The following is a 57,671-nucleotide window of genomic DNA, read 5'->3' on the forward strand; positions in this document are numbered from 1 at the left end:
GCGCATACCCCGGAGGGTAACGTCCATCACGGGGATGTGATCAGCCACAAAACGGAAAACAGCTACGTCTACGCCGAATCTGGCCTCGTCACCACGGTAGGGGTGAAGGATCTGGTGGTCGTGCAGACCAAAGACGCGGTGCTGATTGCCGACCGTAATGCCGTGCAGGACGTTAAAAAAGTGGTGGAGCAGATCAAGGCCGATGGCCGCCACGAACACCATATTCACCGCGAAGTCTACCGCCCGTGGGGCAAATATGACTCCATCGACGCCGGCGAGCGTTACCAGGTGAAACGCATCACCGTGAAGCCGGGAGAAGGGCTGTCGGTGCAGATGCACCATCACCGCGCCGAACACTGGGTGGTGGTGGCGGGGACCGCCAAAGTGACCATCGACGGTGAAGTGAAGCTGCTCGGTGAAAACGAGTCCATTTATATTCCGCTGGGGGCGACGCACTGTCTGGAGAACCCGGGGAAAATTCCGCTCGACTTAATTGAGGTGCGTTCCGGCTCCTATCTGGAAGAGGACGACATCATCCGCTTCCAGGATCGCTACGGGCGCGTGTAGCACTCCGCATCATGCCCGGTGGCGCTGCGCTTTCCGGGCCTACGAATGACAAAAATAAATTTGGCCATTACATGGTCAGGGCCAACTGTTGCCTGAAAAAGGGGTCATCATGGAAAAATTAACCTGTTTTAAAGCCTACGATATTCGCGGCAAGCTGGGCGAAGAGCTGAACGAAGACATTGCGTGGCGCATCGGCCGCGCGTACGGCGAATACCTGAAACCACAAACTATCGTGCTGGGCGGCGACGTGCGTCTGACCAGCAAATCCCTGAAGCTGGCGCTGGCGAAAGGGCTACAGGACGCGGGCGTCGATGTGCTGGACATTGGCCTTTCCGGTACCGAAGAGATCTATTTTGCCACCTTCCACCTGGGCGTGGATGGCGGTATCGAAGTGACGGCCAGCCATAACCCGATGGACTACAACGGCATGAAGCTGGTACGCAAGGGCGCGCGTCCTATCAGCGGCGACACCGGCCTGCGTGACGTGCAGCGTCTGGCCGAGGCCAACGACTTCCCGCCGGTGAATGAAGCCACACGCGGCAGCTATAAGCAGATTAACCTGCAAAAAGAGTACATCGACCACCTGCTGGGCTACATCAACGTGGCGAACCTCAAACCGCTGAAGCTGGTGATTAACTCCGGCAACGGCGCGGCAGGCCCGGTTGTCGATGCACTTGAAGCCCGCTTTAAGGCGCTGAACGTGCCGGTGACCTTCGTCAAAGTGCACAACACGCCAGACGGCAACTTCCCGAACGGTATTCCTAACCCGCTGCTGCCGGAGTGCCGCGACGACACCCGCAACGCGGTGATTGAGCACGGCGCCGATATGGGTATCGCCTTTGACGGCGATTTCGACCGCTGCTTCCTGTTCGACGAGAAAGGGCAGTTTATCGAAGGCTACTACATCGTTGGCCTGCTGGCGGAAGCGTTCCTCGAGAAAAACCCGGGGGCGAAAATCATTCACGATCCGCGTCTTTCCTGGAACACCGTCGACGTGGTGAAGGCCGCGGGCGGCGAGCCGGTGATGTCCAAAACCGGCCACGCGTTTATCAAAGAGCGTATGCGTGAGGAAGACGCCATCTACGGCGGCGAGATGAGCGCCCACCACTATTTCCGTGATTTTGCCTACTGCGACAGCGGGATGATCCCGTGGCTGCTGGTGACTGAGCTGCTGTGCCTGAAAGGGCAGAGCCTGGGTGAACTGGTGCGTGACCGCATGGCGGCGTTCCCGGCGAGCGGGGAGATCAACAGCAAACTGGCGCAGCCCGCTGAGGCCATTGCCCGCGTAGAACACCACTTTGCCATTCATGCGCTGGAGATTGATCGTACCGACGGTATCAGCATGGCGTTCCCGCAGTGGCGCTTCAACCTGCGCTCCTCCAACACCGAGCCGGTAGTGCGCCTGAACGTGGAGTCCCGCGCCGATACCGCGCTGATGGAAGCCCGAACGAAGGACATTCTGGCGCTGTTGAATCAGTAAAAACTGCCCCTCACCCCAGCCCTCTCCCCAAAGGGGAGAGGGTGTTCAAGTTCCCTCTCCCCTTTGGGGAGAGGGGTAGGGTGAGGGGTAAGGTTTAGAACTAAAGGAACAACGATGACAAATCTAAAAAAGCGCGAACGAGCGAGAACGAATGCATCGTTAATCTCTATGGTGCAGCGTTTTTCTGATATCACCATCATGGTCGGCGGACTGTGGGCGGTGTGTTGGGTCAGCGGGCAGTCGTTCTTATACATGCACTTGCTGATGGCGTTGATTGCGCTGGTGGTGTTTCAGATGATCGGCGGCATGACCGATTTTTATCGTTCATGGCGCGGCGTCAAAATGACCACCGAACTGATGCTGCTGCTCCAGAACTGGACCTTAAGCCTGGTTTTCAGCGCAGGCCTGGTGGCGTTCAGCCATGATTTTGATAACCGTCTTGTGACCTATCTCTGCTGGTATCTGTTAACCAGCATTGGCATGGTGGTCTGCCGCTCGCTGATCCGCTTTGGCGCGGGCTGGCTGCGCAACCGTGGGTATAACCGTCGCTTCGTTGCCGTGGCGGGCGACCTGCCGGTGGGACAGGTGTTGCTCGACAGCTTCCGCAAAGAGCCGTGGTTAGGTTTTGAAGTGGTCGGGATTTATCACGACGCGAAGCCCGGCGGCGTGCCGTCCGACTGGGCAGGTAACTACGAACAGCTTATTGACGATGCGAAAGCCGGCAAAATTCATAACGTCTACATCGCCATGCAGATGAAAGATGAATCCCGCATCAAGAAACTGATGCGCGAGCTGGCGGATACCACCTGCTCGGTGATCCTCATCCCGGATGTCTTCACCTTCAATATTCTCCACTCCCGTATTGAAGAGGTGAACGGGGTACCGGTTGTTCCACTGTACGACACGCCGCTGTCGGGGATTAACCGCGTGCTGAAGCGCGTGGAAGATATCGTCCTTTCGTCCCTGATCCTGCTGCTCATCTCCCCGGTGCTGTGCTGCATTGCGCTGGCGGTGAAGCTCAGCTCGCCGGGGCCGATCATCTTCCGTCAGACCCGCTACGGCATGGACGGTAAGCCGATCATGGTGTGGAAATTCCGCTCCATGAAGGTGATGGAGAACGACAAGGTGGTGACCCAGGCGACGCAGAACGATCCGCGCGTCACCCGCGTGGGCAACTTCCTGCGCCGTACCTCGCTCGATGAGCTGCCGCAGTTCATCAACGTGTTCACCGGCGGGATGTCCATCGTCGGGCCTCGTCCTCACGCCGTGGCCCATAACGAGCAGTACCGCACCCTGATTGAAGGCTACATGCTGCGCCATAAGGTGAAGCCAGGCATCACCGGCTGGGCGCAGATCAACGGCTGGCGCGGCGAGACCGACACGCTGGAAAAAATGGAAAAACGTATCGAGTTCGATCTGGAGTACATCCGCGAGTGGAGCCTCTGGTTCGATATCAAGATTGTTTTTCTGACCATTTTCAAAGGCTTCGTGAACAAAGCGGCGTACTAAGATGAGCTTACGAGAAAAAACCATCAGCGGCGCGAAATGGTCAGCCATGGCCACCATCGTCATTATTGGCCTCGGCCTGGTGCAGATGACGGTGCTGGCGCGCATTATCGATAACCACCAGTTTGGTCTGCTGACCGTCTCGCTGGTGATTATCGCCCTGGCCGATACGCTGTCGGACTTTGGTATCGCCAACTCCATTATCCAGCGCAAAGAGATCAGCCATCTGGAGCTGACCACCCTCTACTGGCTGAACGTCGGGCTGGGTATCTTCGTCTTTGTGCTGGTGTTCCTGCTGAGCGATGTGATTGCCGGCGTGCTGCATAACCCGGACCTGGCGCCGCTGATGCGCTCCCTGTCGTTCGCTTTCGTGGTGATCCCGCACGGGCAGCAATTCCGCGCGCTGATGCAGAAAGAGCTGGAGTTCAACAAAATCGGCATGATTGAAACCAGCGCCGTACTGGCGGGCTTTACCTTCACTGTGGTCAGCGCCCATTTCTGGCCGCTGGCGATGACCGCCATCCTCGGCTACCTGGTTAACTCTGCCGTGCGCACGCTGCTGTTTGGCTTCTTTGGCCGTAAGATTTATCGCCCGGGGCTGCATTTTTCACTGGCGTCTGTTTCATCCAACCTGCGCTTCGGCGCGTGGCTGACGGCAGACAGCATTATCAACTACGTGAATACTAACCTCTCCACGCTGGTGCTGGCGCGCATTCTGGGCGCGAGCGTCGCGGGTGGCTACAACCTGGCGTATAACGTCGCGGTTGTCCCGCCGATGAAGCTCAACCCTATCATTACCCGCGTGCTGTTCCCGGCGTTCGCCAAAATTCAGGACGATACCGAAAAGCTGCGCGTGAACTTTTACAAGCTGCTCTCCGTCGTGGGGATCATCAACTTCCCGGTCCTGCTGGGGCTGATGGTGGTCGCCAGCAATTTCGTACCGCTGGTGTTTGGCGAGAAGTGGAACAGCATCATCCCGATCCTGCAACTGCTGTGCGTCGTGGGGCTGCTGCGCTCGGTGGGGAACCCGATTGGTTCTCTGCTAATGGCGAAGGCGCGCGTGGATATCAGCTTCAAGTTCAACGTGTTTAAAACCTTCCTGTTTATTCCGGCAATTATTGTTGGCGGCCACATGGCGGGCGCCATTGGCGTGACGCTCGGCTTCCTGCTGGTGCAAATCGTCAATACCGTGCTGAGCTACTTCGTGATGATCAAACCGGTGCTGGGCTCCAGCTACCGTCAGTACATCCTCAGCCTGTGGCTGCCGTTCTATCTCTCCTTACCGACGCTTGCGGTGAGCTACGGCCTGGGCGTGGTGCTCAACGGGCATCTGCCGCTGGCGGCGTTGCTTGCGGTGCAGGTCGCGGCAGGCGCGCTGGCGTTCGGCGTGATGATTGTGCTGTCACGCAATGCGCTGGTGGTCGAGATGAAGCGCCAGTTTTGCCGTAACGAAAAAATGAAAACGCTGCTTCGCGCAGGCTAATTTTACGAGGCCATTATGAAATTACTTATTCTTGGCAACCATACCTGCGGCAACCGTGGCGATAGCGCCATCCTGCGCGGTTTACTGGATGCAATTAACACCCTTAAGCCTGAGACAGAAGTGGATGTGATGAGCCGTTATCCGGTCAGCTCATCCTGGTTACTGAACCGCCCGGTGATGGGCGACCCGCTCTACAGCCAGATGAAACAGCACAACAACGCCGCGGGCGTGATGGGGCGCGTGAAGAAAGTGCTGCGTCGCCGCTACCAGCATCAGGTGCTGCTTTCTCGCGTGACCGACACCGGCAAGCTGCGCAACATTGCCATCGCGCAGGGCTTTACCGATTTTGTTCGTCTGCTGTCCGGCTATGACGCCATTATTCAGGTGGGCGGTTCGTTCTTCGTCGATCTGTACGGCGTGCCGCAGTTTGAGCATGCGCTTTGTACGTTCATGGCGAAAAAGCCGCTGTTTATGATCGGCCACAGCGTCGGGCCATTCCAGGATCCGCAGTTTAACCAGCTGGCGAACTATGTCTTCGGCCACTGCGACGCGCTGATCCTGCGTGAATCGGTCAGCCTCGACATGATGAAACGCAGTGAAATCGACACCACCAAAGTGGAGCACGGTGTGGACACCGCCTGGCTGGTGGATCATCAGGATGACAGTTTCCAGGCCAGCTACGCGGTACAGCACTGGCTCGACGTGGCGGCAAAGCAGAAAACCGTCGCCATTACCCTGCGTGAACTTGCGCCGTTCGATAAACGCCTCGGCACGACTCAGGCGGCGTACGAGAAAGCCTTTGCCGACGTGGTGAACCGCGTGCTGGACAGCGGTTACCAGGTGCTGGCGCTTTCCACCTGTACCGGTATCGACAGCTACAACAAAGATGACCGTATGGTGGCGCTCAACCTGCGCAACCTGGTGAACGATCCGTCCCGCTATCACGTGGTGATGGACGAGCTGAACGACCTTGAGATGGGCAAGCTGCTCTCCGCCTGCGACCTGACCGTGGGCACGCGTCTGCACTCGGCTATTATCTCGATGAACTTCGGCACGCCAGCCATCGCCATTAACTACGAGCACAAGTCTGCGGGCATTATGCAGCAGCTCGGTATGCCGGAAATGGCCGTTGATATTCGTCATCTGCTGGACGGGTCGCTGGGTGCGATGGTGGGCGACACGCTCGGCCAGCTGCCTGCGATCAACGAACGTCTGGCGGTGGCGGTAAAAGCCGAACGCGAAAAAGGTATTGGCATGGTGAAATCCGTACTCGACCGCGTCCGGGAGGGGAAATGAAGGTTGGTTTCTTCTTACTGAAATTTCCGCTGTCGTCTGAAACCTTTGTGCTGAACCAAATCACCGCGTTTATCGATATGGGGTATGACGTGGAGATTATCGCCCTGCAAAAGGGCGATACGCAAAACACCCATGCGGCGTATACCCGGTATGGGCTGGAGGCGAAAACCCGCTGGTTGCAGGATGAACCCACCGGACGAATGAACAAACTGCGCCATCGCGCCAGCCAGACGCTGCGCGGCCTTCATCGCGCCTCGACGTGGCGGGCGCTGAATATGTCGCGCTATGGGGCGGAGGCCCGCAACCTGATCCTTTCCGCCATTTGCGGGCAAACGGCCCAGCCGTACCGGGCCGATGTCTTTATCGCCCACTTTGGCCCGGCGGGCGTAACTGCGGCAAAACTGCGTGAGCTGGGGGTGATTGACGGCAAAATCGCAACCATTTTCCACGGTATCGACATCTCCAGCCGGGAAGTACTGAACCACTACACGCCGGAATATCAGCAGCTGTTTCGCCGCGGCGACATGATGCTGCCGATAAGCAACCTGTGGGCCGGGCGCCTGAAAACCATGGGGTGCCCGAGCGAGAAAATCACCGTTTCACGCATGGGCGTGGACATGGAACGCTTCACCCAGCGACCGGTTAAGGTGCCGGGCAAGCCGCTGCAAATTATCTCTGTTGCCCGCCTGACCGAAAAGAAAGGGCTGCACGTAGCCATCGAAGCCTGTCGTCAGCTGAAGGCGCGCGGAGTGGACTTCCACTACCGCATCCTGGGTATCGGGCCGTGGGAGCGTCGCCTGCGCACGCTGATTGAACAGTATCAGCTGGAAGACGTGGTCGAGATGCCGGGCTTCAAGCCGAGCCACGAAGTGAAAGCCATGCTTGATGATGCGGATGTGTTCCTGCTGCCTTCCGTAACCGGCGCCGACGGCGATATGGAAGGTATACCCGTGGCGCTGATGGAGGCGATGGCGGTCGGCATTCCGGTGGTCTCGACCCTGCACAGCGGGATCCCTGAGCTGATCACCTCTGAACACTCCGGCTGGCTGGTCCCTGAAAACAATGCGCTGGCGCTGGCGGATCGTCTGGCTGCGTTCAGTGATATCGATCAGCAGACGCTGATCCCTGTGCTGCAAAATGCGCGGCAAAAAGTTGAAGCAGAATTCAATCAGCAGGTGATTAATCGCCAGTTAGCGAGCCTGCTGCAAACGCTGTAACGCTGAGGTTGTATGCTGAAAAAGATTACCCGACGCCGATTTGTCTCTTCTTTATCCGTCCTGGCTGCCATGCCGCTGTTGTCGTCCCGCGCTGCGCGGGCGGCAACCGGGAAGACGGTTTCTGTCGATCGCTACAACAATAACGACTGGATCGCCGCCTTTAAGCAGGCATTTACCGAGGGCGATACCGTTGTTGTTCCCGCCGGGTTAACCTGTGAAAACATCAATACCGGCATTTTCATTCCTGATGGCAAAACCCTGCTGATCCGCGGTGCGCTGAAGGGCAACGGCCGCGGGCGGTTTGTGCTCCAGGAAGGCTGTAAGGTCATTGGGGAAGGAGAGGGGCGCACGCATAACATTACGCTGGACGTGCGTGGCTCCGACTGTGTCATTAAAGGGCTGGCGATGAGCGGCTTCGGCCCCGTCACCCAGATCTACATCGGCGGTAAAAAGCCGAGAGTGATGCGTAACCTGCTTATCGATCGCATTGCCGTGAGCCAGGCCAACTACGCCATTCTGCGCCAGGGTTTTCATAATCAGGTGGACGGTGCGCGCATAACCAACAGTAAATTCAGCCATTTGCAGGGTGACGCGATTGAGTGGAACGTGGCGATTAACGACCGCAATATCCTGATCTCTGACCACGTGATCGATAACATCAACTGCACAAACGGCAAGATCAACTGGGGGATAGGCATTGGGCTTGCTGGCAGCACGTACGACAATGACTATCCGGAACAGCAGACCGTTAAAAACTTCGTGGTGGCAAATATCACCGGCAGCAACTGTCGGCAGTTGGTCCATGTTGAAAACGGTAAACACTTTGTGATCCGTAATATCAAGGCCAGCAATATTACTCCCGACTTCAGTAAAAAGGCCGGAATTGATAACGCAACGGTAGCTATTTATGGCTGTGATAATTTCGTTATTGATAATATCGATATGGTGAACAGCGCCGGAATGTTAATCGGGTATGGCGTGATCAAGGGCGATTATCTGTCGATACCGCAAAACTTCAAACTTAACGATATTCGCCTGGATAACCGACAGCTTGCCTATAAGCTGCGCGGGATACAGATTTCCTCCGGCAATGCCACCTCGTTTGTTGCCATCACCAACATCAACATGCAGCGAGCAACGCTTGAGCTGCACAACAAGCCACAGCATCTTTTCTTACGCAATATCAACGTGATGCAGGAGTCAGCGACGGGACCAGCGCTTAAGATGAACTTCGACTTGCGCAAAGACGTGCGCGGGAAGTTTATGGCCAAAAACGAGACGCTGTTGTCGCTCGCGAACATAAAAGCGGTTAATGAAAAGGGGCAGAGTTCGGTGGATATTGATCGGGTCGATCAACACGTGGTGAATACGGAACGGTTGAATTTTGCGCTGCCGCACAGGTAATCCTACAGCCTATTTTGCGACTATTCCTGGTATGGAGTCGCGATCTATTCAGATTACAACTACTGTAATTTGTGGTGGGGTGACCTAGGATTACTTCATATTTACGGCAAAACATGCTGGCGAAAACAGGTTTAAAAGCTATAATTCGTCAACCATTTTAAGGTGGAAGAAATAATGATTAATTTGAAAGCAGTCATACCGGTAGCGGGTTTGGGCATGCACATGTTGCCCGCCACAAAGGCCATTCCTAAAGAGATGCTGCCGATCGTTGACAAGCCGATGATTCAGTACATCGTCGACGAGATTGTTGCTGCGGGGATCAAAGAAATCGTTCTGGTGACGCACTCTTCGAAGAATGCCGTTGAGAACCACTTCGACACCTCTTATGAACTCGAGGCGCTGCTTGAGCAGCGTGTTAAGCGCCAGCTTCTGGCAGAAGTTCAGTCTATCTGTCCTCCTGGCGTGACCATCATGAACGTGCGTCAGGCGCAGCCGCTGGGTCTGGGGCACTCAATCCTCTGCGCGCGCCCGGTGGTGGGTGATAACCCGTTCATCGTGGTCCTGCCGGACATCATTATTGATACCGCTTCCGCCGATCCGCTGCGTTACAACCTGGCGGCAATGGTGGCACGTTTCAATGAAACGGGCCGTAGCCAGGTGCTGGCGAAACGTATGAAGGGCGATCTCTCCGAGTATTCCGTTATTCAGACCAAAGAGCCACTGGAGACAGAAGGGCAGGTGAGCCGTATCGTTGAGTTTATCGAAAAACCCGATCAGCCGCAGACCCTGGACTCTGACCTGATGGCAGTCGGCCGTTATGTGCTGAATGCGGATATCTGGGCTGAACTGGAAAAAACCGAGCCGGGCGCCTGGGATCGTATCCAGCTGACCGATGCGATTGCTGAGCTGGCGAAGAAGCAGTCGGTTGATGCGATGCTGATGACCGGCGATAGCTATGACTGCGGTAAGAAAATGGGGTATATGCAGGCCTTTGTGAACTATGGCCTGCGTAACCTGAAGGAAGGGGCGAAGTTCAGAAGCCGGATTGAGAAGCTGCTGGCTAACGACTGATAGTCCTGCCAAGGCCTGAACAACGGCAGTTACCATTTTGGGATGTTGAGACATTACCAAAGTGATAACTGCCGTTTTTTGTTATTAATTTTAATGATTACATACGGTTATCTGATTCAAATCTCAGCAGCTTTCTAGCGATTTGTGCTTGTTTCTCTGGTCGTTTAGGACGACAATTAACGCCTGTTTTTGTCTGTAACCAGACAAGCAAAATCATTAATCAAACATCGCTCAGTGCACTGGTAGCTGTTAAGCCAGGGGCGGTAGCGTGCCTGGCATTTACAATTGAATTTTAAACGAACAGTTGTGAACGAGACAGTTTCACGCAAATCTGCACTACGTGCGGGCGTAAATATCAGATTGAGCGGATAGGGGATGTCAATGAAAGTAATGGTGACGGGCGGGACCGGGTTTCTTGGAACTGCTTTAGTCCAGGCGTTGAAGTCATCAGGACACGAGGTGATATTAACAACGCGCAAGCAGGAGAACCCTGAACAGGGCATTTACAACCTGGGTGATATCTCAGCCAATACCAACTGGTTAAATCTCCTGCAAGGATGCGACACTGTCATTCATACCGCAGGAAGGGCGCATATCCTTAATGATGATGCACAGGATGCCCTGGCAGAATTTCGCCGGGTTAATCACGACGCGACCATGAAATTAGCTACGGATGCCGCGACCAGTGGTGTTAAACATTTTATCTTCGTCAGCTCAATCGGCGTCAATGGTAATGCCACCTCGGGGCACCCTTTTACTGAAGCCTCTGAGCCACGGCCAACTTCTGATTACGCCATTTCCAAGCGAGAAGCCGAGCAGAGTCTGCTTAATCAATTTGCAGAAAGTGATATGGCGATCACTATTGTTCGCCCGGCATTGATTTGTGGTGAAAATGCACCGGGTAATATACAGCGCCTTTTAAAACTGGTTTCTAAAAACCTACCGTTGCCATTTAAAAATGTCAGGAACAAGCGAGCGCTGGTGTCTCTGGATAATGTCGTCAGTTTCATCAACGAATGCGTGGTAAATGAGAAATCCAAAAATCAACTCTATTTACTCGCAGATGTGGAACGACCTTCTACAGCAGATATGATTAATACCTTTGCTTCAGGAATGGGCATTAAAGCGAAACTGGTCTCTTTCCCAACGGGTATCTTCAGGTTATTGCTTTCTTCTGTTGGTAAACGAGGTATTTACGATCAGCTGTTTGGCGATCTGGAAGTCGATGCCTCTAAATCCCGGGAGCATTTAAACTGGACGCCCCCGATAACGCTTTATGAAACGATGAAAAAAACGGCGAAATATTATATCGAAGGTAATAAATAATGACGAATTATGGGATTGTGATATTCGCTTTTTTAGCCTCCTGCGCATTGACTTGGGGATTGCGGGGGTATGCAATAAAGCATAATGTTATTGACCGCCCAAACCAGCGAAGCTCTCATTCTGTGCCCACCCCACGAGGTGGAGGAGTAGCGATCGTCCTGACGCTCCTGGTCGCTTTGGTAGGATTTTATTTTAACCATACGCTTACGTTCGACAGCTTCCTGGGTTTATTTGTTCCAGGTGTAATTGTCGCCATCATTGGTTTTCTTGATGATCATGGTCATATTGCGGCACGATGGCGTCTATTAATGCATTTCCTGGCAGCAGCAATTGGCATTTATTTCCTGGGATCCTTCCCTGTAATTACGCTGTTTGGTTACGATCTTTCTTTATCCTGGATTGGTATGATTCTCGGCTGTGTATATCTGGTCTGGATGCTGAACTTATATAATTTTATGGATGGGATTAATGGCTTAGCCAGCGCTGAAGCAATAACATTCGCCGCATGTAGCGCAATGTTGATTGTTGTAAACCAGTACACGGACGCGCCTGGAAGTATTTATCCGCTGACGCTTGCCCTAATCGGTGCCGCCGCCGGTTTTATTGTCTGGAATTTCCCGAGAGCAAAAATCTTCATGGGGGATGCCGGGAGTGGTTTCCTGGGGATAACTCTTGGACTGATGATTCTCCATATTGCGAAAGCAGATACGCATTTCTTTATTGCAGAATTATGTTTGCTGGGCGTATTTATCGTCGATGCCACGACAACGTTATTGAGGAGGCTCGTAGCAGGTAAAAAGGTCTATGAAGCACATGCCAGCCATGGCTACCAAATCCTCGCAAGAAAATATGGCAGCCACGTTCCGGTGACATCATTGGCAATTGCCGTCAATCTGCTGTGGCTTTTCCCCTTCGCCTTTTTTATTGCTTCAGGCAAAATTGATGGTGTTGTGGGGCTGCTCATCGCCTGGTTCCCGCTTCTCGTTGTTGCACTGAAATGTGGTGCAGGAGTTAAAGACAAAGAGAGCAACGTCAATGCATGACTTATTGATTTTGGGCGCGGGTGGTCATGGCCGTACGCTGTACGAGACAGCGAGACTGCTGGGATATAAGGATATCGTTTTCCTCGACGATAATACCTCTGCCTGCCAGGAAATTAATCAGCTGATTATTGGAAAAATTTCCGAACTACAGTTATATATTGGTAAGGTCAGTCATGTCGCTATTGGCATCGGAAACAATAAAGTCAGAGAGCAGCTCTATCAGCAACTGCTCGGCTTAGGTATTCATCCTGTAACGCTTATACATCCCTTTGCATTTGTCAGTCCATCGGCGACCCTTGCTGAGGGAACTGTTGTGTTAGCGGGAGCTGTAGTGGGTGCCAACGCAAAATTAGGTTTGGCGACGATTGTGAATAGCCACTCGACAATAGATCACGATGCCATTCTTGGTGATTTCGCTCATTTAGGTGTTGGTGTCCATCTTGCGGGCAGCGCTGTGATTGGGAAAGCAGCGTTTCTCCAGGCGGGGACAGTGGGCGGTTATAATACTAAAGTAGACGATTACTCAGTGTGTCCTGCTGGTACTATTTTATAAACTGAATGCAAGCTTTAGTGAGGCGACCAGTTTTTAGTATGCTAAATTATTTAATATCTTTACCACGACCAATAAAACGTATTATCACACTCTCTATAGATGTTGTGCTTCTGTTGTGCGCATTTTGGTTTGCATTTTGGGTGCGTATTGATTCAATGACTCCATTATATAGTACGGAGCATTGGCTTTTTATTTTCTCAATTATTTTAGTTACTCTGGCAATATTTGTTAAATTAGGACTGTATCGGGCAGTAATTCGTTATATTACTGCCAAGATATTATTGGTCGTAACGATGGGGATGGTCATATCGTCCATTTTGCTTATTATCGCAGCGTTCTATACCAACCTCTATTTGCCGAGAACGATTCCTTTTATCTATTTCTCATTCGGTCTACTGCTTATTGCCGGATCACGGCTTGGGATGAGAATGTTGGTGAATCGTGGGTTGAATCTGGGCACTCGGGTAGTTATTTATGGTGCAGGTGCATCCGGTCGTCAATTACTGCCTGCGCTGAGCCAGATGGACGAATATTACCCCGTTGCTTTTGTCGATGATAACCGTGCCCTGCAAGGTCAGGTGATTCACGGGGTAAGCGTTTTTGCGCCAGAAAAACTGCCCTGGCTGGTTGAGAAATACGAAGCGAAGAAAATTCTGCTGGCCATGCCAAGCGCAAGCCGGGCAAGAAAGAACGAAGTCATTGAAACCCTGGAAGGTCTGCCGTGCGAAGTGCTCTCCATCCCGGGAATGGTCGATTTGGTGGAGGGGAAGGCAAGTATTGATTCCTTGCGGAAAGTCGTTATTACAGACCTGCTGGGCCGCGATCCTGTCTCACCCATTCCGGAACTGATATCCCGTAATATTAACGGGAAAACAGTGATGGTTACCGGGGCAGGGGGGTCAATAGGGTCTGAACTATGCCGACAGATACTTAAAAATAAGCCAAACCAGCTTATTCTGTTCGAACTGTCCGAATTCTCACTCTATTCCATTGATTCCGAACTGCGTAACCTGAATCTTGGTCAGGATTTTAAAGTTAAAATCTATCCAATCCTCGGTAATGTTCAGGATAAAGAGCATCTCGAAAGGTTAATCAGAGCATTCAACGTCGACACAATTTATCATGCTGCGGCGTACAAGCATGTACCGCTTGTCGAGTTCAACGTTCTTGATGGCGTGCGCAATAATATATTTGGTACGTTAAGCTGTGCTCAGGCTGCGGCAAGTTGCGGTGTTGAAAACTTTGTCTTGATTTCGACCGATAAAGCCGTTCGCCCTACCAACACCATGGGGGCGACCAAGCGCATGGCGGAGCTGGTGCTGCAAGCGCTGGCGAAGGAATTCAGTAAAACCTGCTTCAGTATGGTTCGTTTCGGCAACGTGTTAGGCTCATCAGGCTCAGTTGTGCCGTTATTTGAAAAACAGATTGCTGCAGGTGGCCCGGTGACGTTGACTCACGAAGACATCACGCGTTACTTTATGACCATTCCTGAAGCGGCTCAATTGGTGATCCAGGCGGGAGCCATGGGCACGGGCGGCGATGTTTTTGTTCTGGATATGGGGGAACCCGTCAGGATTATCGATCTCGCACACCGCATGATTACGCTGCAAGGGCTAACCGTTCGTGATGATAAAAACCCCTATGGTGATATTACGATAAAAACGACGGGTCTGCGTCCAGGTGAGAAACTGTATGAAGAGTTGCTTATCGGCGACAATGTATCCGTTACGCAGCACCCGCGTATCAGAACAGCTAACGAAGTAATGTTGCCATGGAGTGAAATGAGCCACATTCTTCAGGATCTCGACAACGCCTGCCGTGAGTTCGACTACGAACGTGTGCGTGAGATACTCTTGCAGGCACCTGCCGCGTTCAATCCAACGGATGGTATCTGCGATTTACTATGGAATAAAAATGTGAGTTAAAAGCCTATCGTCGCCCTTCTCCTCCCTGTTTACTTATAATGAGTAAACAGGGTGGTAGGCATACCATCTTTTGTTTCAGAAAACTTTAAGAGCGAAATAAACGTGAAAATACTGGTCACGGGTGGAGCTGGTTTTATTGGGTCTGCTGTTGTACGACACATTATTAATCACACGCAGGACACTGTGATTAATGTCGATAAATTGACCTACGCCGGTAATCTCGAATCGCTAGCCACCGTCGCACAGAGCGATCGTTATTATTTTGAACATGCTGATATTTGCGATAACGCTGCTATGGAACGTATTTTGTCTTATCACCAACCTGATGCAGTGATGCATCTGGCGGCTGAGAGCCATGTCGATCGTTCGATAAGTGGTCCTGCAGCCTTTATCGAAACTAATATTATCGGCACTTATGTGCTATTAGAAGCTAGCCGTAAATACTGGTCCGAACTTAGCGCAGAGAAAAAAACTAGATTCCGTTTCCATCATATTTCTACAGATGAAGTGTATGGCGATCTTCCGCATCCGGATGAAGTTGTAAAGGGCACTGAACTGCCGCTGTTTACTGAAAAAACCGCATATGCCCCAAGCAGCCCGTATTCTGCTTCAAAAGCCTCAAGTGATCATCTAGTCCGCGCATGGCTACGAACCTATGGCTTACCTACCATCGTAACCAATTGTTCAAACAACTACGGCCCGTATCACTTCCCAGAAAAATTAATCCCGTTAGTAATTCTCAATGCACTAGAAGGCAAACCTCTGCCAGTGTATGGCAACGGAGATCAAATACGTGACTGGCTGTATGTAGAAGATCACGCCCGTGCTTTATATATCGTAGTAACGCAAGGTAAAATCGGTGAGACCTATAATATAGGAGGCTATAATGAACAGAGAAACCTTAATGTTGTGCATACGATCTGTGATCTGTTAGATGAAATTGTACCAAAAAAAGTTTCCTACCGAGAACAAATAACTTTCATACCAGATCGGCCCGGTCATGATCGTCGTTATGCAATTGATGCTAAAAAGATTAACAAGGAACTGGGATGGAAACCACTGGAGACTTTTGAAAGCGGAATTCGTAAAACGGTTGAGTGGTTTCTAGCGAATAGGGAGTGGATAGCAAATGTTAATAACGGAAGTTACCACTCCTGGATAAAGCAAAATTATGAGGGCGGTTAGTAATGAAGGGTATTATTTTAGCGGGGGGGTCAGGTACACGATTATATCCAATTACAATGGGCGTATCGAAACAGTTACTTCCTGTTTATGATAAACCCATGGTCTATTACCCGCTTTCAGTATTAATGTTGGCTGGCATTAAAGATATTTTAATTATTACAACACCAGATGATCAGCCAGCTTTTATACGTTTACTCGGTGATGGCCGTCAGTTTGGCATAAACATAGAATATGCAATCCAACCCAGCCCTGATGGTTTAGCTCAAGCATTTATCATCGGTGACAACTTTATTGGTAATGATTCTGTTTGTTTGGTCCTTGGGGATAATATTTTCTTTGGTCAAGGATTTACACCAAAACTTAAAACGGCAGCAAATAGAAATAAAGGTGCTACTGTATTTGGTTATCAGGTTATGAATCCTGAGAGTTTTGGTGTCGTCGAATTTGATAAAAATTACACGGCATTGAGTATAGAAGAAAAACCTGTAGCACCCAGATCAAATTGGGCAGTAACAGGTCTTTATTTTTACGATAATGAAGTTGTTGATATTGCTAAACATATAAAGCCATCACCCCGAGGTGAACTCGAAATTACAACTGTAAACCAAGTATATCTAGAAAATAAAATGTTGACAGTCGAGTTGTTAGGTCGAGGATTTGCTTGGCTTGATACAGGTACTCATGACAGTTTAATTGAGGCAGGAAGCTTTGTTGAGACGGTTCAAAAACGTCAGGGGATGATGATTGCGTGCCTTGAGGAAATAGCGTGGAGAAATGGCTGGTTAAGCGATCAGGATTTATATTCAAGAGCGGGGCTATTTGTGAAAACTAACTACGGCGCATATTTACTAAAATTAATTAATAGATAACAAAACTTTATAAACATAATGTCGCCTGCATGGTTTGTTTATGAGCCTTATATAATATAAGAAACAGATAGGTTAGATGATGAAGAAAATTTTATTTGTAACTGCACGTTTCCCTTGGCCAATTATTACTGGAGATGCTCTGCGTGCTTATAATCAAATAAAAGAGCTTTCGAAAGAAAATTTAGTGGATGTTTTTTCGGTAGAAAAAGCAAACACCACAAGTGGTAATGTCAATAATTTTATAAATTCGTGTTCTACTGGTAATCTATCAAAGATCGGTAAAATAAAAAACATAATTAAAAATAGGGGGCAAACTGCATTGCAATGTGCGGTGTATAATGATAAGGCCTCGTGGCAAAAATTAAAAAAACTTTTACTTGCTAATAATTATGACATGATAATTTTCCAATTGGTTAGGTTGGAGTTCCTTATCTTTAAAACTATTTCTTTAAGAAAAGAACACAGTATCAAATCATTAATATATTGTGATTTTGTTGATGCTCTTTCATTAAATATGCAGAATAGAGCTGCAACAGAAAACTTTCTCATGAAGAAAATATGTGGCTTCGAAAGTAAAAAGCTGTCCGCGATTGAGAGGGAAATATACGAAGTAATCGATGCGGGATTTATAATTTCAGAAAGAGATGCTAAACATATAGGTAAAGAAGGTTTTAAGATTATACCTAATGGCGTGAACATTCCCGGAGTAAAAAAAACCTTAAAAAAAGACGACGGCGTTGTAAATTTAGCTTTTTGGGGGAATATGAGTTATTACCCCAATGTTAAAGCTGCAATCTTTTTAACTGATTTGTTTAATAGTCTACCAAAAGGAAAATATAAACTTCATATCATCGGTGCTCAGCCATGTAAACAAGTTTTGGCTTTGAATAAACCAAATGAAGTTATCGTTCATGGTTATGTTGATGATTTGAAGAATCTTCTGGCAAATATGGATATAGCGGTATTCCCTATTTTCGACGGTTCTGGGCTTCAGAATAAAGTATTAGAAGCGTTTGCATTAGGCCTGCCAGTCATAACTACAAATATAGTTCTGGATTCAATGCCAAAACTTAGTGAATACGCTATCGTTGCCAATAGTAAAAATGATTTTATCCGTTCTATCGAGCTTTTTGAGTCTAGAGAAGAGATTGCTAATAAAAATTCTCTTTGTGCAATAGAAGTATTGAAGAAACATTACAACTGGAATCTTATCAACTGTGTGACAGGAATGAAATGAAAAAAGTATTGTTGTTCAATTTCTATAAGGGAATATTGTACAGAGGTATTCCGATCTATTCATCCAACTTAATTACAGCACTTGAAAAGAATGGATGTATAGTCAATGAGTGGAGTTGTCCAAAATTTGCACAAAAATTACCTAGGGCAATTATAGACTTACTCTTTGTTCTTTGTGAGCAAGTTATTATTCCTATGATAAGTATTATGGGAAGATATGAAAAAGTTATATATCCTTATAACTCATGTTCTGTAATATCGGCTTTTTCCAAAAAATCCATATTAATAATTCATGATTTCATCCCAAATAAAAGAATTAAGGAAAGGCTAAGTCTTTCTGCGTTATATATTGTACTAACACAGCGATTTCATGCTTTTTTGAAAAGAGATGTAGCATTTGTCTCAGCAACAACAAAAAGAATTGGAATGAATGTTGAATGGTTAAAAGATAGTAATGTTTATCTTTTCCCTAACTCATTCTATCAACTAGAAGCTAAATTATCACAAGGTAATATTCAAAAAAGTAATGCTGAATCCTATGCAGTATTAATTTCAGGTAATGGTTCTAATAAAGAATTTAATCACGCAATGCAGTTATGGAAAACATGTGCATACGCTGCTTCGCATAAGCTTAAGGTTATAGGATTAGGCTCTCACAGAGAATGGGCATTGAAAATACTTAGAGAGTTAAAGATTGAGAATGTCCAGGTGCTGCCGGTTCTTACAGATGACGAATTATTATCGGAACTAGAGAACGCTTCAATGGTCTGGGCTCATTCGACTCATGAAGGATTCGGAAGGCCAGTAATTGAAGGCAGAATATGTGGTAAAAGCGTTTTAGCGTCAAATATTTCTGCATTTAGAGAACATAGAGACGAAAGTGTTTATTTATATGACGATCATTCTTTTTGTGAGAAATATTTTTTGGCTCATGTGACTAGTGATTCATCAGGTTATAAGATTAAGTATCATATTATTTTAGAGGAAGAAATTGAAAAATGGCTACTAGCAAATTGATACCTGTGATAATGGCTGGCGGTACAGGTAGTCGTTTATGGCCACTATCCCGTGAACTTTATCCCAAACAGTTCATTCCAGTAAAGGGTGATTACACGATGTTGCAATCAACAATCAACCGTTTGGATGGACTTGATTGTAATAATCCTATAGTAATTTGTAATGAAAAACACCGTTTTATCGTGGCAGAGCAGTTACTACAATTAAACAAGCTAACTAAAAATATTGTCCTTGAACCTGCAGGGCGAAATACTGCTCCAGCCGTCGCACTTGCTGCATTAGCCGCGAAAAAGAATAACGCCGAAAGCAATCCATTATTACTGGTACTTGCTGCCGACCATATTTTTGAGAAGGAAGAAGTTTTCAGAGATGCGATCAGACAAGCGATTCCTTGTGCAGAACAAGGCAAACTTGTAACTTTTGGGATTGTGCCTGATAGAGCTGAAACTGGTTATGGTTATATTCTCCGCGGCGATAGCATAAGTCAGAAAGGATGTAAGGAAGCATATAAAGTCTCAAGGTTTGTAGAAAAACCCGATCTGGATACTGCTAAATCTTATGTAGATAGCGGGGAATATTATTGGAATAGCGGTATGTTTCTTTTCCAGGTTGATAGCTATCTGGCCGAGTTGAGAAAGTTCAGGCCTGATATTCTTGAGGCATGCGAAAAAGCAATGAGTGCTATCAATCCTGACCTTGATTTCACCAGAGTTGATGAGAAGTCATTCTTGGCTTGTCCGGATGAGTCGATTGATTATGCTGTGATGGAGAAAACTGAGGACGCCGTTGTAGTGCCAATGGATGCCGGCTGGAGCGATGTTGGATCATGGTCATCATTGTGGGATATTAGCCCACATGACACCGATGGTAATGTCCATCGTGGTGATGTCATTAGTTTCCGAACAAAAAATAGTTACGTACATTCAGAATCAGGTCTCGTTGCCACTGTGGGCGTGAAAGACCTTATCATTGTGCAGACCAAAGATGCAGTTCTCATTGCTGATAGGCATGCCGTACAGGATGTTAAAAAGATAGTGGAGAAAATAAAGGCTGAGGGGCGTTTAGAGCATCATAAACACCGCGAAGTTTTTCGTCCCTGGGGTAAATATGATTCGATTGACGCTGGAGAACGCTACCAGGTTAAGCGTATAAGCGTAAAGCCTGGGGAGGGGCTATCAGAACAAATGCATCATCACCGTTCTGAACACTGGGTTATTGTATCTGGGACTGCGAAAGTAACAATTAACGGAGAAGAAAAAATTTTGACAGAAAATCAATCCGTTTATATCCCACTTGGAGTTATTCATTCTCTTGAGAACCCAGGGAAAATCATGCTTGAACTGATTGAAGTGCGTTCTGGTTCCTATTTGGAAGAAGATGACATTATTCGCCTTTCAGATCGTTATGGGCGAATTTAGAAATTGTCACAGCAAATACGTTATATCAAGATTTAAGGTAATAATTGCCAGAGATATATGAGGAAAATAATGGATAAATTGACTTGTTTCAAGGCGTATGACATTCGCGGCCGCTTAGGTGACGAACTTAATAATAATATAGCAAAGCGAATTGGTCGAGCCTATGGTGAATATCTGAAACCTCGGACCGTTGTATTAGGTGGTGATGTGCGCCTTACAAGTGAATCTCTAAAAATGTCACTAGCCGAAGGTTTGCAGGACGCAGGTGTTGACGTACTGGATATTGGAATGTCAGGGACCGAAGAAATCTATTTCTCTACATTCCATCTCGGTGTTGACGGAGGAATTGAAGTTACAGCAAGTCATAATCCGATGGATTACAATGGGATGAAGTTGGTTCGCGAGGGAGCCCGGCCTATCAGCGGTGATACAGGGCTGCGAGATATACAACGTTTAGCTGAAGAAAATAATTTTTCTCAAGTAGATATTGCGAAACGTGGAAGTTATGAAAAAATAGATACCAAAAAAGCATATATTGATCATATTCTCAGCTATATCAAACCTGAAAATATTAAACCACTTAAACTTGTTATTAACTCAGGTAACGGAGCCGCAGGCCCTGTTATTGATGAGATTGAAAAACGTTTCAAGGAAATTCAGATTCCAGTTGAATTTGTGAAAATTCACAATTTACCTGATGGAAATTTCCCTAATGGGATTCCAAACCCTCTTCTTCAAGAATGCCGTGCTGACACAAGCGAAGCCGTTATTAATCACAAGGCAGATATGGGCATTGCGTTCGATGGCGATTTTGACAGATGTTTCCTCTTCGATAATGAAGGTAATTTTATTGAAGGTTATTACATTGTCGGGTTGCTTGCAGAATCTTTCCTCGAAAAGCAACCAGGCGCGCGGATCATACATGATCCACGCCTTTCATGGAATACTATAGATGTGGTTCAGCGAGCAAAGGGTATTCCTGTAATGTCCAAAACAGGCCATGCTTTCATCAAAGAACGCATGCGTTTGGAAGATGCTGTCTATGGTGGTGAAATGAGTGCTCATCATTATTTTCGTGACTTTGCCTACTGTGATAGCGGAATGATTCCGTGGCTACTTGTAGCCGAGTTAGTGAGTATTAAAAATAAAACGTTGGCAGAACTAGTCCATGATCGGATGAAATCTTTCCCGGCCAGCGGAGAGATTAATAGCATCGTTAATGATCAAGAAAAAGTGATTTCTGAAATACTTGAATACTATAAAAGTGATGCCACGGTAGTAGACTATACCGATGGAATCAGTATTGAATTTTCTGACTGGCGTTTTAATCTCCGAAGCTCAAACACTGAGCCTGTTATCCGCTTGAATGTTGAGTCTCGTGGTAATACTGCGTTAATGGAAGACAAAACAGCAGAGTTATTGAATAAAATTCGAGCATAGCTTGTCTTTTATATGGGTGCACATGTAGTAATTGTGCACCCATTAATATATAGATTAAATATTATTATTTATAATATCTGATTCCTTAATAATCTTGTATGTTGGGAAGTATACAATTCCTATGAATGAGAAGAGTTTAAAAAATAATCACTTCAAAATAAGTGCGCATTTAGCGTTTATATATTTCCTGCTTACTTCTTCTTTATTATTGATTTTTTTAACGGAATCGGCAAGTGCTACACTTTATGGAACTGTAGAGGATATTTTTGCGGTTTTTTGTGCCATTATATTGTTTGGTGAGATGATTTACTTCTATATGCATAGAGTAAAGTTTATCTCGTTGCAATTAATGTTTGCTTTTGTATTTTCTTTGATTATAGGTATTCCTTCTTTTTATTTGTATTTCTTTAAAAAAGCTTCTGATGGCTTTGAATTGACTTGTATATGGGGTATGTTAATAAATATCATACTCTATCTTACAGCTATCAAAAATGTTCATAGGCAACAAACAAAAAGTATAAATAATCTATTTAAGATTATATTTTCCATTGTTGGTGTTTGTCAGTTAATTAAAATTGTTTTTTATCTGAAATTTATTTTATCATCAGGCTTAGGGCATTTAGCTATTTATACTGATAGTGAAGAATTACTTTCAAGTATTCCTTTTGCTGTCCGTGCTATTAGTGGCTTTTCTTCTATAATGGCTTTGGCAGTCTTTTATTATAAATCATCGAAAAAATATAAGATGCTAGCATTTATTTTGCTCGCATCTGACCTTGTTATTGGGATAAGAAATAAATTCTTTTTTGCTTTTATATGTATTATTATTCTCTCGTTATATTCAAATAGAAAGAAAATAATAGCAATATTCGCTAGAATATCCAAAGTACACTATTTATTAATTGGCTTCGTCGGTTTTTCAATGATTTCATATCTTCGTGAAGGATATGAAATCAATTTTATTAATTATCTTGGCGTTGTACTTGACTCTCTGTCGTCTACGCTTGCAGGTTTACAAGATTTATACTCTTTGCCCGATGAAAATGGTTGGGCGTTACTAAACCCCCTTACGATATTATCGCAAGTGTTGCCGCTCAGTGGTTTTGGCTTTATAAGCGATGGACAAATTGCTCATGAATATTCAACAATAGTGCTTGGCAGCGTGTCTAATGGGATAGCGTTGTCATCTTCTGGTCTTCTTGAAGCAAGTATAATAAGTTTGCATTTCAATTTATTTATTTATCTTGCCTATCTGTTAATTATGATCTCGATAATTCAAAAAGGTTTGAATAGTAATTATGTTATTTTTAACTTTTTTGCCCTGGCTATGATGACTGGTTTCTTCTATTCTGTTCGTGGAGAATTAATTTTGCCATTTGCTTATGTTTTAAAATCGTTTCCAATAATAATAATTGCAAATCTATTGACTCAACAAAAAAGTAGAAATTGAAATGCTAAAAGATATTCTTAGTGATGGTATCTATGCACTCTTTAATAAGGTAAGTTATTTTGGGGCAAAAACACTCGCTATTGTTTTAATTACTCGAGAACTTGGCATAGAATCAGGAGGCGTATTTATATTTTTAATTGGTACGCTAGAAATATTAAGAGTTGTATCTGATTTTGGTGTGGATATATTTGTAATCAAGAAGTACTCTGATGTTGAAAATCCCATTCGATTGTTGAAGAGGGTGTTCTATCAAAAAATATTCGTCGGGATAGTAGTATCAATATTGTTTTTTGTAATTTGTTATGCATTAGGATATAACAGAGATATTTATATTCCGATTTCACTGTCATTATTTTTTGCACTTCTCTTTAATTTATCTAATAGCTATTTCCAATCACAAAATTTGAATAAAGCTTTATCTCCTTCCATAGCGTTAGCCCTGTTTTTAACTTTTGTAATTTATGGTGTTCAGTTTATTTTAAGAATGCCTTTTACTGCCTGGAATTATTTGCTTGCAGAGAGTTTATTTGTTTCGGTAGTTACAATTCATTTATTTAGAAAAGTTGGTTGGAAAAAGATTCTTGCTGCAGGGAAGATTTCTCCTAAAGATGTGTTCTTGTTGTATCAGCATACTGTCAGTATAGGCCTTAATGCTATGGTGGTAATTATTTACAGTAGACTGGATAATATATATATAAAAAATATAGTTCCTGAGGGTTTAGCTGCGTATGGACAAATTTTTCGTCTGGTTGATCCACTAGTAATGGTGTCATCATTATTTTCTACTGTGGCTTATGCAAAATTTAGTCGTTTGGATTTGAGAAGCCATAGGAACATAAATAAGGTTTATCCGTTTATCTACATGATCCTTGGGTATATAATCTTAAGTTCAGTGTGTTACTTTACTGTTCTATTTTTCTTTGGTCGGTACTTAATATTGGATAATGAAAGTAATAACATAATGATACTCGGGTTTCTATTAATTGCCGGAATCAAGTGTATGAATGGTGCACTAACATCAATCATTCAATCTCAGGGACTATATCGTTTTGGCTTATATATCGCAATAATCTGTATGTGCATAGCTATTCCACTAATGTATATACTAGTTCATCAATATGGTACGATTGGTGCTATTTTTACAATAGCTTCAGTAGAGTTAACAAGCATGATATTATTAGCTGTAAGTATTGGGCTGTTAACTAAGAGAAAAATTTGAATTGCTGAATGTTCACAATACTTTAAGTGAGTATATTTAACAAAACGAAATATAATCCATTGCTATATGCTCTATTCTATTGAATATATGGCTGTTTTTTTGTGGTTCATTCCCCCTCTTGGAGACCAAATTTTTATTTCGTAATTTCCAATTTGTGCTTTATTATAAAAATAATATCTCAAATGCTTTCTCTTCTCACAAACATAAGATAGTATTTATAAATTGTGCTTGCTCAATAATAATGTTACCTGACAGGAGTATGTAATGTCCAAGCAACAGATCGGCGTTGTCGGTATGGCAGTGATGGGGCGCAACCTGGCGCTCAACATCGAAAGCCGTGGTTATACCGTCTCCGTTTTCAACCGCTCCCGTGATAAAACCGAAGAAGTCATTGCCGAGAACCCAGGCAAGAAACTCGTTCCTTTCTATACGGTGAAAGAGTTCGTTGAGTCTCTGGAAACGCCTCGTCGTATCCTGTTAATGGTGAAAGCGGGTGCAGGAACCGATGCAGCTATCAACTCTCTGAAGCCTTACCTCGAAAAAGGTGACATCATCATTGATGGCGGTAACACCTTCTTCCAGGACACCATTCGTCGTAACCGTGAGCTGTCTGCTGAAGGCTTCAACTTCATTGGTACCGGTGTTTCCGGTGGTGAAGAGGGTGCTCTGAAAGGTCCATCCATCATGCCTGGCGGCCAGAAAGAAGCGTACGAGCTGGTTGCGCCAATTCTGACTAAAATTGCAGCCGTTGCTGAAGATGGCGAGCCGTGTGTGACCTATATCGGTCCGGATGGTGCTGGTCACTATGTGAAAATGGTGCACAACGGCATCGAATACGGCGATATGCAGCTGATTGCAGAGGCATACTCCCTGCTGAAAGGCGGCCTGAATCTCTCTAACGAAGAGCTGGCTGAAACCTTTACCGAGTGGAACAAAGGCGAGCTGAACAGCTACCTGATCGACATCACCAAAGATATCTTCACGAAGAAAGATGAAGAAGGTAAATACCTGGTTGATGTGATTCTGGATGAAGCAGCGAACAAAGGTACCGGTAAATGGACCAGCCAGAGCTCTCTGGATCTGGGCGAGCCGCTGTCTCTGATCACCGAATCCGTCTTTGCGCGTTATATCTCTTCTCTGAAAGAGCAGCGCGTTGCGGCTTCTAAAGTGCTGTCAGGCCCACAGGCTAAACCAGCAGGTGACAAAGCTGAATTCGTCGAGAAAGTTCGTCGCGCCCTGTACTTGGGTAAAATCGTCTCCTACGCGCAGGGCTTCTCACAGTTGCGTGCGGCGTCTGACGAGAATAACTGGGACCTGAACTACGGCGAGATCGCGAAGATCTTCCGCGCGGGTTGCATCATTCGTGCGCAGTTCCTGCAGAAAATCACCGATGCCTATGCTGAAAACGCAGGTATCGCTAACCTTCTGCTGGCACCGTACTTTAAGAAGATTGCAGACGAGTACCAGCAGGCGCTGCGTGACGTGGTTGCCTACGCTGTACAGAACGGTATCCCGGTTCCAACCTTCTCTGCTGCGGTGGCATACTACGACAGCTATCGTGCTGCTGTTCTGCCTGCCAACCTGATCCAGGCACAGCGTGACTATTTCGGCGCGCATACTTACAAGCGCACGGATAAAGAAGGTGTGTTCCATACCGAATGGATGGAGTGAGTTAACTCTCTGCAATAACATCAACCCGGAGCTCGTCTCCGGGTTTTTTTATGCAAAAAATGCCGCGCAATAATCGAAGTAGTCTGAATCTCGTCCCGCTCGTAATGATTACTCCTGGTTTGCCTTGACAGTGCTGTTTGCCAGGAGGTACAAAGCCCAACAGTTATGTTTATCGCGATGGTCTGCCGGCCATCAATACAGTTAACTAAAAGAAGTCATTAGCGAATGAAAATAACAATTTCCGGAACAGGGTATGTCGGTCTTTCTAACGGCATTCTGATTGCTCAGAACCATGAAGTGGTTGCGCTGGATATCGTGCAGGCCAAAGTGGATATGCTCAATCAGAAGAAATCGCCGATTGTCGACAAAGAAATCCAGGACTATCTCAGCAACAAACCGCTGAATTTCCGCGCCACGACAGATAAAGAAGATGCATACCGCGATGCGGATTACGTCATCATTGCGACGCCTACTGACTACGATCCAAAAACCAATTACTTCAACACCTCAACCGTAGAAGCGGTTATCAAAGATGTTATTGCGATTAACCCTGATGCGGTGATGGTTATTAAATCGACCATTCCTGTCGGCTTTACCAAATCCATCAAAGAAAAGTTTGGTATTGATAATATCTTCTTCTCGCCAGAGTTCCTGCGTGAGGGGAGAGCGCTTTACGATAACCTGCATCCTTCCCGTATCGTTATTGGCGAACGTTCTGAGCGCGCTGAACGCTTTGCCGCACTGCTGCAGGAAGGCGCGGTGAAGAAAGATATTCCGGTGCTGTTTACGGACTCCACCGAAGCGGAGGCGATTAAGCTTTTCGCAAACACCTATCTGGCAATGCGAGTCGCGTACTTCAATGAGCTCGACAGCTACGCAGAAAGTCTTGGGCTGAACACGTGCCAGATTATTGAAGGGGTTTGCCTCGACCCGCGTATTGGCAACCACTATAACAACCCGTCATTTGGCTACGGTGGCTATTGCCTGCCAAAAGATACCAAGCAGCTGCTGGCAAACTACCAGGCTGTGCCGAATAACCTGATATCGGCGATTGTTGACGCTAACCGGACGCGTAAAGATTTCATCTCCGATTCTATTCTTGCGCGCCAGCCGAAAGTGGTCGGCGTGTACCGTCTGATCATGAAGAGCGGTTCCGATAACTTCCGCGCTTCTTCCATTCAGGGGATCATGAAGCGTATTAAGGCGAAGGGCGTGCAGGTCATTATTTATGAACCGGCCATGCAGGAAGACGAGTTCTTCCATTCGCGTGTGATCCGCGATCTGGATGCATTCAAAAAAGAAGCGGACGTAATTATCTCCAACCGTATGGCGGAAGAGCTGGCGGACGTTAAAGATAAAGTCTATACCCGCGATTTGTTCGGCAGCGACTGATTAATATCGTGATATAAAAAAACCCGGCGCTCTGCCGGGTTTTTTGTTTTTAAACGTTATAGAAGTTGCGGTACCAGTCGACGAAGTTTTTCACGCCTTCTTTGACTGAGGTTTGTGGTTTAAACCCAATAACGTCATACAGCGCTTTGGTGTCCGCACTGGTCTCCAGCACGTCACCCGGCTGGATCGGCATCATATTTTTTACCGCTTCCTTGCCCAGCGCCTCTTCAAGCGCGGTAATGTAATCCATCAGTTCGACAGGTGAACTGTTACCGATGTTATACACGCGATACGGGGCAGAGCTGGTTGCTGGCGAACCGGTTTCGACTGTCCAGTCGGCATCGGCCTGAGGAATGACGTCCTGTAGGCGAATAATCGCCTCCGCAATATCATCAATATAGGTGAAGTCGCGCTTCATCTTGCCGTAGTTGTATACGTCGATACTGTTGCCTTCAATCATGGCTTTGGTGAATTTGAACAGCGCCATGTCCGGTCGGCCCCATGGGCCATAGACGGTAAAGAAGCGCAGGCCAGTGGTCGGCAGATTGTACAGATGCGAATAGGTATGCGACATCAGCTCATTGGCTTTTTTGGTTGCGGCATACAGGGATACCGGATGGTCTACGGAGTCGTCAGTAGAAAACGGCATCTTACGGTTGAGGCCGTAGACAGAGCTGGATGAAGCATACAGAAGATGCTGAACCTTGTTGTGGCGACAGCCTTCCAGCACGTTAAGGTGACCTACCAGGTTAGCATCAGCGTAGGCATGCGGGTTTTCCAGCGAGTAACGCACGCCCGCCTGTGCGGCAAGATGGATCACGCGGTCAAATTTCTCATTGGCGAAGAGCGCAGCCATGCCCTCGCGGTCCGCTAAGTCCAGCTTGTGGAAGGTGAAACTCTCGGATTTAAGCAGTTCAAGGCGAGCGAGTTTGAGGTTAGGGTCATAGTAATCATTCAGATTATCAAGCCCAACAACTTCATGCCCTGCATCAAGCAGGCGCTTGCTGACATGAGAACCGATAAAGCCCGCCGCGCCCGTTACCAGAAATTTCATAGCTTCCCTCATTCACAGTGTTCTTATTGATGTCCCAGGACATCAGATTCCGACTATGATAGCGCGTTGCTCTTCACGTACATAACCCATCTTTCCGATATAACTCATCGTATTCTTATAGAATTTTCTACAACAAGAGATACACTATGGAAACAAGATTATTTTTGCCCTTTTTCATCTGTTAGGGATTGTATGACGCAGAACAACGATAGCCTGGTCAATCGCAGCAATGACCCGGAGCAAATTGATTTACTTGATGTAATGCTACAGCTGTGGCGTGGTAAGTGGGTAATAGGGGCTTTTATTGCTGCTTTTATCGTTCTTGCTGGCGTTTACATCACTGTAGCCAAAGAGAAATGGACGTCATCAGCCATCATAGCCCAGCCTGATGCGGCACAAATCGCCACCTATTCCAATGCATTGAATATCCTCTATGGCGGGGCAGCTCCCTCCATGTTAGACATTCAGAATCGTGCTATTGGACGTTTCAATTCCTCCTTCTCGGCATTAGCTCAGGCGCTGGAGAATCAGGAAGATCCGGAAAAACTGACTATTGAGCCTACGGTTAAAGGACAAAGTTTGCCTTTAACCGTAAGCTATCAGGGCGAATCCGCTGAAGCAGCTCAAAAGCAATTAGCTCAGTACATTCAGCAGGTTGACGAGCAGACGGCAAAAGAACTGACGCTTGATCTCAGAGATAACCTCAAGCAGCAGATCACAACCCTGAACGACTCCCTCCAGAATCAGGAGAAAGTTGCTCAGGAGCAGAAAGATCTACGCATCAAGCAGATTACTGAGGCGCTGAAGAACGCAGAAGCCGCTAAGATCACCACTCCGCAGCTTCAACAGACTCAGGATGTTACTCAGGAAACCATGTTCCTGTTGGGTACCGTAGCGCTCAAGTCAATGGTTGATAACGAAGCGTCTCGCCCGCTGGTCTTCTCAGGCGCTTACTACCAAACCAAACAAAATTTACTGGATATTCAGAACCTCAACGTTAACCCAGACACTATTCACGTCTATCGTTACGTCATGAAGCCGAACCTGCCTATCCGACGCGACAGCCCGAAAAGTGCTATTACCCTCATCCTTGCCGTACTGCTCGGCGGAATTATCGGTTCTGGTGTCGTCCTCGGTCGTAACGCGCTGAGAAACTACAAGCCACGAGCCTGATTTACACACAAAAAAAGACCGGGTTTCCCCGGTCTTTTTTTATTTATGTCGTTTCCGCAAATTCTCAATCACCGCTGTCAAATCCAGCTCCTGATCCTGCAGCAGCACCAGCAGGTGATACATCAAATCCGACGCTTCATTCGTCAACTCTTCCCGGTCGTGTACGGTCGCGGCCAGCGCCGTCTCAACGCCTTCCTCTCCCACCTTCTGCGCAATACGCTTAGTCCCGCTGGCATACAGCTTCGCGGTATAGGAGCTCTCAGGATCCGCCGTTTTACGCTCTGCCAGCAGCTGTTCCAGCTGATAGAGGAACAGCCACTGGTGGCTCGCCTCGCCGAAGCAGCTGCTGGTGCCTTTGTGACAGGTCGGCCCGATCGGGTTGACCAGCACCAGCAGGGTGTCGTTGTCGCAATCTGGCGTAATGCTGACCACATTCAGGAAGTGACCTGAGGTTTCCCCTTTCGTCCACAGGCGCTGTTTGGTGCGCGAGAAAAACGTCACCTTGCCGCTGTCGATCGTTTTTGTCAGTGCCTCCTGGTTCATGTATCCCAGCATCAGCACTTCGCCTGAAACGGCATGCTGTACAACCACCGGCAGTAATCCGTCAGTTTTTTCCCAGTCCAGCTGCGCCTGTTGTTGCTCTGTTAACATACCCTGATCTCCACGCCCTGGTCGGCCAGGTACGTTTTTAACTCACCAATATTGATAATCTGTTTGTGGAACACGGAGGCCGCCAGCGCGCCGTCTACGTTCGCATCGCGGAAGGCTTCAAGGAAGTGTTCCATGGTGCCCGCGCCGCCGGAGGCAATCAGCGGAACCTGGCACACCGCGCGCACTTTTTTCAGTTGCTCTAGGTCGTAACCGTTGCGTACGCCGTCCTGGTTCATCATGTTCAGCACAATTTCACCCGCGCCGCGTTTTTGTACTTCCTGCACCCAGTCCAGCGTCTCCCATTGGGTGACGCGCGTGCGGCTTTCATCGCCGGTGTACTGGTTAACGTGATATTTTCCCGTCGCGGTATCAAACCAGGTGTCGATCCCCACGACAATGCACTGCACGCCAAAGCGGTCCGCCAGACGCGTAATCAGCTCCGGATCTGCGAGCGCAGGGGAGTTAATCGAAATTTTGTCCGCACCGAAAGAGAGAATTTTCGCCGCATCGTCAGCAGATTTAATCCCGCCCGCCACGCAGAAGGGAATATCAATCACCTCTGCCACGCGCGCCACCCAGCTTTTGTCCACCACGCGGCCATCGCTGGAGGCGGTGATATCGTAAAATACCAGTTCGTCTGCGCCTTCTTCGGCATAGCGTTTTGCCAGCGGAACGATGTCGCCAATGATCTCGTGGTTGCGGAACTGCACGCCTTTTACAACCTGACCATCACGCACGTCCAGGCAGGGAATTATCCGTTTTGCCAGCATTGAATCGCCTCCTTCACCGTAAATTTGCCTTCAAGCAGCGCGCGACCCACAATCACGCCGCGTACACCGGTTCCGCGCAGAGCGGCGATATCCGCCAGGTCGCCGATACCGCCAGAGGACTGAAACGCCACCTGCGGATAACGGGCGCAAACCTCTTCATACAGCGATACGTTAGAGCCTGCGAGCGTACCATCGCGTGAAATATCCGTGCACAGGACGTGCTTCAGCCCTACGGGGAGATACATCCCGACCAGCTCTTCCAGCGTTACGCCGGAGTTTTCCTGCCAGCCGCTGACCGCGACCTGCTTGTTACCCTGAGCGTCAATGCGCACATCCAGCGCCAGCACCAGCGCATCCGCACCGAAGCGGCGGAACCAGCCCTTGACACTCTCAGGATCTTTCACAGCGGTCGAACCCACTACCACGCGCGCCACGCCCGCGTCCAGTAAGGCGGCAACATCGGCTTCCGTACGCACGCCGCCGCCCACCTGCACCGGGACGTCCACGCCAGCCACCAGTGTTTTAAGCAGTGGGATCTGGCGTTTGGCCGGATCTTTCGCGCCGGTCAGATCGACCAGGTGCAATACCTCAGCGCCCTCCGCGGCGTAAGCCTGTAACCGCGGCAGCGGGTCGTTGCCGTAGTCGCGCTGCTGTCCGTAATCGCCCTGGTGGAGACGAACAACCGTGCCGTCAATTAAATCTAAAGCGGGAATTATCATCACATCTCCAGGAAATTTTTCAGCAGTTGCGCACCGGCGGCGCCGGAGCGTTCCGGGTGAAACTGCACGCCGTAAAAGTTATCTTTCTGCACGGCGGCGGTGAACGCCTCGCCGTAATTGCACTGGGCGATGGTGTAGGCATTCACGGGCATGGCGTAGCTGTGAACAAAATAGAAGTACGCGCCGTCTTCAATACCCTGGAACAGCCTGTTGCCCGCCTTCGGATAAACGCGGTTCCAGCCCATGTGCGGCAGCGGCAGGCCGTGGTCGGTCATTTTCGGCACGTCTTCTTCAATAATGCCCAGCAGATCAACGCCGTTGCTCTCTTCACTGCGGCGGCCAAGCAGCTGCATGCCGAGGCAAATGCCCAGCACCGGCTGAGTACAGGCTTTGATGAGATCCACCAGCTCGCGCTCATGGATCTGATCCATCGCCGCCTGGGCGGTGCCAACGCCCGGCAGAAAGAGTTTATCCGCACGCAGCACCACGTCAGGGTCGCGGCTCACCACCGGCTCGTAGCCGTGGCGCATAATCGCCGACTGTACGGAGTTCAGGTTGGCGCATCCGGTATCCAGAATCACCACGTTCATTACAGCACTCCTTTCGACGAGGGCAGGGCGTCACCTTCCACGCGGATCGCCTGGCGCAGGGTACGGCCAAAGGCTTTGAACAGGCTCTCGACGCGGTGGTGATCGTTTTTGCCTTTGGTTTTCAGGTGCAGCGTCAGGCCCATGGTGTAAGAAAGCGAGCGGAAGAAGTGTTCCACCATCTCGGTGCTGAGATCGCCCACGCGCTGGTAGGTAAAGTCGGCTTTGTATTCCAGGTGCGGACGCCCGGAGATATCCATCGCGCAGCGCGCCAGGCACTCGTCCATCGGCAGAACAAAGCCGAAGCGGTTGATGCCGCGCTTGTCGCCGAGCGCCAGCTTCAGGGCTTCGCCCAGCGCCAGGCCGGTATCTTCCACGGTGTGGTGATCGTCGATATACAGGTCGCCCTTAACGGTGATCTCCATGCGGAAGCCGCCGTGAGTGGCGATTTGATCCAGCATGTGGTCAAAGAAACCGACGCCGGTGTGGATCTTGCTGCCGCCTTCGCGGTCGAGCCAGACCTTCACGTCGATCTGCGTCTCTTTGGTGTTGCGTTCAACGTGGGAATAGCGGTCGCGTCGGGTGAGCTGCTCGCCAATCATCGCCCAGTTTAGCGTGTCGCGGTTATAGCGCAGGCCCGCAATGCCCATGTTGTCCGCCAGCGTGATATCCGTGACGCGATCGCCGATCACATAGCTGTTGCCTTTATCCAGCGCCTCTTCCGCCAGATAACGCTCAACAAGCTTCACTTTTGGCTTGCGGCAGTCGCACTCGTCGGCAGGCATATGCGGGCAGATCAGCACTTCGTCGAAGGCGATGCCCTGCGAGGTCAGCACCTGCATCATCAGGTTGTGCGGGCCGTCAAAGTCTACCTGCGGGAAGCTGTCGGTGCCCAGACCGTCCTGGTTGGTGATCATCACCAGCTTATAGCCTGCTTTCTGAAGCTTCAGCAGCACCGGGATCACATCGGGTTCAAAGGCCAGCTTGTCGAAACGATCGACCTGAAAATCGCTGGGTGGCTCCGAGATGATGGTGCCGTCACGATCGATAAAGAGATACTTCTGACTCATACTTTCTCCGCTTTCAGGGCGTCAATCACGCGCTGGCTCTCTGCACGGGTGCCGACGGTAATACGCAGGCAGCCGCTCAGGGTAGGTTGTTTATTCTGGTCTCGTAAGATAATGCCCTGATCCCACAACGATTTAAATATCGCGCTTGAGGCGGTGAAGCGCACCAGGATGTAGTTGGTTTCCGAGTCGAACACCTGCTCCACGCACGGAATCGTTTTAAGGGCATCGACAAGATACTGACGCTCTTCCAGGATCTGCGCCACACGCTCGCGCATCGCGCTGATGCCCTGCGGGGCCAGCGCCTGTGCCGCAATATCGGCAACCGGCGTTGAGAGCGGATACGGGGCAATCACTTTCAGCAGCAGGTCGATAACCGCTTTATTCGCCAGCGTAAATCCACAGCGAAGGCCGGCGAGGGCGAAGGCTTTGGAAAGGGTACGCAGCACAACGAGATGCGGATACTCCTCAAGCCAGCCTGTCAGCGTCGCCTGCGGGCAGAACTCAATGTAGGCTTCATCAGCGACGACCAGCGCCTTGCCGCGCGTCATCTCCAGCAGGGTGCGGATATCCTGCGGATGAATAATCTGCCCGGTGGGGTTGTTCGGGCTACAGACAAACACCACCTTCACGCCGTCGAGGTTATCGGCGATGCCTTGCAAATCCAGCTGCCAGTTGTCGAGCGCCTGCACGTTGCGGCAGGCTACGCCAAAGGTTTCGGCGCTCACGCTGTACATCCCGTAGGTGGGCTGGCAGTACATCACCGCGTCTTTACCCGGCTCACAGAAGGCGCGGATCAGCAGCTCAATCCCTTCATCAGCCCCACGGCTGACCAGCACCTGCTCAGGCTTCACGCCTGCATACTGCGCATAGTTCTCGATCACCGCTTTCGGCTGACACTCCGGGTAGCGGTTCAGCGTCTGCTGCGAAAGCTCAAAGGCCACCGCCGTGGGATATTCATTGGCATTCAGCCAGACGTCGCCGTTCCCGCCCAGACGACGCGCAGACTGATAGGGCGTCAGGCGACGGACATTTTCGCGGGCTAATTCTTCGATGTTCATGCTTGCTCCTTCAGGGCGGCAACGCGCAGCGTCACGGCATTTTTGTGGGCAGTCAGGCGCTCGGCGGCGGCCAGGGTTTCAATGGTCGACGCCAGCGAGGCAAATCCCTCGCGGGAGAGTTCCTGCACGGTCATGCGCTTCTGGAAATCCGCCAGCCCCAGGCTGGAGCAGGTTGAGGTATAGCCATACGTGGGCAGCACGTGGTTGGTGCCGGAGGCGTAATCCCCGGCGGATTCCGGTGACCAGTCGCCGAGAAACACCGAGCCTGCGCTGGTTATGCTGTCGACCAGTTCGCGCGCGTTGCGGGTCTGAATAATCAGGTGCTCAGGACCGTACTGGTTGGAGATGGCGATGCACTGGTCAAGATCGCGGGCCACAATCAGGCGGCTGGCGGATAGCGCCTGACGCGCCGTTTCCGCACGCGGCAGGTCAGCCAGCTGACGCTCAACGGCGTCGCCCACGCGTTTTGCCATGTCGGCATCTGGCGTCAGTAAAATCACCTGCGAGTCAGGGCCGTGCTCGGCCTGCGAGAGCAGGTCAGAGGCCACGAAATCCGGTGTAGCGCCGCTGTCGGCAATCACCAGCACTTCAGACGGACCGGCAGGCATATCAATCGCCGCGCCGTCCAGACGCTGGCTGACCTGGCGCTTCGCTTCGGTCACGTAGGCATTGCCCGGGCCAAAGATTTTGTCGACCTTCGGAATGGATCCCGTCCCGAACGCCAGGGCGGAAATCGCCTGCGCACCGCCCACTTTATAGATCGCCTGCACGCCGCACAGCTTCGCCGCATACAGGATCTCGTCGGCGATCGGTGGCGGAGAGCAGAGCACCACCTTCTGACAACCGGCAATACGTGCCGGGGTGGCCAGCATCAGGACGGTCGAAAACAGCGGGGCAGAGCCGCCGGGAATATAGAGGCCGACGGACGCCACCGGGCGTGTCACCTGCTGGCAGCGTACGCCGGGCAGGGTTTCCACATCCACCGCCTGCAATTTCTGCGCGGTGTGGAAGGTATCAATATTTTTCACCGCGACGGCCATCGCCTGTTTGATGTCATCACCCAGACGATTGCTGGCATCAATGATTTCCTGCTCGGTAACCTGTAACGCGTCGACCTCAGTTTTATCAAACTTCGCGCTATACTCGCGCAGCGCGTCGTCCCCGCGGGCTTTGACGTTATCAAGGATCTCCGCCACGGTGCGGGTGATGCTCTCCGAGGCGGAAATTGCCGGGCGCATCAGCAGCTCGCGCTGTTGCGCGTCGCTACAGGTATTCCAGTCGATGATTGTGTTAAAGCTCATGGTCGTTACTCCATCATCTTCTCAATTGGCAGCACCAGAATGGAGCTTGCGCCCAGCGCCTTCAGTTTTTCCATGGTTTCCCAGAACAGGGTTTCGCTGCTGACCATGTGCATCGCCACGCGCTGCTGGTCGCCCGCCAGCGGCAGAATGGTTGGACGCTCAGCGCCCGGCAGCAGGGCAATCACTTCGTCCAGGCGCTCGGTCGGCGCATGCATCATGATGTATTTGGATTCACGCGCCTGAATCACGCCCTGAATGCGGGTCAGCAGCTTGTCGATGAGCTGCTGTTTGGCGTCGGCCATCTCGCCGTCGCGCTGGATAAGGCAGGCTTTGGAGCGGTAGATCACTTCCACTTCGCGCAGGCCGTTCGCTTCGAGCGTGGCGCCGGTGGAGACGAGGTCACAGATGGCATCGGCCAGGCCCGCACGCGGCGCCACTTCAACGGAGCCGTTCAGCAGACAGGATTTAAACTGCACGCCTTTTTGATCGAGGTAACGCTTCAGCAGGTGAGGGTAAGAGGTGGCGATACGTTTGCCGTTCAGCGCGGCCGGGCCGTCCCAGGCTTCATCGACCGGCGTAGCCAGCGACAGGCGGCAGCCGCCAAAGTCCAGACGACGCAGGGTAAAGTAGCGCGGATCTTCGCCCTGCGCGCGGCGGGTTAATAACTCTTCTTCCAGTACGTTTTCGCCGATGATGCCGAGATCAACGACGCCATCCATCACCAGGCCCGGGATATCGTCATCACGTACGCGCAGAATGTCGATCGGCATATTTTCAGCCAGGGCGATCAGGCGCTGGGTGTGCAGGTTGATTTTAATCCCGCAGCGGGCCAGCAGTTCGCGTGAATCGTCGCTTAAACGGCCTGATTTTTGAATAGCTATGCGTAAACGTGAGTTATCTAACATTCTGTGTTCCTCGTTAACCTGTTTTAACCTGTCTGAATGCGGTCCAAAAAAAAGCCCCCGGAAGAAGATCTTCCGGGGGCTTTTTCATGCGTTCATGCACCACTGGAAGATCCAAACGTCTTCCAGCACACATCGCCTGAAAGACTAGTCAGGATGATGGTGATGATGGTGGTTTTTAAAAGGAACGCGTGTCATATAAATTCTCGTTGAATGCTTATGCATTTGATGTCTTTTAACCTAAACCAGTTGTACGCCATAAAGCAAGGGCTTTTTTTGATCATTAATTCATTTCATATTGATGGTATGAATTGTGCGTTCCACCAGGCTGGCGTAGCCTTATAACAGGCATCGTTAAGCGGAGAATGTAATGAAAAAGGTCGCGATTGTCGGGTTAGGATGGTTAGGAATGCCACTGGCGATGTCATTAGCCGCGAAAGGCTGGCAGGTGACAGGGAGTAAGACCACCCGAGATGGGGTTGAAGCGGCACGCATGTGCGGCATTGATGGTGTTGAGCTGCGTCTCGAACCCGAGCTTATCTGCGATACCGACGAGCTGGATGAACTGATGAATGTGGACGCGCTGGTCATTACCTTACCGGCGCGGCGCAGCGGCCCGGGTGAGTCTTTTTACTTGCAGGCGGTGCAGGAGATTGTCGACAGCGCCCTGGCGCACCATATCCCGCGTATCATTTTCACCAGCTCCACCTCCGTCTATGGCGATATCGACGGTACGGCGAAAGAAAACACCGAGCGCCGTCCGGTGACCGCCAGCGGCCGGGTACTGAAAGAGCTGGAAGACTGGCTGCACAATCTGCCTGGCACGCAGGTGGATATCTTACGTCTGGCCGGGCTGGTGGGGCCGGGGCGTCATCCGGGGCGCTTCTTTGCCGGTAAATCTGCGCCGGATGGCCAGCACGGGGTTAATCTTGTGCATCTTGAGGATGTTATCGGTGCAATTGAACTGCTTTTGCAGGCTCCGAAAGGGGGGCACATCTATAATATATGTGCGCCTTCGCATCCGCCGCGCAGTACCTTTTATCCGCTGATGGCGCGCCAGCTGGGTCTGGCGCCGCCGGTATTCAGTGAGGCGCAGGGGGAACGCAAAGGCAAAATTATTGATGGCAATCGTATTTGCCATGAACTGGGATTTGAATATCAGTATCCCGATCCGCTGGTTATGCCCATGGAATAATTGCGCCGGCGGAGACAATCGCACACCGCAAGGGGGCGAATATGAAACCGCTGCTGGATGTTCTTGTTATTCTGGATGCGCTGGAAAAAGAGGGGAGCTTTGCCGCCGCCTCGGCGAAGCTCTATAAAACCCCTTCGGCTCTGAGCTACACCGTGCAAAAGCTCGAGAGCGATCTTAATATCCAAATCCTTGACCGCACCGGGCATCGCGCGCGTTTCACCCGTACAGGGCAGATGCTGCTGGAAAAAGGGCGTGACGTGCTGCATACGGTTCGCGAGCTGGAAAAACAGGCCGTCAAACTTCACCAGGGCTGGGAAAATGAGCTGGTGATTGGGGTTGATGATACGTTCCCTTTCTCCCTGCTTACCCCGCTTATTGAGGCGTTCTATCAGCGCCACAGCGTCACCCGGCTGGTTTTTATCAATGGCGTGCTGGGCGGTTCCTGGGAGGCCCTGACGCAGGGCAGGGCGGATATCATCGTTGGGGCGCTGCATGAGCCTCCCCAGTTGAGCGAATTTGGTTTTGCGCGGCTCGGCGTTCTGGAGCAGGTTTTTGCCGTTGCGCCTCATCACCCGCTGGCGAATGAACCGGAGCCTGTTACCCGACGCGTCATTAAAAACTATCGCGCCATTGTGGTTGGAGACAGTTCTCGCCCCGAGTGCGGCATTTCATCGCAGCTGCTGGATGAGCAGGAGGCCATCACCGTTTTTGATTTTAAAACCAAGCTGGAGCTGCAAATAAGCGGTCTGGGGTGCGGTTACCTTCCCCGTTATTTAGCGCAGCGGTTTATTGACAGCGGAGCGCTGGTGGAAAAACAGGTTTTAGCGCAGAGCAGTAACGAACCGGTATGGGTGGGCTGGAATGAACAGACCGCCGGGCTTGCCAGTGCCTGGTGGCGAGACGAAATTTTAGCAAATAGTGCTATCGCCACAGTTTACGCTCAGGCAGATGATGGGAAATCAATCAGTTAGTAAAATTAATTTATGGGCAGGTTTCTCAATGTATTGCCTTTTGTATCTGGAATAGGGCAAAATGCCGCCGCTGCAAACAAATGAATAATCGACGATATAAAAGGCGTCGGTTATTTTTTTTTGCATGTACGAAACGAAACTAAAAACCAAGAGGCCGGGCTTCGTACCGGATAGATATTTACTAAAATCCGACAGTTGTTGTCGCTGAGGAAGAAAGAAATGGGGCAATTTTTCGCTTACGTGGCGGTTATCACCGTAAAGGAGAATAACTATGTCGCATAACGCAACTCCAAACACCTCTCGCGTGGAATTACGTAAAACGCTTACGTTGATTCCGGTTGTTATGATGGGCCTTGCCTATATGCAACCGATGACGCTGTTCGATACATTCGGTATCGTATCAGGCCTTACTGACGGTCACGTTGCAACGGCGTACGCCTTTGCGCTGGTCGCCATCCTCTTTACAGCGCTGAGCTACGGTAAACTGGTTCGCCGTTTCCCGTCCGCAGGCTCTGCGTACACCTATGCTCAGAAATCCATTAGCCCGGCGGTTGGCTTTATGGTGGGCTGGTCATCACTGCTGGACTACCTGTTCATGCCGATGATCAACATTCTGCTGGCAAAAATTTACTTCGAAGCGCTGGTGCCTTCCGTGCCGTCGTGGATCTTCGTTGTGGCGCTGGTGGCCTTTATGACCATCTCTAACCTGCGCAGCATCAAGACCGTGGCTAACTTCAACACCCTGATTGTGATCCTTCAGATGGGGATTGTTGCGGTTATCGTTGGGCTGATCATCTACGGCGTTTCCCACGGGGAAGGCGCAGGTACGCTGACCAGCACCCGTCCGTTCTGGTCTGAAGGCGCGCACGTAGTGCCGATGATCACCGGTGCGACTATCCTGTGCTTCTCGTTCCTGGGCTTCGACGGTATCTCTTCTCTGTCTGAAGAGACCAAAGACGCTGAGCGCGTGATCCCGAAAGCGATTTTCCTGACCGCGCTGATTGGCGGCCTGATCTTCATTGGTGCGTCTTACTTCTTACAGCTGTACTTCCCGGATATCTCTCGCTTTAAAGATCCGGATGCATCACAGCCTGAAATTATGCTGTACGTGGCGGGTAAAACCTTCCAGTGGGGCGTGCTGATCTTCTCCAGCGTCACCGTACTGGCTTCCGGTATGGCTGCGCACGCGGGCGTTTCTCGTCTGATGTACGTGATGGGCCGTGACGGTGTGTTCCCAACCCGCTTCTTCGGTTACGTGCATCCTAAATGGCGTACCCCGGCGTGGAACGTGCTGCTGGTGGGCGCTATTGCCCTGCTGGCGATTAAATTCGACCTGGTAACGGCCACGGCGCTGATTAACTTTGGTGCGCTGGTGGCGTTCACCTTCGTTAACCTCTCCGTGATTTCGCAGTTCTGGATCCGTGAGAAGCGCAACAAGACGCTGAAGGACCACATCAACTATCTGGTGCTGCCAGTGTGTGGTGCCCTGACGGTGGGCGCCCTGTGGATCAACCTGGAAGAGAGCTCAATGGTTCTGGGTCTGATCTGGGGTGCAATCGGTCTGATTTACCTGGCTTGCGTGACCAGAAGCTTCCGCAACCCGGTTCCTCAGTACGAAGACGTCGCGTAAGACTGTGTCGGGTGACGGCTATGCTCAACCCGACCTACAGTTTCGTAGGCCGGGTAAGCGTTAGCGCCACCCGGCAAAAAAAAGCCGGAGACATCGCCTCCGGCTTTTTTGTACCCGCTACTCAGACAATTTCTTGCGCATACTGGAACAGCGCTTTCAGCAGCGCCTGCTTCTCAGCATTCCCTTCATACTGACCGTAAAGCATCTCCAGCTCCTGGGCGTAGCTATTAAGAAACTCCGGCGTAAACACGTTGCGCCGATGCTGTAACCAGCGTTCCTGCTCTGCTTCATCCAGCGTGCCGGGATAGTTGCGCGCGCGATAATTAAACATCAACTTCTCAATGCGCTTATCTGCGAAGGTGATATCCAGCGCGGGCAGGTTACGCGGGTCGGTTTGCAGCACGATATTCATCGCCGCGCGATCGGCGTCGCTGAAGAAGCCGTTATAAAGCTGCGCATCCACATTCTCAGACGGCACGAACGGCTCTGCTTCAGCAAAAATGGCGACAACTTTCTCGCGCACCTGCGGGTTGTCGCGCAGCACTTTCAGGTTATCGAGGCAGTGCTGACGGTTAATCCCCAGCCGATCGGCGTCTTCCGGGCGCAGCGTGTTGGCCTGCGCCAGCACCGGGCACTTATTGATGTGCACCAGTTTTACCGGTACGGCTGGCAGGTCACCCAGCGCCTCTTTCGGCGTATAGAGCCGTTCACGTAAGGTGTCGCTGTCGAGCTCAAGCAGCGGGGAGATATCTCCGGCGAGATCCACCATGATGACGGCGTTACGGTTGTCCGGATGCCAGGCAAGCGGCGCCACCCAGCTTGTATTCCCGCGCCACGCACCGAACATCCCTGAAATATGCACCAGCGGTTTCATCTGCGGCACGTCAATTAGCGTCATCAGCTTTTGCTTGCTGCGATGGCTCAACAAATACTCAAACAGGCGCGGCTGCGCGGTTTTTACAAGTTTCGCCATAGCGATGGTCGCGTAAACGTCTGCCATCGCGTCGTGGGCGTTGCTGTGCTCAATGCCGTTGGCCCGCGTCAGGTGCTCGAGCCTGAAGCTCGGCAAGCCGTCGTCGTTCTCCGGCCAGTTAATCCCCTCCGGGCGCAGCGCATAGCAGGCGCGCATGATATCCAGCAAATCCCAGCGTGAATTACGGTTCTGCCAGCTCCAGGCATACGGATCGTAGAAGTTGCGGTAGAAGATATTGCGCGTCACTTCATCGTCAAAACGGATGTTGTTGTAACCCACCACGCAGGTATTGGGCACCGTGAACAGGTCGTGGATGCGACGGGCAAATTCTGCTTCGCTAACGCCTTTATCCCGCGCTTCCTGAGGCGTGATGCCCGTCACCATTACCGCGCCCGGCTGCGGCAGATAGTCATCGGCGGGCTTACAGTAAAACACCTCGGGTTCGCCGATGACGTTAAATTCGTCATCGGTACGGATAGCCGCAAACTGCGCCGGTCGGTCCAGCGCCGGATGGGTGCCAAAGGTTTCGTAATCGTGGAACAAAAAAGTCGGGCGCGCGGCAGAGTCAGACACCAGTAATCTCATCCTGTTAAAAATTGACGTCTCTATGGTAAACGATTGGGGTGAGCAGTCCGAATAAAAAGCACCGTCAGGCAAGAAATTTGCGAGATTTGTTCCGAAAAAATCTGCGTGCTGTCACATTTTTTTGCAATTAAGGCAGGTAACGACATCAGAACTCCCGTAAAAAGGTCATCGATTTTTACTGACCTGAGGATATACCGTTGAAACGCCGTCTGTTTATTGCTGTTTCTTTACTCGCTTCGAGTATTTCTTCCGCGCTGGCTGCCGAGCCGCTGGATTTTTCACCTCAGCCACCTGCCATCCAGGCTGGCTCCTGGGTATTGATGGATTACACCACGGGTCAAATCTTAACGGCGGGCAACGAACATCAGCAGCGTAATCCGGCGAGCCTGACCAAACTGATGACGGGGTACGTTGTCGATCGTGCTATTGATAGCCACCGCATCAGCCCCGATGACATTGTGACGGTCGGACGTGACGCATGGGCAAAAGGCAATCCGGTCTTTGACGGTTCGTCGCTGATGTTTCTGAAGGAGGGCGATCGGGTTTCCGTGCGCGATCTCAGCCGCGGCCTGATTGTTGATTCCGGCAATGACGCCTGCGTGGCGCTGGCGGATCACGTGGCGGGCGGTCAGCCGCAGTTCGTCAGGATGATGAATGACTACGTTGAAAAGCTGAACCTGCGCGATACCCACTTCGAAACCGTACACGGGCTGGATGCACCGGGTCAGCACAGCTCCGCTTACGATCTCGCCGTGCTTTCCCGGGCCATCATTCACGGCGAGCCTGAGTTCTATCACATGTACAGCGAAAAGAGCCTGACCTGGAACGGCATCACCCAGCAGAACCGCAACGGCCTGCTGTGGGATAAGACCATGAACGTGGATGGCCTGAAAACGGGTCACACCTCGGGCGCGGGCTTTAACCTGATTGCCTCCGCGGTGGACGGTCAGCGTCGACTGATTGCGGTGGTGATGGGGGCAGACAGCCCGAAAGGACGTGAAGATCAGGCGCGCAAGCTGCTGCACTGGGGACAGCAAAATTTTGATACGGTGCAGATCCTGCATAACGGTAAAAAAGTGGGAACCGAGCGCATCTGGTACGGCGATAAAGAGCAGATCGCGCTGGGCACGGATCAGGACTTCTGGCTGGCATTACCCAAATCGGAAGTGCCAAACATCAAGGCGAAATACGTGATGGATAAAAAAGAGCTGGAAGCGCCGATCGCCGCGCATCAGCGGGTAGGGGAGATCCAGCTGTACGATCGTGACAAGGTGGTAGCGCACTGGCCATTGGTTACGCTGGAAAGCGTTGAAAAGGGCGGCCTTTTCTCCCGCCTCGGCGATTATCTGCATCATAAACTCTGACCTTTTTGGGCAGACTGGCAGTGTTGCGAGTCTGCTCACATAATAAACACTCCTGGTTTGCCGATAATCTCGATTCTGCTTTACAGTGTATATATATACAGTAATGAACGGAGGCAGCATGGACTACAGCATCAGGCAGCAACAGAAACGTACGATCGCTGGCTTTCATCTCGTGGGGCCGTGGGAAAAGACGGTCAAGCAGGGATTTGAACAGCTGGTCATGTGGGTAGACGGGCGTCATATTCAGCCGCAGGAGTGGGTGGCCGTTTATTATGACAATCCGGATGACGTGCCGGCAGAAAAGCTCCGCTGCGTTACCGCCGTAACGGTAACGGACGATTTCACTATCCCTGAGAACAGCGAAGGGGTGATGATGACCGAAATTGCTGCCGGAGAGTATGCTATTGCCGCCGCGCGCGTCGAAAATCATGATTTCGCCACTCCATGGTATCAGTTCTTCAACTCCCTGCTGGAAGACAACAAATTCCAGATCGCGGCAAAACCCTGCTTCGAACGCTATCTGAACGATGGCAATGCTGACGGCTACTGGGATATTGAGATGTTTGTACCGGTAGAGCACAAAGTGGGATAATCCTGCGGAATGCAGGGTTTTTCAGCCGGGCGCGATCCACCCGGCTGAAAACACAGTACAATTGTGGTTTGCCGTAGAGCTGGAGACGGGTGTGCGCCCCGACAAGTCATTAACCCCTTTTGAAATTCGGTTATACAAACATTATCGCGTGGTGCACGGTTGCCGCATTGCGCTGGCGTTTGTGTTGACCTTCGTACTGGTTCGTCTGCTGGATATCCCGGAAGGGACGTGGCCGCTGATCACGCTGGTGGTGGTGATGGGGCCGATCTCATTCTGGGGGAACGTGGTCCCGCGCGCTTTCGAACGCATAGGCGGCACCGTTTTAGGCTCAGCGCTTGGGCTTATCGCCCTGAAGCTGGAGCTGATCTCGTTTCCGGTCATGTTGCTGTGGTGCGCGGTGGCGATGTTTCTTTGTGGATGGCTGGCCCTCGGCAAGAAACCGTATCAGGCGCTGCTGATTGGCATTACGCTCGCGGTTGTGGTCGGCGCACCGGCGGGCGATATGACCACCGCATTGTGGCGAAGCGGGGACGTGATCCTCGGCTCGTTGCTCGCCATGCTGTTTACCGGCATCTGGCCGCAGCGCGCCTTCCTGCACTGGCGCATTCAGATGGCAAACTACGTCACGGCATTTAACCGGGTCTACCAGGCCGGGTTTTCGCCGAATCTGATTGAGCGCCCGCGTCTGGAAAAGCACCTGCAAAAAATCCTCAATGATGTGGTCAAAATGCGCGGGTTGATTACCCCGGCAAGCAAAGAAACCCATATCCAGAAAGCCATTTTTGAAGCTATTCAGACGGTCAGCCGTAATCTGGTCTGTATGCTTGAACTGCAAATCAATGCCCACTGGGCCTCACGCCCCAGCCATCTTCTGATGCTCAACGCGCATACGCTGAAAGAGACGCAGCAGATGACGCAACAAACCCTGCTGACCATCGCCCATGCGCTCTACGAAGGTAACCCACAGCCGATACGGGCGAACAGCGAGCGGCTGAACGAAATCGTCGCCGAGCTTAAACAGCTGATGAATGAGCGCCAGGGCGACAATGTGGCGGAAACGCCCATCCATGGTTATGTCTGGCTGAGTATGGAGCTGGCGCGACAGCTGGAGTTGTTATCGCAGCTGATTTGCCGGGCACTGCGCAAATAAAAAGCGTATGTGATGCCTGCTGCTTCGATTCAGCAACAATTAGGGTTATGATGGTTTTAAACGATATACTCATTGTCATTCGCAGCCGCTGTCTGTTAAAACGGTTGCTTTAACGAATCCGAATCTCACATTATCAGGGGTGTAAAAATGGAAACTACCAAGCCTTCGTTCCAGGATGTTCTGGAGTTCGTCCGCCTGTTCCGCCGCAAAAACAAGCTACAGCGCGAAATCCAGGACGTAGAGAAGAAGATCCGTGACAACCAGAAACGTGTCCTGCTGCTGGACAACCTGAGCGACTACATCAAGCCTGGCATGAGCGTTGAAGCTATTCAGGGCATCATCGCCAGCATGAAGAGCGATTATGAAGATCGCGTTGATGACTACATCATCAAAAACGCTGAGCTGTCCAAAGAGCGTCGCGACATCTCCAAGAAGCTGAAAGTGATGGGCGAAATCAAAAACGTCGACGCTAAAGGCGAGTAATCGCACACTCTGTTGCCCGGTGGCGCTGCGCTTACCGGGCCTACAGGACTGTTATTACGTAGGTCGGGTAAGGCGAAGCCGCCACCCGACAATTTCACGAACGCAGAAAAGCAAAAAGCCTGCTCTAAAAGCAGGCTTTTTAAATTTGGCTCCTCTGACTGGACTCGAACCAGTGACATACGGATTAACAGTCCGCCGTTCTACCGACTGAACTACAGAGGAATCGTTGTGGAGGCTTATCTTAGCGGCGAAAAAACTTTTGTCAAACCTGATCTCAGGCAAAAGCGTTTGTTTGATGATTCTGTCGTCATTTTGTTGTAAATCCAAACATAATTTTATGGAAAATACTTTGCAGGATACGCATTTCTGCCCCATCATTTGAAATGGAGTTTCAACTTTCTCGCTAAGGTCCATTTTGAACGTCACCGCACCCCTACGCCAGGCGATTATGCGCACGCCCTGGTATGCAAAACGTAAGAGTTATCGAGTTCTCTTCTGGCGTGAAATCACCCCCCTTGCCGTGCCTATTTTCCTGGAGAATACCTGCGTCCTGTTGATGGGCGTGTTGAGCACCTTTCTGGTGAGCTGGCTCGGTAAAGAAGCCATGGCCGGGGTAGGGCTGGCGGACAGTTTCAATATGGTGGTGATGTCCTTCTTTGCCGCTATCGATCTCGGTACGACGGTGGTGGTGGCGTTTAGCCTGGGCAAGCTCGATCCGAAGCGTGCCCGCGAAGCGGCCAGACAGTCGCTGATGATCATGACCCTCTTTTCGATCATCCTTGCGGCGGTTATCCATTATTACGGCAAAGAAATTATCGACATTGTCGCGGGAGAAGCGACCAGCGAGGTGAAGGATCTGGCTCTCACCTACCTGGAAATGACGGTGCTGAGTTATCCGGCGGCTGCCATCGCGCTGATTGGTAGCGGTGCGCTTCGTGGAGCAGGAAATACCAAAATTCCGCTGCTGATCAACGGCGGCATGAACATCCTGAATATCATTATCAGCAGCGTTTTGATTTACGGCATCTTTTCCTGGGAGGGGCTGGGCTTTGTCGGCGCGGGTTTAGGGCTAACCATTTCCCGCTATATTGGTGCGGCGGCGATAATTGGCGTACTGATGGCGGGAATTACGCCATCGCTGCGCCTGACGCTGAAAAGCTATTTCCGTCCGCTTAACTTCGCCATTATCTGGGAAGTGATGGGGATCGGGATTCCGGCCAGCATCGAATCCGTGTTGTTTAACGGTGGGAAACTGCTGACGCAGATGTTTGTTGCCGGGATGGGAACAGACGTCATCGCCGGCAACTTTATTGCCTTCTCCATCGCCTCACTCATTAACCTGCCGGGAAACGCGCTGGGGTCGGCGTCGACGATCATCACCGGCAGACGTCTCGGAAAAGGGCAGATAGGGCAGGCGGAACGGCAACTTCGGCACGTCTTCTGGCTTTCAACTATTGGACTGACGGCGATTGCGTGGGGAACTGCGCCTTTTGCCGGGCTGATGGCCTCGTTCTATACGCATGAAAATGACGTGAAAGAGGTCGTGAAGGTGCTCATTTGGCTCAACGCGGCGTTTATGCCAATTTGGGCCGCGTCCTGGGTACTTCCTGCCGGGCTGAAAGGGGCGCGCGATGCCCGGTTTGCGATGTGGGTCTCCATGCTCGGCATGTGGGGCTGTCGCGTTGTGGCGGGCTACACGCTGGGGGTAATGTTGGGTATGGGCGTTGTCGGCGTCTGGCTGGGGATGTTCCTTGACTGGGCCGTGCGCGGGGCGCTGTTCTACTGGCGCATGGTGAGCGGGCGCTGGCTGTGGAAATATCCGCGAAAAAAACCGGAGCAGGAGGTTTCGGAAACGGCAAGTGCCTGACAAATGTGCGAAGTGGAGAATAAATCGGCAAACGATTGAAAATCTGCATTCACCCTTTGACATCCTCAGGGCGCATCGATAATATGCGCCCCGTTCACACGATTCCTCTGTAGTTCAGTCGGTAGAACGGCGGACTGTTAATCCGTATGTCACTGGTTCGAGTCCAGTCAGAGGAGCCAAATTTAAAAAGCCTGCTTTTAGAGCAGGCTTTTTGCTTTTCTGCGTTCGGTCAGTTTGTCGGGTGGCGCTCCGCTTACCCGACCTACGGAATCCCAGGCCGGGTGAGTGGGTCCTTGTTATCAGCGGAACGGTGGCTCATTAAAGGTGCGCAGCTTGCGGGAATGCAGTTTGTCGCCCTCTGCACGCAGTAAATCGATGGCGCGAATGCCAATCTGAAGATGCTCTGAGATCGCCCCTTCGTAAAAACGGTTCGCCTGGCCCGGCAGTTTGATCTCGCCGTGCAGCGGTTTATCGGACACGCACAGCAGCGTGCCGTAAGGGACGCGGAAGCGGTAGCCCTGGGCGGCAATGGTGGCGCTTTCCATATCGATTGCGACCGCACGGCTGAGATTGAAACGCAGGGCGGAGGCGGAATAGCGCAGCTCCCAGTTACGATCGTCGGTGGTGACGACCGTACCGGTACGCAGGCGCTGCTTCACCTCTTCACCCGGCATGCCGCTCACCTCTTTAGTGGCGTCGTACAGGGCGCGCTGCACTTCCGCGATACTCGGAATAGGAATATCCGGCGGCAGAACCGCGTCAAGGACATGGTCGTCACGCAGATAAGCGTGGGCAAGGACGTAATCGCCAATCAGCTGGCTTTCACGCAGGCCGCCGCAGTGGCCGATCATCAGCCAGACGTCCGGGCGCAGTACCGCCAGATGGTCGCAGATGGTTTTCGCATTCGACGGGCCAACGCCGATGTTAATCAGCGTAATGCCCTGACCGTCGGCGGTGATCAGGTGCCAGGCTGGCATCTGGTGCTTTTTCCACGCCAGGTCGGAGATGGCCTCTTCCGGTGCTTCGGTTTCGGCGGTGATCCATATCCCGCCCGCGCAGGATAGGGCGATGTAAGGGCTGTCCGGATCGAGGATCTGGCTACAGCCCCAGCGGACAAATTCGTCCACATAGCGGGTGTAATTGGTAAACAACACGAACGGCTGGAAATGTTCGGCTGGGGTGCCGGTGTAGTGGCGCAGGCGTGCCAGCGAGAAATCGACACGGCGGGCATCAAAGTGCGACAGCGGTGAAAACTCTGCCGGGTGATAGATCCCGTCCGCCGTCTCATCGCCAATCTGCGACAGCTCAGTGGTCGGGAAGTGGCGGGTCAGCCCCGCGCTCATGGAGCGATCCAGCGTCAGCGCTGAACCGTCTATCACGTACGGGTAAGGGATCTCGTGCAGGGACGGTTCAACGCTGATATGCGCGCCGTAATCCTGATACAGCAGGGTAAGCTGCTCTTCCAGGTAGGGGCGGAACAGCGCAGGTCGCGTGATGGTCGTGCTGTAACAGCCGGAGTGGGTGAAACGCGCATAGGCGCGGGTTTTCGGATTGCTGCTGGCGCTGCCGTCCCAGGTGACAGAGAGCGATGGATAAACAAAAAGGCCCTGGGTTCTGGCCTTTTCATCGGGAAGCTTCCCTGTTTCGATATAGTCACTGATGGCGCTGCGCAGTGCATTGACGGACTGTTCATACAGCGCGTCGAGTTTTTCCAGCGCCTGAGCCGGGGTCAGGCTGGAGCCCTTATTATTCATGTCTGTCTCCTTGTTCCACAGGTGTGCGGCTTTACCCGATAGTATGTCACACGCCTGTGAAACAAAAGTGAGGAGATCAGCTGTGCGCGGTTTCCTTCATCAACAGGGCGGTGGCGGCAGAAAGCAGGCAACCCGCCAGCAGATAAATCGCCACGCTGTGCCAGTTACCGCCCGAGAACGTCACCAGCGCGGCGGCGATAAACGGCGTAAACCCGCCGCCGACCACGCTCGCCACCTGATATCCCACGCCCGCGCCGCTGTAACGGTAGCTTGCGCCAAACAGCTCGGTGAACATTGGCTGCTGCACGCAGACCACCATATCGTGAGCGATGTTCGCAAGCATGATCGCGAAGAAGACAATCCAGAAGACCGACTGTGCCTCCAGCGCCATAAAGAACGGCCAGGCGCTGAGTGTGCCGATGAGCGCCCCGGTGATATACACCCGTCGACGGCCAAATCGATCCGCCAGCCAGGCGAAGCAGGGGATGGTCAGGCAGCTGATCCCGCCCACCACCAGGCCAATATTCAGGAACAATTCCCGCGGTAGGCCGAGGTTTTGCGTGGAGTAGTTCAGGGCAAAGGCGGTGACGATATACATCGTCAGCAGTTCGCACAGGCGCAGGGCAATGATTTTCAGAAAAGCGCCAGGGTGCTGCACCAGCGCTTCCATCACCGGCAGCCGTTTTTTCGCGGCCGGTTTTTCGCGCTGCTGCCGCTCAAACTCAGCCGACTCTTCCATGCCGTTACGGATCCACAGGGCCACCACGACCAGCACAATGCTGAAGATAAACGGAATACGCCAGCCCCAGCTCAGGAACTGCTCGTCTGTCGTGAGCTGACTTATTAGCGACACCAGGCCCGTGGAGAGCAGCAGACCCACGCCATAACCCACCTGCACGCCGCTGCTGTAAAACGCTTTCTTGTTCTTCGGCGCGCTTTCCACGGACAGCAATGCCGCGCCGCCCCATTCACCACCGACGGCAAAGCCCTGAATGGCGCGCAGCGTCACCAGCAACACCGGAGCCCACCAGCCAATCGAGGCAAAGGAGGGCAAAATACCGATCAGCGCGGTGGCAATACCCATCATCCAGACGGTGAGCATCAGCATACGTTTCCGGCCAAGGCGGTCACCGAAGTGGCCGAAAATTATCCCGCCCAGAGGACGAAACAGAAAACCGACGCCGAAGGTGGCAAACGCAGCAAGCGTGCCCATGGCGGGGCTGATCTGGGGAAAGAATTCACGGTTAAAGACCAGCGCAGCGGTAATACCGTAGAGCAGAAAGTCATACCAGTCGACGACGGCGCCTGCGAAGCTACCTAAAGCGGCGCGGCGGGCGCGGTTAAGCGAAGGTGTCTCCTCGTTGCGGCGAGCGGAGATAAGGGTGGAGTCCATAGTTGTCCTGTCTGTACTGATTTTTAATTATTGGTATAAGAAAAGGTCACTCACATCACGGCCGTCATATTGACGGAATGTATGAGACTACCGCGACAGGCGGCCTGAGAAAACGTTTTTATCTTTCCTGAAAGCGCAGAATAAATAAATTTCATCTTATCGGGCGACAACATAAATCAGCCTGTTTGGCTCCGGTTAGGGCTGAATGGTTTACAGTAATAACGATCGCTGCGTGACGTAAGCTGAGGGTATAACAATGCAACGCCTCTTTCCTGCACTGTGGGTAGTCCTGTTTTTAGTCGTATCTCCGCTGCATGCGGAGCCGAAAGTCTATGGCGAACAGCGTATTCACCGCTGGTGGGATGCAGTAACGGACGATATTGCGCAAACCTGGGAACAGCCGGATCGTTACGATCTCTACCTTCCGTTTCTGAGCTGGCATGCTCGATTCATGTATGACAAAGAGAAAACCGACAATTACAACGAAATGCCGTGGGGCGGGGGGCTGGGCGTGTCCCGCTACAACGACGAGGGCAACTGGAGCGCGCTCTTTGCCATGATGTTCAAAGATTCACATAACGAATGGCAGCCTGCGATGGGCTACGGCTGGGAGAAGGGCTGGTATCTGGATAACGCAAAAGATTTCCGTCTGGGGCTGGGGGCCGCTGCGGGGATCACGGCACGCGACGACTTTGCCAACTATGTCCCGCTGCCGTTTATCTTCCCGCTTTTCTCTGCCGGATATAAGCGCGTCACCGTCCAGTTCACCTATATTCCCGGGACCTACAACAACGGCAACGTGCTGTTTGCCTGGCTGCGCCTGGGCTTTTAGAGGGTGATCACTTTTTTGGCCACTGCGTTGGACAGGATCAGCAGCGAAAACAGGACCGACGTAACAAACGTAAGCACAATCAGAGCAAGTTTGGTGCTCAGGGACGTCACCGGAATGAGCGCGGTCAGCAGGTGAAACACCGAGTAGTGCATAATATAGACCCCGGTCATGGTTTTGCTAATGGCGGCCAGCACGGACTCTTTAAACTCCGCATTGCGGCGAAACCGCACGCCGTTGGCCGCAATCACCAGGGCAATAATCAGAATGTAGATTTGCGATCCGGTGAGGATAAAGGCGTTTCTGTCTGCTTTAAATAGCGCAAAAAAGAAGTGCCGCTCGTAAAACCACGTGAAGAGATAAATAAACGGTATGGCAATCACCGCTGCCCTGACCACATTTTTGCGGCCGATCCACGCCGCGATCTGCGGATCGCAAAAGAGCTGCCCCGTCAGATAAAACAGCAGCCACGTCCACAGGCGATACTGCGGCGACAATGAAAGGACATGGGCATCAGGATAGAGGGCTGACAGTAAATCGTACCCGTATGAGAAAAGCAGCAGGGCGGCAATCACCCCGCAAAAGAGCGTTCGTCGCTGGCTGAGCCACTCCACCACCGGGTGAAACGTGTAAATCACGATAAACGCGAACACGAACCAGGGTTGGATCAGATATCCGCGCTGATAGGGCTCCCACAGGTAGTAAATCGTTACCCAGAACAGAAAGACGATCACCAGGCTTTTGATCTTATCCAGCTGCCAGCGCGTGCCGTGTCGGGATTGCCCGTCCAGATACCCTGCAACCACAAAAAATAACGGCGTGGCGATGGTCGAAATGAAGGTTAAAAAACCGAGGATCCAGTGATAGTCATAATCGTAATGATCCCAGGTGTTGTAGATGGTGAAAAAGGTAACCGCCGTCATACACCCCAGCGTCTTGATGATATTCAGCCCTGTCGCATTCATTGTTGTTCAGCTTTGTCCTTACGATGGAAACACGCGTAAATTACGGGGAGTACCAGCAGCGTCAGGATTGTAGCAAACCCAAGCCCAAACATAATCACAACGGCCATGCTCTGGAAGAACACATCCAGCAGCAGAGGGGCGAGGCCGAGTACGGTCGTAAAGGCGGTGAGGAGGATGGGACGCAGGCGCGACGTGGCGGCGTAAACGATCGCACTGTGCTGATCCTGCTGCACTTTCTGCTGTTCTATCTCTTCCACCAGCACAATGCCGTTGCGGATCAGCATCCCGCTCAGGCTCAGCAGGCCAATCAACGCCATAAAGCCAAAAGGGATGCCGGTAATTAAAAACCCCGGCGTCACGCCGATCAGCGCCAGCGGCACGGTCAGCCAGATGGCGACGGCGTTTTTCACCGAACTGAACATCAGCACCGTGATCACAAACATCACCAGATAGCCGAGCGGCAGCGTGGTAAATAGCCCCTGCTGCGCTTCGCTGGAGTTCTCCGCGTCACCGCCCCACTCAATGCTGTAGCCGTGGGGCAGGGGCAGGGCATTAATTTGCGGCTTCACGCGGGCGAGAATATCGCCGGAGGTTTGCTGGCTTAGCGGGTCAGGGTCGGTCTGCACGGTCAGCACGCGGGAGCGGTCACGGCGCAGGATCAGCGGATCTTCCCACTCCAGCGCGAAGCCGCTGATGACGTTGCTCAGCGGAATATACTGCTGCCGGGTCTGGCTCCAGACCAGAACGTTATTCAGGTGATTGGCGTCCAGCCGCTCGCTTTCCGGCGGGCGCACCACCACGGGCAACAGGTCGCTGCCTTCTCTGTACAATCCCGCCCGACTGCCGGAGAAATTCATCTCCAGTGCGTTATCGACGTCCTGCTTATCCACGCCAAGCTCACGTCCCAGCGCGGTGACGTACTGCGGGCGGATCACTTTGCTGCGATTTTGCCAGTCGTTCCTGACGCTGTCCGTCGCCGGATCGCGCGTAAGGATGTTGTCTACCTGGCTGGCGATCAGACGCAGCCTGTCCGGATCGGGGCCTTTAATACGTATTTCAATGGCGCTGTCGCCGGAGGGGCCAAACATCACCCGCTTTGTGCTGGCGTTAACCTGCGGATAGTTCCGTGCGATGTACTCATCCACGTGGCGGGTCAGGGCGGGGATGTTACGCTGGTCGTCCATTCTCACCATAATTTGCGCATAGTTGCTGTACTGCCGCTGTCCGCTGTAGGTCAAAATAAATCGCATACTTCCCTGACCAATCGTCGAGACCGTAGTTTCCACGCCTGGCTGGCCGTTAATGGTTTTCTCGATATCACCGGTCATCTTCTCGGTCCAGTTAATGTCGGTACCGTAAGGGAGCCAGAGGTCGACAAAGAAAATTGGCGTACTGGAGGAGGGGAAGAAGTTCTGCCGCACCGAGCCAAAGCCCCAGATGGCGGCGGCCAGCAGTGCGGCCATCACTACCAGCGTTGGCGCTTTACGCCGTAACAGCGCGTTGAGCACACCCTGATAGATCCGATAGATGCGTTTGTCATAGGGATCCGTTTCGTCGGCCTTTGGCGGTGCAGCATCTCGTTTAAACAGCCACCACTTAATCAGCACTGGCGTAATGGTGAGGGCTGAGAACCAGCTCAGCATGAGCGAAATCAGCAGGACCTGAAACAGCGACTTACAGTATTCGCCGGTGGAATCCTGTGACAGCCCGACGGGCGCAAAGGCCAGGATGGCGATGACCGTTGCACCCAGCAGCGGCAGCGCAGAACGGCGAATAATGTCGCTAATGGCGTTCATCAGGGACGAGCCCTGCTGCCGGGCTACCAGTACCCCTTCGACAATAACAATGGCATTGTCGACCAGCATGCTGAGGGCGATGATCAGCGCGCCCAGTGAAATGCGCTGTAGTTCAATACCCCAGAGATACATGATCAGCAGCGTGCCCAGCACGTTGAGGGCGAGGGAAAAGGCAATAATGATCCCGCTGCGTAAGCCCATAAAGATCAACAACACGCCGATGACAATCGCCAGCGCCATCAGGAAGTTAATGATAAATCCGTTAACGGAATGCCCGACCTCCGCCGCCTGATCGTAAAACAGGTCGATATGGATACCTGCCGGTTTCTCGGCTGACATCTGCTCTAGCTTCGCCTCCAGGGCATGTCCCACGTCGATCACGTTAACGCCGGGGATAAAGGAGACGCCCATGGTGACGGCTTTTCTGCCGTTGGCATGGTAGATGCTGGCAGGGGACGCATCCAGCCCGCGTGACAGGGTGGCAATATCCCGTAAGCGGGTAGCCGCCCCAACGCCGGGCGGGGTCACGATGAGATCGGCCAGCTCGTCAATACTTTCGAATTCACCGGTAGGATGCAGACGAATTGACTCGGTACCGGAGGGGATCTCTCCCGCGCTGGAGACCACGTTCAGCCTGCTGAGCTGGGCAGAAAGCTGATTCAGCGTTATCCCGCGCGCGGCCATTTTGCTCAGAGAAATGTCCACGTTAATCTGCTGAGTGAGGGCTCCGCCGATGGCCACTTTGCCCACGCCTGGCACGAGGACCAACTCCCGGCGCAGCAGCTCGGCATACCGGACCAGTTCCGGATTGCTGAATTCATCTCCGGAAATGGCAAAGAAAAAGCCGAACACATCGCCAAAATCGTCATTCACAAACGGGGTCACTACGCCGGGTGGAAACTGTCTGGCGGCATCTCCCACCCGGCGACGCAGTTCATCCCAGATTTGCGGCAGTGCATTTGAGTGGTAGCGCGAGGCTATATTGACCGTGATCTGCGACAGGCCGCTGGAGGAGATGGAGCTGACGTTATCCAGATAAGGTAACTGCTGAAGCGCATTTTCCAGCGGCAGGGTGACCTCTTCCTCAACCTGCTGCGCCGACGCGCCCGGATAATGGGTGATCACCACCGCCGTTTTGATGGTAAACGCCGGATCTTCCAGTCTGCCAATGTTCAACAGGGCAATAATGCCGCCTACGCCCAGCAGCAAAATCGTCAGCCAGACGCGAACCGGGTTGCTGATAAACTGACGAGAGATATCCATTACAGTCCCCGTTCACGCGTCCAGATACGTACCGGCTGGTTGGGATGTAGCTCCCCAACGCCTGCGGCCACCACGCGTTCACCGGCCTTAAGCCCACCGACGATGACGACCCCCTCAGCGCTGACTTGCCCCACGCTGACCTTACGATCTTCAAGGTGCAACGTATCGCCTTCGCCCGTCACCACCCAGACATGTGGCTCATTGCGCGGGCGGTTATCCGGGTTAAAGACCGCTTCAACCGGCACTACCAGCGCCTCACTGCCCACACCAGCCGGAAGGTTGGTTAAATTGATGGTGACCGTTCCGCTGACGCCGCCCACGACGGGAAAATCATCCGGGCGGGGCATGGTTAAAATCACCTGCCAGGTCAAAGTGTTGCTGTCGCTACTGCCTGAGTGCTCTTTGTACACAGCGGTAAACTCGCGACCGGGCAGGGCATTGATCCTCACTACCGGTTTGTAATGCGCATTGCGAATATCGAAGGTGTTAAACAGGTTCTCTGGAAGGCTGAACACCACGTCCAGCAGATCGGTACGGGTCAAAGTGACGACGGGCTGGCCGGCGGAGACGACCTGATGATTTCGCACATGGACGCTGGCCGCTGTCCCGCCAAAGGGGGCGACGAGCGTCATCTGGCTTAATTCTTCGCGCGCAATCTGTAGCGCGGCGTTTGCTGAATCGCGGTTGGCGCGCTGGACATCCATCTCGGCTTTCGACACGGCCTGGCGTCCCGCCAGGGTCTGGAAGCGGTCGAATTGCCGCTGAGCCAGGGTCGCCGCCGTTTGCCTGTCGTTCAGGCGCTGCCGGGCTTCACGGGCGTTGAGGCTGGCGAGTCGTTGCCCCTGTTTGACAACGGCACCCTGGCGAATGTCCAGGGTCTCAATCTGCCCGGCTCGTTTGAACGCGAGATCCGTGGCGTCGCCGGATTCAATACGGGCGGGAAACACGCGCTGCTGCGCGTTGCCGGCCTTGACCACCTCTGCGACTTTTACCATTTTCGGCAGGGGCGCGGCGCGGTCGGGTTTCGGATCGCACGCCGTCAGCAGCAATAAAACAGCAGGCAGAAGAGAGAGGTAGCGCTTCACAGTATTCCCCTGATAATAATTGTTTTATTTATTTCGTCATCAATGCTGGGGTGGCGCTATTCTGCCAGGGCCGAGACGACCACATAGGTAAATAGACCGATTGCTGTGCTGGCGATAATGGCGAGCGCAATAAACAAACCAAGGCGAATCAGGCTTAAACCGTACATGCATTCCTCCATGAGGTTGAAGGTGGCGCGGGATAAAGAGAATAAACGTGTTGCATGCCTGACTATGAGCATAGTCGGTGAATAAATAAATGTTAAATAACCATTATTAGTGGCGTGACATACTAAGGCGAAACAAGCGTTACGATGGTGTATCCCCTTTGAATAACATCCTGATATTCCTGTGCTACGTTTAATAGCATCCATTCCTTTTTTTCCGTAAAAGGCATTCACGCCTGTACCCATGGGTTTGATGCGATCTCTCCTGATTCACTCACTGTTGTGTTGGTTATAAAAAAGGATGCTTGATATGTATAAAACGATTCTGGTGCCGGTGGATGTATACGAAACAGCATTGTCTGATAAAGCGCTACAGCATGCCCAATTCCTGGCGCAAAGCGCATCGGGTAATGTCCATCTGCTGTACGTTATGCCAAAGTTCTCGGCGGAACTGACCCGCGGTTTTATTGCAGACGCGAGAAAGATGGATGAATATATGATTAATAATGCTAAAGAAAAACTGGCTGCGCTGGTAAAAAAAATCAACCTGCCGGAAGCA

Annotated in this window: 51 protein-coding genes, 2 tRNA genes and 1 other annotated feature (2 of these 54 only partly in view); of the genes, 35 read left to right on the forward strand and 18 right to left on the reverse strand. The window is 51.3% G+C overall.

Annotation, left to right across the window (positions count from 1 at the left end; genetic code table 11):
• The 22 genes from cpsB (H2Z33_RS16740) to ugd all read left to right on the forward strand — a co-directional run.
• Positions 1–567 carry the final stretch of a mannose-1-phosphate guanyltransferase gene (gene cpsB, locus H2Z33_RS16740; protein ID WP_017693088.1) on the forward strand. Its footprint begins 870 nt before the window's first position, so the window shows 567 of its 1,437 coding nt (coding positions 871–1,437); the start codon falls outside the window, past its left edge; the stop codon is at positions 565–567.
• A gap of 109 nt (positions 568–676) precedes the next feature.
• Positions 677–2,047 (forward strand): colanic acid biosynthesis phosphomannomutase CpsG, encoded by a 1,371-nt coding sequence (gene cpsG / locus H2Z33_RS16745; RefSeq protein ID WP_045338360.1) that lies wholly within the window; start codon positions 677–679, stop codon positions 2,045–2,047.
• Positions 2,048–2,161: 114 nt separating this feature from the next.
• Positions 2,162–3,556, forward strand: coding sequence for an undecaprenyl-phosphate glucose phosphotransferase (gene wcaJ, locus H2Z33_RS16750; RefSeq protein ID WP_006811236.1), 1,395 nt, complete (start codon positions 2,162–2,164; stop codon positions 3,554–3,556).
• A gap of 1 nt (position 3,557) precedes the next feature.
• Positions 3,558–5,036: a colanic acid undecaprenyl disphosphate flippase WzxC gene (gene wzxC, locus H2Z33_RS16755; RefSeq protein WP_063867173.1), complete on the forward strand. Its 1,479-nt coding sequence runs from the start codon at positions 3,558–3,560 to the stop codon at positions 5,034–5,036.
• Positions 5,037–5,051: 15 nt separating this feature from the next.
• Complete coding sequence (gene wcaK, locus H2Z33_RS16760) at positions 5,052–6,332, forward strand: colanic acid biosynthesis pyruvyl transferase WcaK (RefSeq protein WP_006811234.1); 1,281 nt, start codon at positions 5,052–5,054, stop codon at positions 6,330–6,332.
• Positions 6,329–7,549, forward strand: a complete 1,221-nt coding sequence (gene wcaL / locus H2Z33_RS16765) for a colanic acid biosynthesis glycosyltransferase WcaL (RefSeq protein WP_017383280.1) — start codon at positions 6,329–6,331, stop codon at positions 7,547–7,549. The genes wcaK and wcaL overlap by 4 nt, the downstream gene beginning before the upstream one ends.
• A 12-nt stretch (positions 7,550–7,561) precedes the next feature.
• Positions 7,562–8,953, forward strand: coding sequence for a colanic acid biosynthesis protein WcaM (wcaM, locus tag H2Z33_RS16770; RefSeq protein ID WP_063134483.1), 1,392 nt, complete (start codon positions 7,562–7,564; stop codon positions 8,951–8,953).
• A gap of 174 nt (positions 8,954–9,127) precedes the next feature.
• Entirely contained in the window at positions 9,128–10,024 is an 897-nt protein-coding gene (galF, locus tag H2Z33_RS16775; protein ID WP_017383282.1) for a GalU regulator GalF, read from the forward strand.
• A 375-nt stretch (positions 10,025–10,399) separates the two neighbouring features.
• Positions 10,400–11,350, forward strand: coding sequence for an NAD-dependent epimerase/dehydratase family protein (locus tag H2Z33_RS16780; protein WP_080459219.1), 951 nt, complete (start codon positions 10,400–10,402; stop codon positions 11,348–11,350).
• Positions 11,350–12,393: an MraY family glycosyltransferase gene (locus H2Z33_RS16785; protein ID WP_063134482.1), complete on the forward strand. Its 1,044-nt coding sequence runs from the start codon at positions 11,350–11,352 to the stop codon at positions 12,391–12,393. Before H2Z33_RS16780 ends, H2Z33_RS16785 begins: the two co-directional genes overlap by 1 nt.
• A complete protein-coding gene (locus tag H2Z33_RS16790) occupies positions 12,386–12,946 on the forward strand; it encodes a sugar O-acyltransferase (protein ID WP_063134481.1) in 561 nt (186 codons plus the stop codon). Before H2Z33_RS16785 ends, H2Z33_RS16790 begins: the two co-directional genes overlap by 8 nt.
• 38 nt (positions 12,947–12,984) lie before the next feature.
• Complete coding sequence (locus H2Z33_RS16795; RefSeq protein ID WP_063134480.1) at positions 12,985–14,871, forward strand: polysaccharide biosynthesis protein; 1,887 nt, start codon at positions 12,985–12,987, stop codon at positions 14,869–14,871.
• Positions 14,872–14,973: 102 nt separating this feature from the next.
• Positions 14,974–16,056 (forward strand): dTDP-glucose 4,6-dehydratase, encoded by a 1,083-nt coding sequence (gene rfbB / locus H2Z33_RS16800; protein WP_063134586.1) that lies wholly within the window; start codon positions 14,974–14,976, stop codon positions 16,054–16,056.
• A gap of 2 nt (positions 16,057–16,058) precedes the next feature.
• Complete coding sequence (gene rfbA / locus H2Z33_RS16805; RefSeq protein WP_063134479.1) at positions 16,059–16,925, forward strand: glucose-1-phosphate thymidylyltransferase RfbA; 867 nt, start codon at positions 16,059–16,061, stop codon at positions 16,923–16,925.
• Between the two features lie 76 nt (positions 16,926–17,001).
• The gene (locus H2Z33_RS16810; protein WP_225561400.1) at positions 17,002–18,162 is read left to right on the forward strand and encodes a glycosyltransferase; all 1,161 of its coding nucleotides are present in this window, start codon (positions 17,002–17,004) and stop codon (positions 18,160–18,162) included.
• Positions 18,159–19,178 (forward strand): glycosyltransferase, encoded by a 1,020-nt coding sequence (locus tag H2Z33_RS16815; RefSeq protein ID WP_063134478.1) that lies wholly within the window; start codon positions 18,159–18,161, stop codon positions 19,176–19,178. Before H2Z33_RS16810 ends, H2Z33_RS16815 begins: the two co-directional genes overlap by 4 nt.
• Complete coding sequence (cpsB, locus tag H2Z33_RS16820) at positions 19,160–20,596, forward strand: mannose-1-phosphate guanyltransferase (RefSeq protein ID WP_063134477.1); 1,437 nt, start codon at positions 19,160–19,162, stop codon at positions 20,594–20,596. Before H2Z33_RS16815 ends, cpsB (H2Z33_RS16820) begins: the two co-directional genes overlap by 19 nt.
• Positions 20,597–20,665: 69 nt before the next feature.
• On the forward strand, positions 20,666–22,036 hold the full coding sequence (gene cpsG / locus H2Z33_RS16825) for a phosphomannomutase CpsG (protein ID WP_063134476.1): 1,371 nt from the start codon (positions 20,666–20,668) through the stop codon (positions 22,034–22,036).
• A 121-nt stretch (positions 22,037–22,157) separates the two neighbouring features.
• Positions 22,158–23,486, forward strand: a complete 1,329-nt coding sequence (locus tag H2Z33_RS16830; protein ID WP_063134475.1) for a hypothetical protein — start codon at positions 22,158–22,160, stop codon at positions 23,484–23,486.
• Position 23,487: 1 nt separating this feature from the next.
• Positions 23,488–24,705: a hypothetical protein gene (locus H2Z33_RS16835; protein ID WP_063134474.1), complete on the forward strand. Its 1,218-nt coding sequence runs from the start codon at positions 23,488–23,490 to the stop codon at positions 24,703–24,705.
• Between the two features lie 264 nt (positions 24,706–24,969).
• The gene (gene gndA, locus H2Z33_RS16840) at positions 24,970–26,376 is read left to right on the forward strand and encodes an NADP-dependent phosphogluconate dehydrogenase (protein ID WP_063136172.1); all 1,407 of its coding nucleotides are present in this window, start codon (positions 24,970–24,972) and stop codon (positions 26,374–26,376) included.
• A 225-nt stretch (positions 26,377–26,601) separates the two neighbouring features.
• Complete coding sequence (gene ugd / locus H2Z33_RS16845; RefSeq protein WP_063134472.1) at positions 26,602–27,768, forward strand: UDP-glucose 6-dehydrogenase; 1,167 nt, start codon at positions 26,602–26,604, stop codon at positions 27,766–27,768.
• Positions 27,769–27,817: 49 nt separating this feature from the next.
• Here ugd and H2Z33_RS16850 read toward each other — a convergent pair whose 3' ends face one another.
• Entirely contained in the window at positions 27,818–28,822 is a 1,005-nt protein-coding gene (locus tag H2Z33_RS16850) for an NAD-dependent epimerase (RefSeq protein WP_032619359.1), read from the reverse strand.
• A gap of 192 nt (positions 28,823–29,014) precedes the next feature.
• On the opposite strand from H2Z33_RS16850, the gene wzzB reads away from it, so the two are divergent.
• Complete coding sequence (gene wzzB / locus H2Z33_RS16855) at positions 29,015–29,995, forward strand: LPS O-antigen chain length determinant protein WzzB (protein ID WP_022648610.1); 981 nt, start codon at positions 29,015–29,017, stop codon at positions 29,993–29,995.
• A 39-nt stretch (positions 29,996–30,034) separates the two neighbouring features.
• On the opposite strand, the gene hisIE is transcribed toward wzzB, so the two are convergent.
• The 9 genes from hisIE to hisL form a co-directional block, all read right to left on the reverse strand.
• Complete coding sequence (gene hisIE, locus H2Z33_RS16860; protein WP_063134471.1) at positions 30,035–30,646, reverse strand: bifunctional phosphoribosyl-AMP cyclohydrolase/phosphoribosyl-ATP diphosphatase HisIE; 612 nt, start codon at positions 30,644–30,646, stop codon at positions 30,035–30,037.
• Complete coding sequence (gene hisF / locus H2Z33_RS16865) at positions 30,640–31,416, reverse strand: imidazole glycerol phosphate synthase subunit HisF (protein WP_003859481.1); 777 nt, start codon at positions 31,414–31,416, stop codon at positions 30,640–30,642. Before hisF ends, hisIE begins: the two co-directional genes overlap by 7 nt.
• Entirely contained in the window at positions 31,398–32,135 is a 738-nt protein-coding gene (hisA, locus tag H2Z33_RS16870) for a 1-(5-phosphoribosyl)-5-[(5-phosphoribosylamino)methylideneamino]imidazole-4-carboxamide isomerase (protein ID WP_015572395.1), read from the reverse strand. The genes hisF and hisA overlap by 19 nt, the downstream gene beginning before the upstream one ends.
• A complete protein-coding gene (hisH, locus tag H2Z33_RS16875) occupies positions 32,135–32,725 on the reverse strand; it encodes an imidazole glycerol phosphate synthase subunit HisH (protein ID WP_015572396.1) in 591 nt (196 codons plus the stop codon). Before hisH ends, hisA begins: the two co-directional genes overlap by 1 nt.
• Positions 32,725–33,792, reverse strand: coding sequence for a bifunctional histidinol-phosphatase/imidazoleglycerol-phosphate dehydratase HisB (gene hisB, locus H2Z33_RS16880; RefSeq protein ID WP_015572397.1), 1,068 nt, complete (start codon positions 33,790–33,792; stop codon positions 32,725–32,727). Before hisB ends, hisH begins: the two co-directional genes overlap by 1 nt.
• Positions 33,789–34,850, reverse strand: coding sequence for a histidinol-phosphate transaminase (gene hisC, locus H2Z33_RS16885; RefSeq protein ID WP_032103469.1), 1,062 nt, complete (start codon positions 34,848–34,850; stop codon positions 33,789–33,791). Before hisC ends, hisB begins: the two co-directional genes overlap by 4 nt.
• Positions 34,847–36,151, reverse strand: coding sequence for a histidinol dehydrogenase (gene hisD / locus H2Z33_RS16890; protein ID WP_017693108.1), 1,305 nt, complete (start codon positions 36,149–36,151; stop codon positions 34,847–34,849). The genes hisC and hisD overlap by 4 nt, the downstream gene beginning before the upstream one ends.
• A 5-nt stretch (positions 36,152–36,156) precedes the next feature.
• Entirely contained in the window at positions 36,157–37,056 is a 900-nt protein-coding gene (gene hisG, locus H2Z33_RS16895; RefSeq protein WP_000886595.1) for an ATP phosphoribosyltransferase, read from the reverse strand.
• A 45-nt stretch (positions 37,057–37,101) separates the two neighbouring features.
• Positions 37,102–37,225, reverse strand: a sequence feature (His leader region).
• Positions 37,201–37,251: a his operon leader peptide gene (gene hisL, locus H2Z33_RS16900; RefSeq protein WP_099516347.1), complete on the reverse strand. Its 51-nt coding sequence runs from the start codon at positions 37,249–37,251 to the stop codon at positions 37,201–37,203. Its footprint overlaps the feature before it by 25 nt.
• A 172-nt stretch (positions 37,252–37,423) precedes the next feature.
• On the opposite strand from hisL, the gene H2Z33_RS16905 reads away from it, so the two are divergent.
• The 4 genes from H2Z33_RS16905 to H2Z33_RS16920 all read left to right on the forward strand — a co-directional run bounded on the left by H2Z33_RS16905 (position 37,424) and on the right by H2Z33_RS16920 (position 40,849).
• Positions 37,424–38,248 (forward strand): SDR family oxidoreductase, encoded by an 825-nt coding sequence (locus tag H2Z33_RS16905; protein ID WP_017383300.1) that lies wholly within the window; start codon positions 37,424–37,426, stop codon positions 38,246–38,248.
• 41 nt (positions 38,249–38,289) lie between these two features.
• A complete protein-coding gene (locus H2Z33_RS16910) occupies positions 38,290–39,219 on the forward strand; it encodes a LysR substrate-binding domain-containing protein (protein WP_032654183.1) in 930 nt (309 codons plus the stop codon).
• A gap of 219 nt (positions 39,220–39,438) precedes the next feature.
• Entirely contained in the window at positions 39,439–39,501 is a 63-nt protein-coding gene (gene yoeI / locus H2Z33_RS16915; RefSeq protein ID WP_099458931.1) for a membrane protein YoeI, read from the forward strand.
• Positions 39,491–40,849, forward strand: coding sequence for an APC family permease (locus H2Z33_RS16920; RefSeq protein WP_006811203.1), 1,359 nt, complete (start codon positions 39,491–39,493; stop codon positions 40,847–40,849). Before yoeI ends, H2Z33_RS16920 begins: the two co-directional genes overlap by 11 nt.
• Before the next feature lie 121 nt (positions 40,850–40,970).
• Here H2Z33_RS16920 and sbcB read toward each other — a convergent pair whose 3' ends face one another.
• Complete coding sequence (sbcB, locus tag H2Z33_RS16925; protein WP_015572402.1) at positions 40,971–42,407, reverse strand: exodeoxyribonuclease I; 1,437 nt, start codon at positions 42,405–42,407, stop codon at positions 40,971–40,973.
• A 191-nt stretch (positions 42,408–42,598) separates the two neighbouring features.
• Between sbcB and dacD the strand changes: the two genes are divergently transcribed.
• From dacD to H2Z33_RS16945, 4 genes are all read left to right on the forward strand, one after another.
• Positions 42,599–43,771, forward strand: coding sequence for a serine-type D-Ala-D-Ala carboxypeptidase DacD (gene dacD / locus H2Z33_RS16930; protein ID WP_047740833.1), 1,173 nt, complete (start codon positions 42,599–42,601; stop codon positions 43,769–43,771).
• A gap of 118 nt (positions 43,772–43,889) precedes the next feature.
• Positions 43,890–44,363, forward strand: a complete 474-nt coding sequence (gene sbmC, locus H2Z33_RS16935; protein WP_017383302.1) for a DNA gyrase inhibitor SbmC — start codon at positions 43,890–43,892, stop codon at positions 44,361–44,363.
• A gap of 91 nt (positions 44,364–44,454) precedes the next feature.
• Complete coding sequence (locus H2Z33_RS16940) at positions 44,455–45,513, forward strand: FUSC family protein (protein ID WP_017693112.1); 1,059 nt, start codon at positions 44,455–44,457, stop codon at positions 45,511–45,513.
• Between the two features lie 147 nt (positions 45,514–45,660).
• The gene (locus tag H2Z33_RS16945; protein ID WP_000450410.1) at positions 45,661–45,996 is read left to right on the forward strand and encodes a DUF496 family protein; all 336 of its coding nucleotides are present in this window, start codon (positions 45,661–45,663) and stop codon (positions 45,994–45,996) included.
• A gap of 146 nt (positions 45,997–46,142) precedes the next feature.
• Here H2Z33_RS16945 and H2Z33_RS16950 read toward each other — a convergent pair.
• Positions 46,143–46,218, reverse strand: a tRNA-Asn gene (locus H2Z33_RS16950).
• 226 nt (positions 46,219–46,444) lie between these two features.
• Between H2Z33_RS16950 and emmdR the strand changes: the two genes are divergently transcribed.
• Positions 46,445–47,863, forward strand: a complete 1,419-nt coding sequence (gene emmdR, locus H2Z33_RS16955) for a multidrug efflux MATE transporter EmmdR (RefSeq protein ID WP_063135204.1) — start codon at positions 46,445–46,447, stop codon at positions 47,861–47,863.
• Positions 47,864–47,966: 103 nt separating this feature from the next.
• Positions 47,967–48,042: transfer RNA gene (locus H2Z33_RS16960), tRNA-Asn, on the forward strand.
• A gap of 120 nt (positions 48,043–48,162) precedes the next feature.
• Here H2Z33_RS16960 and H2Z33_RS16965 read toward each other — a convergent pair.
• A complete protein-coding gene (locus H2Z33_RS16965) occupies positions 48,163–49,617 on the reverse strand; it encodes an AMP nucleosidase (RefSeq protein WP_015572404.1) in 1,455 nt (484 codons plus the stop codon).
• A 76-nt stretch (positions 49,618–49,693) separates the two neighbouring features.
• On the reverse strand, positions 49,694–51,010 hold the full coding sequence (shiA, locus tag H2Z33_RS16970) for a shikimate transporter (protein ID WP_063135202.1): 1,317 nt from the start codon (positions 51,008–51,010) through the stop codon (positions 49,694–49,696).
• A gap of 256 nt (positions 51,011–51,266) precedes the next feature.
• Here shiA and pagP point away from each other — a divergent pair, with 256 nt between their 5' ends.
• Positions 51,267–51,842: a lipid IV(A) palmitoyltransferase PagP gene (pagP, locus tag H2Z33_RS16975; protein ID WP_003859516.1), complete on the forward strand. Its 576-nt coding sequence runs from the start codon at positions 51,267–51,269 to the stop codon at positions 51,840–51,842.
• Here pagP and H2Z33_RS16980 read toward each other — a convergent pair.
• The 4 genes from H2Z33_RS16980 to H2Z33_RS16995 are packed head-to-tail and all read right to left on the reverse strand — an operon-like array spanning position 51,839 to position 57,319.
• Complete coding sequence (locus H2Z33_RS16980; protein WP_026080612.1) at positions 51,839–52,762, reverse strand: acyltransferase; 924 nt, start codon at positions 52,760–52,762, stop codon at positions 51,839–51,841. The two genes, pagP and H2Z33_RS16980, sit on opposite strands and share 4 nt — an antisense overlap.
• 38 nt (positions 52,763–52,800) lie before the next feature.
• On the reverse strand, positions 52,801–55,863 hold the full coding sequence (locus H2Z33_RS16985; protein ID WP_063135201.1) for an efflux RND transporter permease subunit: 3,063 nt from the start codon (positions 55,861–55,863) through the stop codon (positions 52,801–52,803).
• The gene (locus H2Z33_RS16990; RefSeq protein WP_063135200.1) at positions 55,863–56,948 is read right to left on the reverse strand and encodes an efflux RND transporter periplasmic adaptor subunit; all 1,086 of its coding nucleotides are present in this window, start codon (positions 56,946–56,948) and stop codon (positions 55,863–55,865) included. Before H2Z33_RS16990 ends, H2Z33_RS16985 begins: the two co-directional genes overlap by 1 nt.
• A 56-nt stretch (positions 56,949–57,004) precedes the next feature.
• Positions 57,005–57,319: a hypothetical protein gene (locus H2Z33_RS16995; protein ID WP_154597617.1), complete on the reverse strand. Its 315-nt coding sequence runs from the start codon at positions 57,317–57,319 to the stop codon at positions 57,005–57,007.
• A 103-nt stretch (positions 57,320–57,422) separates the two neighbouring features.
• On the opposite strand from H2Z33_RS16995, the gene H2Z33_RS17000 reads away from it, so the two are divergent.
• Positions 57,423–57,671, forward strand: the 5' portion of a protein-coding gene (locus H2Z33_RS17000; protein WP_063135199.1) for a universal stress protein. 183 nt of this gene lie beyond the right edge of the window; only the first 249 of its 432 coding nucleotides appear in the window; its start codon is at positions 57,423–57,425; the stop codon falls past the right edge of the window.

It is taken from the genome of Enterobacter sp. YSU (assembly GCF_016082135.1).
In the GTDB taxonomy this organism is placed as follows: domain Bacteria; phylum Pseudomonadota; class Gammaproteobacteria; order Enterobacterales; family Enterobacteriaceae; genus Enterobacter; species Enterobacter hormaechei_C.

Coding starts and splice junctions, on each gene's coding strand:
- gndA (WP_063136172.1), top strand. CDS start 24,970: ATGTCCAAGCAACAGATCGGCGTTGTCGGTATGGCAGTGATGGGGCGC.
- hisC (WP_032103469.1), bottom strand. CDS start 34,850: ATGAACATCGAAGAATTAGCCCGCGAAAATGTCCGTCGCCTGACGCCC.
- H2Z33_RS16790 (WP_063134481.1), top strand. CDS start 12,386: ATGCATGACTTATTGATTTTGGGCGCGGGTGGTCATGGCCGTACGCTG.
- H2Z33_RS16815 (WP_063134478.1), top strand. CDS start 18,159: ATGAAAAAAGTATTGTTGTTCAATTTCTATAAGGGAATATTGTACAGA.
- cpsG (WP_063134476.1), top strand. CDS start 20,666: ATGGATAAATTGACTTGTTTCAAGGCGTATGACATTCGCGGCCGCTTA.
- emmdR (WP_063135204.1), top strand. CDS start 46,445: ATGCGCACGCCCTGGTATGCAAAACGTAAGAGTTATCGAGTTCTCTTC.
- hisB (WP_015572397.1), bottom strand. CDS start 33,792: ATGAGTCAGAAGTATCTCTTTATCGATCGTGACGGCACCATCATCTCG.
- shiA (WP_063135202.1), bottom strand. CDS start 51,010: ATGGACTCCACCCTTATCTCCGCTCGCCGCAACGAGGAGACACCTTCG.
- hisH (WP_015572396.1), bottom strand. CDS start 32,725: ATGAACGTGGTGATTCTGGATACCGGATGCGCCAACCTGAACTCCGTA.
- H2Z33_RS16785 (WP_063134482.1), top strand. CDS start 11,350: ATGACGAATTATGGGATTGTGATATTCGCTTTTTTAGCCTCCTGCGCA.
- H2Z33_RS16905 (WP_017383300.1), top strand. CDS start 37,424: ATGAAAAAGGTCGCGATTGTCGGGTTAGGATGGTTAGGAATGCCACTG.
- H2Z33_RS16995 (WP_154597617.1), bottom strand. CDS start 57,319: ATGGATGCTATTAAACGTAGCACAGGAATATCAGGATGTTATTCAAAG.
- H2Z33_RS16810 (WP_225561400.1), top strand. CDS start 17,002: ATGATGAAGAAAATTTTATTTGTAACTGCACGTTTCCCTTGGCCAATT.
- wcaL (WP_017383280.1), top strand. CDS start 6,329: ATGAAGGTTGGTTTCTTCTTACTGAAATTTCCGCTGTCGTCTGAAACC.
- H2Z33_RS16830 (WP_063134475.1), top strand. CDS start 22,158: ATGAATGAGAAGAGTTTAAAAAATAATCACTTCAAAATAAGTGCGCAT.
- rfbA (WP_063134479.1), top strand. CDS start 16,059: ATGAAGGGTATTATTTTAGCGGGGGGGTCAGGTACACGATTATATCCA.
- wcaM (WP_063134483.1), top strand. CDS start 7,562: ATGCTGAAAAAGATTACCCGACGCCGATTTGTCTCTTCTTTATCCGTC.
- H2Z33_RS16965 (WP_015572404.1), bottom strand. CDS start 49,617: ATGAATAATAAGGGCTCCAGCCTGACCCCGGCTCAGGCGCTGGAAAAA.
- hisIE (WP_063134471.1), bottom strand. CDS start 30,646: ATGTTAACAGAGCAACAACAGGCGCAGCTGGACTGGGAAAAAACTGAC.
- H2Z33_RS16980 (WP_026080612.1), bottom strand. CDS start 52,762: ATGACGGCGGTTACCTTTTTCACCATCTACAACACCTGGGATCATTAC.
- H2Z33_RS16910 (WP_032654183.1), top strand. CDS start 38,290: ATGAAACCGCTGCTGGATGTTCTTGTTATTCTGGATGCGCTGGAAAAA.
- wzzB (WP_022648610.1), top strand. CDS start 29,015: ATGACGCAGAACAACGATAGCCTGGTCAATCGCAGCAATGACCCGGAG.
- H2Z33_RS16985 (WP_063135201.1), bottom strand. CDS start 55,863: ATGGATATCTCTCGTCAGTTTATCAGCAACCCGGTTCGCGTCTGGCTG.
- H2Z33_RS16945 (WP_000450410.1), top strand. CDS start 45,661: ATGGAAACTACCAAGCCTTCGTTCCAGGATGTTCTGGAGTTCGTCCGC.
- sbcB (WP_015572402.1), bottom strand. CDS start 42,407: ATGAGATTACTGGTGTCTGACTCTGCCGCGCGCCCGACTTTTTTGTTC.
- wcaJ (WP_006811236.1), top strand. CDS start 2,162: ATGACAAATCTAAAAAAGCGCGAACGAGCGAGAACGAATGCATCGTTA.
- ugd (WP_063134472.1), top strand. CDS start 26,602: ATGAAAATAACAATTTCCGGAACAGGGTATGTCGGTCTTTCTAACGGC.
- cpsG (WP_045338360.1), top strand. CDS start 677: ATGGAAAAATTAACCTGTTTTAAAGCCTACGATATTCGCGGCAAGCTG.
- hisA (WP_015572395.1), bottom strand. CDS start 32,135: ATGATAATTCCCGCTTTAGATTTAATTGACGGCACGGTTGTTCGTCTC.
- H2Z33_RS16835 (WP_063134474.1), top strand. CDS start 23,488: ATGCTAAAAGATATTCTTAGTGATGGTATCTATGCACTCTTTAATAAG.
- pagP (WP_003859516.1), top strand. CDS start 51,267: ATGCAACGCCTCTTTCCTGCACTGTGGGTAGTCCTGTTTTTAGTCGTA.
- galF (WP_017383282.1), top strand. CDS start 9,128: ATGATTAATTTGAAAGCAGTCATACCGGTAGCGGGTTTGGGCATGCAC.
- H2Z33_RS16850 (WP_032619359.1), bottom strand. CDS start 28,822: ATGAAATTTCTGGTAACGGGCGCGGCGGGCTTTATCGGTTCTCATGTC.
- cpsB (WP_063134477.1), top strand. CDS start 19,160: ATGGCTACTAGCAAATTGATACCTGTGATAATGGCTGGCGGTACAGGT.
- H2Z33_RS16795 (WP_063134480.1), top strand. CDS start 12,985: ATGCTAAATTATTTAATATCTTTACCACGACCAATAAAACGTATTATC.
- H2Z33_RS16780 (WP_080459219.1), top strand. CDS start 10,400: ATGTCAATGAAAGTAATGGTGACGGGCGGGACCGGGTTTCTTGGAACT.
- hisG (WP_000886595.1), bottom strand. CDS start 37,056: ATGTTAGATAACTCACGTTTACGCATAGCTATTCAAAAATCAGGCCGT.
- sbmC (WP_017383302.1), top strand. CDS start 43,890: ATGGACTACAGCATCAGGCAGCAACAGAAACGTACGATCGCTGGCTTT.
- hisD (WP_017693108.1), bottom strand. CDS start 36,151: ATGAGCTTTAACACAATCATCGACTGGAATACCTGTAGCGACGCGCAA.
- H2Z33_RS16920 (WP_006811203.1), top strand. CDS start 39,491: ATGTCGCATAACGCAACTCCAAACACCTCTCGCGTGGAATTACGTAAA.
- wzxC (WP_063867173.1), top strand. CDS start 3,558: ATGAGCTTACGAGAAAAAACCATCAGCGGCGCGAAATGGTCAGCCATG.
- wcaK (WP_006811234.1), top strand. CDS start 5,052: ATGAAATTACTTATTCTTGGCAACCATACCTGCGGCAACCGTGGCGAT.
- hisF (WP_003859481.1), bottom strand. CDS start 31,416: ATGCTGGCAAAACGGATAATTCCCTGCCTGGACGTGCGTGATGGTCAG.